Below are 57,671 nucleotides of genomic sequence, written 5' to 3'. Positions count from 1 at the left end.
ATCGTGCGCTTCGTCCAGTGCGAACGCGCCTCGACGTAGAAGCAGCGGTAGTTTTGGGCGGCGAAGGCGGCGGAAACGCTTTTGCCGTAGCCCGACCAGCCGGAGAAACAGGCCAACCGGGACCGGCCTTCCTTGCGGCTCTGGGCGCGTTCAACCAAGGCGGCGAACCGCGCCATGTTCTTCAGCGGCGCCCGCCCGCCGCCAAGATCGGCAGGGGTGGAGTTGGTGGACGCGCCAACCGGGGCGAACGGCGTGACGGTGGTTGCTGTGGATTTGCTCATGGGGTTTCTCGCATTCTCGAAATCAGTGGGGGATCAACCAGCGGCCTGCCCGGCGGGAACCTGCCCGGACGTCAGGGCGGCGAAACGGTCACGGGCGCGAAACCATGGGCGCCCTTCGACTTGGGCCAGCCATTGCGCCTCGGAGGGCGTCACCGGATCGCCCTCGGCCCGGCGGTGGCGGATGTCCATGGCGCGCGCCCACCAGCGATCCTCATCGGACACCGGCGGCGGGGCCGGGCGTTGCAGGGCGACCACGACGCGGTCCTGCGCGGCCTGCTGCGATGCGGTAAGCGGGGCTGGGGCCGCCGGGGCTTGCGCGGCGGCGGCGATGGCGGCGGCGTCCAACGCCGGGGTGCTGTGCTCCGTCCCGGCACGCGGCAGCGCGACCACGGTGCCGTTGCGCTTGCGTCCGTTTTCCAGCGCGGCGGCCAGCACGTCGGCGCGGCCTATCGCTTTGCCGCCCACCTTGACGGCGCGTTCCTGCTCCGTCAGCGCCTTGCGCTGATTGATACGGGCGCTTACCGCCACCTCGGCGCGCTTGTCGGGCGTCATGCGGTCGAGGCATTCGGCGGCGCAGATGAATTCCAGCGGATCGGGGCGATAGACGTAGACGATGTCGGGATTGGCCGGATCCATGCGAACTTCCAGCGGCTCGGACGACCCGGCGAAGCGCAGCAGCCCGCCGTTGCGATCCCAATAGCGCCGGTTCCCGACGCGCAACCCCTTCTTGGTGATCTGGCGCGTGCCCTGCGACCGGCACAGCAGCATGTCCAACGCGCGTTCGTCGCTGATCCGGCGGGGCGCGCCGGTCCATTCGGACAGCACCTGGAACGGCGTTTTCCCGCCAAGGCCGCCATGCTTGTGATGGTCGTATTTCAGCGCGACCCACTCATTGACCAGCACCTGGACCTGATCGGCGGTCAACGCGACCTCGAACGCCTCGCGTTCCGTTTCGCCCATGCGCGCGGCGAACGTCCGGCGGGCGCGCAGCTTTTGCGCGGCGGCGACGTTGTGGCCGCAAAACCCCGGCATCATCGGGAACAAGCCGTGCTGGATGGTGCCGATCACCCGCTCGACAAAGGACTTCTCCCACGGGCTGAACGGGGTCGCCGGATCATGGGCGATCTTCAGGGCGGCGAAGACGCGACGCGCCTCCTTGGACACGAAGTCAGACCCGTTGTCCGTCACCAGCGTGTCCGGCACGCCCCAGGACAGCAGGGCGGCGCGCAGCAGCAGCTTCACCGCTTCCGTGCGCGGCGTTTTCGTGACCAGCACCATCAGGCGGCGCGGGTAGACGTCGATCAGCGCGTAGATCTGATAGCGGCCTTCGGTGGTGATGACGTCCTGCGGCGAGGCGTCGATCATCCACACTTGGTTTGGCCGTTCGATCCCGGCGGCGGCGTCGCCCAGCGCCAGCATGTCGGAGTTCTTCCAACCATCCGGGTCGGTCAGCCGCTTGACCAGCGACGGGTTGTCGTCGCGCCACTGTTTGACCAGCTTTTGCACGGCGCGCGGGCCGGGAAGCGGGCGTTGGGTGACGACGCCGTCGCCATCGACGATCTCGATCACTTGGCCGAACTCATGCTCGACCAACTCCAGAATGTTGGGGGTGGTGAGGTCGGGCAGCCGAGCCAGGGCGGCGGTGATGAAGGCGCGGACGCGGGACAAATCGGTGTCCCAAACGCCGGCGCCGCGCCGGTTGCCGTAGCGCCCTTGCAGGGCGGTCATGTCGCCCTTTGCCCGCGCGGCCAGCCAGCGCCGCAGGGTTGGTTCGGAAATGTGGGTTTCCCGCTGGCGGGCAAAAAGCGGGGCGGCGATCTCCTCAGCGTTCCACTGCTCGACGAACATTTCGCGGGCGCGGCTGTCAGACAGTCTTGGCCGGTTCAAGCGCCACGCGTCAAAGGCCGTCAGAACCGCCGCCTTGGCGTCGAACCGCTCCAGGCCGCCGGTGAAGGGCAGCAGGGGCGTCGCCGCGTTGGGGGCGGAAACCGGGGCCGGGAGAGCGCCGCTGGCGACCGCGACCCGGTAGGCGGCGACAGCTTGCCCCTCCAAGGCGGCGCGGTCGCGGCGGTCCAGTTCGCGGCGAGCGGCAGGGGGGAGGAGGTTGCGGTGGTATTCGCGGCCACCACCAGAAGCCGACCGATCACGACACAATTGTGGAGTTTCTTGGCGCCACTGGGTTGCCCGCAGTCGTATTCCCTGTTCCGTTTCTGGCATGCCCGGCAGCTTCGCTTCGGCGATCTCGCGGGGCGTCCACCACTCCTTCATGCCCGCCCCCCGCGCAGGGCGGTGGAGAGGCCGGTGATCTGCGTCACGATGTGAAGCAGCGCCCCGGCGTACTGGCCCAGTTCGACCAGCCGCGCCCGCGCCGCGTCCATCGGCGACCAGCCGGTGCCGTCCATCAGGGCGGACAGGAACGACCACTCCGCTGATGAACCGGCGTCGCAGGCGCGAACGAAGGCGCGCAGATGTTGCAACGGAAAGGCGTTCGGGCGGCCCGCGCCGGTCCAACTGTCGATCATCGTCTTGCTGATCGCCTTTCCGGTCAGGCGGCTCATGCGGGCGGCAAGGGTCTCGCGGTCAACGCCGGACGCCTTGATAAGGGCGTTCAGATGGCGGCGGACGCGTTGGTTGTCGTCATACAGGCCGGGCAGCGGCGACGGGTCGGGGTTGGCGGGCGCGGGAACGGGGGCGTTGATGCGGCATTCGGCCATCACGCCGGACAGCAGATGCAGGAAGTCGGATTGGCGTAAATCAGGGTCTTTTTGACGCTTTTTTGTCGGCATGGTGGCCTCCTTGGCAGGATGGATTTGCCGGATTTTGGAAAAAGACCGGGCGCGTCCGTGTGCGCGCAGAACGCGCCCGGTCAGGTTGCCCGCCTCGACGCCTCGAAACGGGGATCAGAATGGGTTGTGGAAGCGGTCAGCCTATCCCGTGGCGGGACGGTCGGTCGCGTTGACGACCGACCGTCCTTCCCCGATCATCGGAGCTGCAACACAACCGATGGGGGTCTTAAGGGTGGCGAAACCAATACCAGTCATCAGTGCGGAAGGCCGACACACCGAGATGGAAAACCATCGAATTGCGCCTGACGGCGCCGGATGGAAAAAAGACGGTCATCGCCTTCATGCCTTCGTTTATCGGGAGCTTGATGGACCTGTTGAGCCGTCTTCGCCACTCTCGCGAGACGATAGCCATTGCCCAGCTTCCGAGCGGTCTACGTAAAATTTTTCGAGATGCTCTGGCAGGCGAACCTCGGCAATCAGGTGGATTTCGCGTGATGGCCGACACAGATGCGCGACTTCTGTATCTGTCGGTTTCTCAGTCCGATGGGGCGACGGTCGAAATCCCTCTTGATGGCGAAATGGCTCGCCGCTTGATTGAACACCTCTCTTCGGGGTTGGCGGCGATCCGTCCGCCGGATGAAATCCGCCACTGACGGGAGGGACGCATTTGCCATTGCTGAGCAGGAACACACGGGCTTCAGCACGAGCAAGCACCCGCTCATGCGCGCCTTTGGTGGAAGGTGAGGAAAGGGGCTGGTCGCCACGCCGGGCCGCCAACGCCAGTTCCAGCACGTCACGGGCAACGGCAAGCCGCTGATCCTCGGGAACCTCGGCGCCAATCAGACGGGCGTCGAGGAACTCGTTCAGTTGGTGGGCTTCCGCCAGCAACATGTGATGGCGGTTCTGCGTGAATGGGGCGCTCATGTCTATGCGGCCTCCGAAAGTTGGTCATTGCGGTCACTCAGGCCGCTGCTACGATGCCGGGGCCGACTGCGATGCAGCCGGTTGCCGGACGCGCCGAACCGTTCGGGGAACAGCGCCTGGGGGGTAAGGCCAATCGCGCGGGCGATGGCTTCCTCCAGGTACTGCGAAGGCGACCATAGGGCTTGACAGACAGCCCGTTGGCTCACCCCTTCACCCCGAGCAATCGACGCGAACGACATCGCGCGCAACTCAAGCTGAAATTTGACCCAGGCCGCCCGCTCGCGGGGGTCTCGGGGAGGAGTGTCTATGGTTCGGTTCTTCATCGTCATGGGAGTGAATCTATCGACTGAAATTTCAGTCGTCAACCGATTTAAAGAGAGGAAAACCGGAGAGGCGGTCGCTGGGCGCAAACTTTCGACCTGTAAATCAGTCAATTGCGCCTTCTTCGGCCTGAAAACTGAGGAATTCCAATGAGTTCTGGAAGGCCGAAAGACGTTGCGCAGCCCGAAACAAAACTTTCGGCCCCTAAAGGCAGGAGGGTGCGAAAAGCCGAAACCGACCCTGCGTTTGTTGCACGCCTTGAGGAAATCACGGCTTTAGCAGGCGGTCAGAACGCGCTAGCTCGCGCGGCCAACATTTCACTAGGTGCTGTGCAAAGCTACTTGGCGGGCAGTGAGCCTTCTCGGAGAATTATATTACAGTTATGTAAATCGGTTGGTGTTCAAGTGGAGTGGTTGGTGAGCGGTGAGGGTAATATGCAAGGTGGCGGTGAACCCAGCCAGCCATTAGTCATTACAGACCACCGCCTTATAGGTCGTTTAACAGAGAAAATTATGAATGTTTATAAGGAGATGGGGTTTTCAATCGCTCTTCATCAGGCTGCGGAGCGCGCGGCTGTCGAGCATGACCGCATCGTTACTGCCATCGCCGACCCCGACGACCGTCTGATTCAGATAGGCGAGGTGATAGCCGAACTTCGCAACGAATTACGCCTCAAAGTCGCCAACCCTGCGCATAGCAAACGCCAGGCTTGAGGTTGGTTGGTCCAGAGCCTTACACTTCACCCGATTAAATTGTATGAAATCAAGAATTTATACCCCGATATGCAGAGCCGCCGGAGCGATAGAGAATGAAGACGGTCAACGGAAAGCCAGTTCACTCAAATCTGGAAATGATATTCGGGTTCTCATGCCTCGGAGGGATCATCCTATTGTTTTATCTTGCGATTTTTGGAAGAGAGCGTGAGAAAAAGGACGATGACGCGGCGTTTGAAGTCTGCAAATCACAGCTAACCGTGATTGCCCACCCGTCTTACGCGGTGGTTCCGCGTCTGGATGGACGTCCTGACGGGCCGAACTATTATTTTTCATGGCCCAATGGAACGGGAATATCCGTCGGCGGTCGGCTGGACGCGGCCAGTTGCTTCGTCAATCGGCAGACGCTGGAAATCACATCACTGACGGTGAACGGCAAGGAACAGATTTGGCGTCGGCCTGAGTCGCCCTAACCCGCCAAACCACCCGGCGGACAACCAACGCCAAACGTTCGCGACCAATGGTTTGACAGAACCCCACCCGCCGCCAAAAACCCCATTAAAATCAAACCGATCCCACCAAATCCCCACAGATCCTTCCAGATCCCACTTCCGTCATACCATCGGTCGGGTCACAAACCTCTTCCGCGCGATTCCAGGCGTGGCTCGCCGACGGGTCAGCCCGCATCGCCGGTATGCCGCAGAGCCGCTTGCCCGAACGACGGCCTTGGAATTGGAAGCCAATTGATCCAATTGATTTTTGTTCAAAATAGAATCAGACATATTAGAGCAGATCGCGTTAAATCGGAATCGATTTGACGCGTGAAGATGCTCGATAAACAAAGGCATAGAGCGCCGCATGCTGTTTCATGTTTTGAGCGCAGCGCTCTAGATATTCCTGTCGATTAGTATTTTTCTTTGTACAGTTTTAAAAAATTTTCTATCAAATCAACAATTTTTCCACTTATAGAGTGACGAAATTCAAGGCAAGATAAACCTCCGTCTATAAAAATAGATAGATTTATAAAATTTATTGAAAATGACATCTCGCATTGTGGTGATGGGTATCACCCAATTTTTGTGCATTTGGAGACAAACTCCCTGTCGTATTTTTCTTTTTCAGCATATACATTATCATAATCAAGTCTTATTCCTTTCGATGAAAAAGCATACATTTTCATTCCAAATTCTTCTGACGCTATCCCTCTATTAACATATTCGGTGCTATGTTTTTTAATACAAATTCATCTTTTCTATTTTCTTCACCAATAGTTTTTCGTGTGCAAATATAGTTAAAAGATCACAATTTCCATAAATTGCCTTCTTATCTTGGCTTTGCCGTTTAGCCCTTTCTCTTGTCGCCGGTTCCATGCTGGGCCACACCACCGCCGTGGCAAAGCTATTGAGAGGAGTTGGGGGGAGCCGTACTCGCCGCCCGGGTATTGCGATGGAATGATATAGCCATGGCTGGCAATCACCGCCACGCGATCCACCTTTCTCGCGCAGTAGGCGATGGACGCAATGAGCGCCAACGCAACAACCAACGCAATGCGTTTTTTCGTAACACGCATCAAGACTACTCCCGTCTCCAATTTTAAAGTGTAGAATTCCCCAAGAAGATCATACCGTATCAATAGCATCTTTTACCCATGAAGGGCGATCAGATTTATCGTTTTTTCTTTGGCATTCACTATATCATATCCTATCTATATTAATAGCAAATTATCTATTATTTATCAATGATCGAATAGATATGAATAAATAGGACAGAATGTACACTGGAATCATACTTAACAAAACCATTACTGGAAGCCCTGTGAGGATTTTTCCCATAAGATTCATGGTTATGTATTTCCTTACGATTCCGCAGTTAACGCAACCATTGATCGCTCTGAGAACCTCCACCCCAAACGATAAAAAGAACAAAATAGAAGAAATTGCTGTTTTTAATATTTCATTTATCCGATTTACCCTGCCTTCCTTTCTTATGGGTGTATTTTTGTACATGAAGGATTGCGACAAAAATAAAAATGGTGTCGTAATAACAAGATAATTATAACTATATATTATCCATATTCTTCCTGAGATGATAGAATCATTTTTATCGGAAGGTGATAACAAAATATAAGAAAACGCTCGCTGGATATCCCCATAAAAAATATATGGTAAAATTTTCTGAAAGTTATGACTGTAATTGTAGTAAGCAATAATACGCTCAACTTCCGAAAAAATAATCCCGGAAAATTGAATAAATAAAATGAATGCAAATGTTTCTATAAATGGTATAAATGCGTATGAAAGTTTTTTGCTAATGTTTTTATTTTTCATCACAATTAGTATTGAAATTTTTGAAATCATAAAAAATATAAATCCGCAAATAATAGATCCGACAACAGAAAGCCAAAAATATCCAAACACAACTCCAACTAAAATAATCGGCGCATTTCTTCCACAACGCATTCTAATCTCCAAAATAGGCGATTCATGAACAGCTTTTAGATATTCGTGACGATCAATGAGACACTGTCATAGATGATCTTCCTTCCCCGACATCCTAACCTTCTTTTACTTGAAGACACTGGCGCGGATCGGCCAGTATCACGTTCTCAGCAAGTTTTTGATGAAATCTTTCCATTTTCATAAAAATCAGGAGCAACACTGAATACAGCGCTATTTATTGTATTAATAATTTATAACGATTTACCACCATAACCGGATTCACTGGATAATTTTTATAATTCAACCAACCCATCAATGAGAGCTGTATATGAAGCTCCTGGCGTATCAATAGCATCTTTTACCCATGAAGGGCGATCAGATTTATTATCTTCGGTCATTTCTATTGATCCATACAACTGAGTTGTTTATTAACTACCTATTGTTCATCAAAGCTCGAACTGATATGAAGGCATAACACAAAAAAGCCACCGGCGGCATGATAGAGAAAATCATAATCGGAACTCCTGTCCAGATTTCCCCTAAAAGATGAACAGTTATGTATTTTCTTGCAGGCCCACACTTTTCACATCCATTAATTGATTTATTAATTTCCACTCCAAGACTTGCCATATATATAATATACAAAGAAAGAGCTTGAAGTATCTCTTTTTTCCTTTTTTCCTTTTTCCCTATATTCATCATAAAACTTCTATATCTGAATGACTGCGACAACAATAAAAATGGATATGCCACAGAAAAATAATTATAGCTATGAAGTAACCATAGCTTATCGAAAATTTGTTTATTTTCTTTATCAGAAGGCGCTAACAAAATATAAGAGAACACTTTCTGTGCATCTCCCAAAAGAATATGCTTGAATATTTTCTGAAGGTAAATATTAGAAATATCGTTGCCAACGAAGTACTCAACCTCCGAAAAAATAATTCCGAAGAATGGGATAAACAAGATAAATGCGTACAATTCTACAAATGGGATACCCGCATAGATTTTTCTGGGGGAGACGTTATTATTCATTGGTATAATTAAAGAAATTCTAGGAATCATTGAAAAAATAAATCCACAAATAATAGATCCGACAACAGAAAGCCAAAAATATCCAAATACAACTCCAACTAAAATAATCGGCGCATTTCTTCTGCAACGCATTCTAGGATCCAAAATAGGCGATTCAGTCACAGTTTTTACATCTTCATGACGATCAATGATACGCTGTCATAGATGATCTTCTTTTCCAGACATCCTGACCTTCTTTCCCTTGAAGACACTGGCGCGCGGATCGACCAGCATCGCGTCCTGGCCTCCCCAGGGGGCCACAAGGTCGAGCAGCCACAGCCGGTCGCCGCCGCTCCATTCCTCCGCCGCTCCATTCTCGCCCGTCCCCGCCCGTCGCGTCCACCCCCACCGACGCGATCCGACCCTTCAAGGTTCCATAGCGCGTGTAAGAGACGGCATCCACCTTCACCTCCAACGACGCGGTCAGCGCTTTCAAAGCGCTTTTCTCAGCGCAGCCTGCGGATTTGCTCCAGCGGTAGGGTTTCATCCTTAAAGCTGTCGTCGTCATATTCGACGACGCAGGAATCGCCTTTGGAGCGTTTGATCGTCGCCGGATACCAGACGCCATTGTCCTCGGCCACCACCGCCAGTCCGACGTCGCAAGAGGGCACGGCGCGGCCCGGCCCGTCGGCGCTCCAGGCGAGCAGGTCGTCGGGTTCGACGAACGCGTCCTCCTCGTCGTCGAAATCCTCGAAATGGACGCGGCAGGTTCCGCCCTTGCCGGGGTTGCGGGCGCGGGCCGGATACCACGCGTCGTCGGACAAGGCGAAGACGCGGGCGCGGGGGGCGCACAACGAGGGCGGGGCGGCCAGCGGCGCAGGCTCGAACCTTGCCGGAACCGTGGTCGGGCGGGCGCCGCCGCCGCTGGTGAAGGTCACGCCGGGAAAGACCGACTGGATCCAGGGGCGGATTCCGGTGGTGCGCACGAACCAGGAAAAATCGCCGTACCCGGCCTTGCCGTCACCCGCCGTGTTGATGCCGACGATCACCCAGCCGTCGCCGTCCTGCATCCAAGCCGACCCGCCGCTGTCGCCGCCGCCCAGCAACCCCGCCAGCCGCGAGACAGGGCGGCGCGGGCCGCCCAGCGGGTTGTCGATCCGCCCATCTTCGCGCGGCAGAAACACCGCCAGCGAATTGCCCGCGTCCTGATCGTCGGTGGGGCGGCGCAGCGGCTCCACCTCGTCCACCCGGCCTTGCGCCGCCGCCTTGTCCAGACCGACGTTGTAGCGTTCATCCTCGCCGACCGAGGCGATGCCACGCGTGCCATAGCCGACGAAGGTGATGACGCGGCCTTGTTCGGCGTTTCCGCTGTACAGCGCCGGCGGGGGACCGAGGGTGGTGATGGGGCGGCTCAGCCGGACGATGGCGGCGTCCCGCCCGCTCCAATCGTCGCTCGCGTCATAATCGGGGTGGACCCACAGGCGCTCGCCGCGCAGGATTGTGCCGTCGTCGGTGCGGAATCGCGCCTCGCTCAACTCCGAATCGTCGAAATTGTGGGCCGAGGTCAAGATGTAGGCGTGGGCGGCGTCGTTGCCGATCCAGGTGCCCGACCCGTCGCCCCAACTGGTCCCGCCGTCCAGCGACAAGGACAGCACGGCGCGGAATTGCGGTTCCTGCGCCAAGTGGATGTGCGCGCCGAAGCCCGCCGTTTCATGGCCGCGCCCCCCGCCCTCCTCGCGCCACACGCTGTCGAGAATGACGACGGCGGGCGCGGCCTGGGGGATGACCAGCCCAACCGCGAGAATCAGAGCGTGCAGCCACCGCGTCATGAACCGATCCTCCACAGGTCGGCGGAGAAGACCGTAGATAAAGCGCCTCCGTCAAGCCAACTGGCAAGGCTTTTGGGATCTGGTCGCCGGACGTGCCGCATGCCGGATAATATATTGAATTATCATTTGTTTTTCTGTGCGTCGTTCCGTCGCGCAGAGCGTGGGGAAACCACACTGCGGTTAGGGCTTGACAGTGAGAATGATTCGCGGCGTTATCCTCTGCAAATCAGTCGCACTTGCGCAGTGTTCACGCCACCGTCAGACCCGCCTTGCCGTTCTAAGGAGATCTCCATGTCGAAGCGCGCTGTCGGCCTTGCCGCCGTCGCCGTCGTTGCTCTGCTGCCGTTCGCCGCTTACGCGGACACGGCCAAGCCCGTGTTCAAGGACGTCGCGAAAAACTACGCCGACATCGCCCACGCCGCCTATCAGGACGCCGCGACGGGCGCCAAGGCGCTGAAAAAGGCGGTGGACGCGCTGGTCGCCAAGCCCAGCGACGAAACGCTGGCCAAGGCGCGCGCCGCCTGGAAGGCCGCGCGGGTTCCCTACATGCAGACCGAAGCCTTCCGTTTCGGCAACCCGATCGTCGACGAGTGGGAGGGCAAGGTCAACGCCTGGCCGCTGGACGAGGGGTTGATCGACTATGTGGATTCCTCCTATGGCGGCGGTGAGGCGAACCCCTTCGCCACGGCCAACGTGATCGCCAACCCGAAGATCACCGCCGGCGGCAAGACGATCAACGCCGCCCGCATCACCAAGGGCCTGCTGGCCGACAAGCTGCACGGCGCGGGCAAGGTGGAGGCGAACGTCGCCATCGGCTATCACGCGGTGGAATTCCTGCTGTGGGGCCAGGATCTGCACGGCACGGGACCGGGCGCGGGCGAGCGCAAGGCCAGCGACTACGCCAAGGGCAAGGACTGCACCAACGGCCATTGCGACCGCCGCGCCCAGTATCTGAGCGTCGCCACCCAAATGTTGGTCGATGATCTGGGCGAGATGGTCGAAGCCTGGGGCGCGAAGGGCAAGGCCCGCGCCTCCATCGCCAAGGCCAAGGAGGAGGAGGGCGTCGCCCGCATGCTGACCGGCCTCGGCTCCTTGAGCTACGGCGAGTTGGCGGGCGAGCGGATGAAGCTCGGCCTGATGCTGCACGACCCGGAAGAGGAGCATGATTGCTTCTCCGACAACACCCACAACTCGCATTATTACGACCAGGTCGGCATGGTGAACGTCTATGGCGGCTCCTACACCCGGACCGACGGCAAGACGGTCGCGGGACCGTCGCTGTCGCAACTGATCGCCGCCAAATCGACCGACGCCGACGCCAAGGTCAAGGCGGCGATGGCCGCGACGACCAAGGCGATGCAGGCGATCAAGGACACCGCCGACAGCGGCAAGATGGCCTACGATCAGATGATCGGCGCCGACAACGCCGAGGGCAACGCCCTGGTCGCCACGGCGGTGGACCGTTTGGTCGATCAAAAGAAGGCCCTGGAGGGCGCCGTCGCCGCGCTGGGCGTGTCGATGGAGCTGAAGGGGTCGGACAGCCTGGACAACCCGTCCGCCGTGAGCAAGTAAGCCAACGGCCCGGCCCTGGTCCCGCGCGTCGCGCCGGGACGCCCTCTCCTTCCCTTCCGGGCCAGCGCCCGTGACGGGCGGGGCCAGGGCCGGTTTTTCTTCCAATCAAGCGGCGCCGGGCGGCGTCGCTTGCCCCCTCCCTAACCCTCCCCCGCTGTCGCGGGAGAGGGAACTCCGCCGCAAGACGACAAGGCTCCTGCCCCTTCTTTCTCAGGCCCCCTCTCCCGCTGACAAGCGGGGGAGGGTTGGGGAGGGGGCAGAACGGATCGGATCGCCGCAACCTTGTTTGCCCCATCAGGACGCCCGCCATGCTGAACCGCTTCGACGCCCGCCTGTCCCGCCGTTCCCTGCTGCGCGCCGGGGGCGCGGCTCTGGCGGCTTCGGCGGTGGGCGGGGGAAGCCTCGCCGCGCCCGGCGGCGGCGATCTGGTCGAGGTCGAGCTGCTCGCCAAACAGCGGATGCAGCGCATCCTGCCCGAACCGGCGAACGCCTCGCCGCTCATCACCTACGCCGAACGCTTTCCCGGCCCGGTGATCCGGCTGCGCAAGGGGCAGCGGCTGCGCGCCACCCTGGTCAACGGCTTGACCGAACACACCTCCATCCACTGGCACGGCATCCGCCTGTCCAACGCCGAAGACGGCGTGCCCTTTCTGACCCAGCCGCCGACCAAGCCCGGCGAGCGTCACGTCTATGAATTCACCCCGCCCGATTCCGGCTCCTTCTTCTTCCACCCCCATTGCAACACGGTGGAGCTGCTGGGGCGCGGGCTGGCCGGGGCGTTGATCGTCGAGGAGGAGGGCGGACCCGCCTTCGACGCCGATCTCGTCTGCATGATTAAGGACTGGCAGCTCGACAAGACCGGGGCCTTCGGCGCCTTCACCAGCGACCGGGGGGCCTCGCGCGCCGGAACCTTCGGCAGCGTCTCCACCGTCAACGGCCTGATCGAGCCGGTGATCGACGTCCCCGCCAACGGCGACGTGCGCGCCCGGCTTTACAATGTGGACAGCACCCGCGTGATCGACCTTCGGGTCGAGGGGGCGGAGAGCGGCGGCGGCGCCTGGATCATCGCGGTGGACGGCAACCCGTTGCCGCCCCGCCCGCTGGACGGCTGGCCGATGGGACCGGCGATGCGGCTGGACGTGATCTTCCGCGCGCCCAAGGATCCCGGCAAGACGCTGCGGTTGACCAACGTCTATTCGGCTCAGCCCAAGCCGTTGGCGGTGTTCCGTTCGGTCGGAACGGCCTTGCCCAACAAGCGGTTCGTCCCGCGCGCCCTGCCCGCCGCCAACATCCCCCCGCCCGATCTGAAAAACGCGACCACCGTGCCGATGGCCTTTTCGGCCACCGCTGTGGCGCAAATCTTCGACGACGCGCTGTTGACCAGCCTGCCCTTCGCCGATTCGCTGTGCCTGTCGGAAAAGACCTTCTGGGCGATCAACCAGAAAAGCTGGCCGGAGGGTGGACACGAACGCTTGCCGCCGCCGATCACGACGCTGGAGAAGGGCCGCAGCTATGTGTTCGAGCTGGCCAATCTGACGCCGCACCTGCACCCGATCCACATCCACGGCTACACCTTTTCGGTGCTGTCGTCCGATCTGCGCAAGGTGGTTCCGCACCACGCCGACACCGTGCTGTTGGAGCCGAAAGAGCGGCTGCGGGTGGCGATCAAGGCCGACAACCCCGGCGACTGGATGTTCCACTGCCACATCATCGAACATCAGGACACCGGCATGATGGGGTACATCCGCGTTGCCTAAGCGTTTTTCCCGGCGGCTGCTCGCCGCGCTGCTGCTCGCCGCCCCGCTGGCCGCCCTGTTGACCGCCCCGGCGCGCGCCGACGGCCTCGACGACCGGATTGGCGAGGGGCTGTTCCGCCGCATGTGGGTGGCCGCCCCCACCGCCACCCAGGCCGCCGATGGGCTGGGGCCGCTCTACAACGCGCGCGGCTGCGCCGCCTGCCACCCCAAGGGCGGCGGCGGACGTCCGCCCGATCCGGCGGTCGCGGAGGATCAAGGCGTCGGCTTCGCCCTGAAGATGAACGACGATCCGGTCTATGGGCGGCAGATCCAATCCAACGCCATTCCCGGCCAGATCGCCGAGGGTCGTCCGACCGTGCGTTACCACGAAGAGACCGTGCGTTTTCCCGACGGCGACACGGCGCGGCTGCGCCGCCCGACCTACGGAATCGCCAATCTCGGCTATGGCCCCTTGGCCGCGACCACCCGCTTGACGCCGCGCGTCGCCCCGCGCGTCCATGGCATGGGCCTGCTCGACGCCATCCCGGACGACGTGATCGAGGCCGAAGCCGCCAAACAGCGTGAAGAGGGCGTGGTCGCCGGTCGGCCCAACCGCGTTCCCGTGGACGGCGCGTTGCGGGTTGGCCGATTCGGCTGGAAGGCCAGCAACCCCAGCCTGGACCGCCAGAATTCCGAAGCCTTCAGCCTGGACGTCGGCATGTCCACCCCGTCCTTCCGCGATCCCTGGGGCGACTGCACGGCGGCGCAAACCGCCTGCCGCACGGCGCCCCATGGCGATTCCAAACAATTCGAGGGGCTGGAGATCCCAAGCTCCATCATCGGCCTGATCGACGGCTATCTGCGCGATCTGCCGCCCGACGGCGGGCTGGAGCCGCCCAAGGACGCGGCGGGAACCGCCCTGTTCGCCGACGTCGGCTGCGCGTCCTGCCATCGGCCCTCTTACACGACCGGCTTGGATCCAGCCCGCCCGGCTTTGTCCAACCGAACCGTCTTTCCGCACAGCGACCTGCTGTTGCACGACATGGGCGACGGGTTGGCCGATGAGGTGCCGATGTTCCAGGCGCGCGGGCGTGATTGGCGGACCACGCCGTTGTGGGGGCTGAACCGGCTGGCCGCGCAGGATGGCCGCCTGACCCTGCTGCATGACGGCCGCGCCCGCAGCGTGACCGAGGCCATTCTGTGGCACGACGGCGAAGCCGAGAAATCCCGCAAAAATTTCATGGACTTGCCGCGCGAGGCGCGGAAACGTCTGGTGCGTTACGTTCTGGGTTTGTAATACCAGAGAGCGCTTGAAAGAGGTCTTTCAAGCGTTCTCTGGCCGACGCGACGGCGGCGGCGCGCCCTCATGGGCGCGGAAAAGCCTGCGTGGCGTTTGAACGCAATACGGCGCGCCCATTCATGGGGGCGCCGGTGCAACGATCCAGCGGTGGGCGACGGCCCGCCGCAACGCTTGCAAGGAATGGGAATTATGCGACGCCGCATACTGCTTGGTCTGCTTTCGGCTTCCGCGTTGACGCTGACGTTGCCGCCCCTGCCCGCCTTGGCGGCGCGTGCGGCGGACCAGGACCGCGCGTTTTTGGCCGGAATGGCGCGCAGCCACGCCCTGCCCCGCTGCGAAGCCTTGGCGACGGCGACCGCCCGCTACGCCGACCAGCTCGACCGCTTCGCCGCGTCCCCCACCGCCGCCGGGCTGGAGGAGGCGCGCGCCGCGCACCGCGCGGTCACGGACGCCTGGGCCGCCGTGCAGCATTTGCGGCCCGGTCCCCTGACTCTGGAGTTGCGCTCCGACCGCATATCCTTCTGGCCGGAACGGGCGGGGGTGGTGCAGCGGCAGATCGGCCAGATCCTGCGCGACCACGACGCCAAGCTGCTGCAACCGGGCGCGCTCGCCCGCCAAAGCGCCGCCGTGCAGGGCCTGACCGTGCTGGAACGGCTGCTGTTCGACGAGGGCGTGACGGTGGACAGCTTCACCGGCGACGAGGCCAAGCGCTTCCGTGGCGCGCTCGCCGCCGCCGCCGCCCGCAACCTCGCCACCATCGCGACGGACGTCCGCGATGGCTGGAAGGCGCTGGGGGCCTCGCTCGCCACGGGAGAGCCGACCATCCTCGGCCCGACCCCGAGCGAGGCCGTCGGCGCTCTGTTCGCCTCGGCGATCACCGCCATGCAGATCATCGTCGATCAGAAATTGACCGGCCCCTTGGGCGGCGGGCTGGCCGAAGCCAAACCGACGACGGTCGAGGCGCTGCGCAGCGGGCGCGCCCTGCGCAACATCACGCTCAATCTGGACGGGTTGCGCGCCCTGATGCTGGGCGAAAATGGCGGTCCCGGCTTCGCCGCCCTGCTGCCCGCCAACGAGGACGGGGCCACCGCCAAACAGGCGATTGACGAGAGCTTCGCCACCGCGATCAGCGCGGTGAACGCGATTTCCGGCCCGCTGAACGCCGCCGTCAGCGACCCGGCCCGGCGCAAAAGCGTGGAAAGCGCCCTGCGCTCGGTCAAGGCCGCGCGGGTGGAGATGCTGGGCACGCTCGCCCCGCTGCTCGACATCACCATCGGTTTCAACGAGTTGGACGGGGATTGACGGGGATGACGCCCAACCGCCGGACGGTTCTGCATCTGCTGGGCGGCGGTTTGCTGGCCGCTGTCGCCGGGCCGACCCGCGCGGCGACGGCCAACGGCGCGCCGCTTTACCTCAACGCCTACGCCACCGCCGGGGCGTCGCCCGCCTACGGCGTCGCGGCGCTGGACGCGGCGGGAGGCCTGCGCTTCACCACCGCCACGCCGGGCCGCGCCCACGGCGTCGTCCCGCGCCCGTCCCGCGCCGAAGCGGTGGTCTTCGCCCGCCGTCCGGGCCGCTGGTTCCTGCCCGTCTCTCTCGACGACGGAACGCCGGGGACGGTGGTGGCCGCGCCGGAGGATCGCCGCTTTACCGGCCATGGCGCCTATTCCGCCGACGGGCGCGTGCTGTATGTGGCCGAAGACGACGTGCCGGGCGAAACCGGATCCATCGGCCTGTATGACGCCGCCGACGGCTACCGCCGCGTCGGCGCGCTGCCCACCCACGGGCTTGGCCCGCACGAGATCGTCGCGTTGGACGGCGGCGCGGTGCTGGCCGTCGCCAATGGCGGGGTCATCACCCACCCCGACACCGGGCGGGCCAAGCTGAATTTGGACGCCATGGATTCCTCCCTGACCTATGTCGAGGCGGCGAGCGGGCGTCTGCTGGATCAGGTCCGTTTGCCCGAACGGCACGCCAATCTGGGGATTCGCCATCTGGCCCCCCTGGATGACGGCGGCGTCGCCTTTGGCGTGCAGGACGAACGACCCATCGGCGAACTTCAGCCCTTGGTCGGCGCCCATCGACCGGGCGGCGGCGCGGTTCGTTTGTTTGAAACGCCGGAGGATGTCTTGGTCCGGCTGGACGGCTACATTGGCAGCGTCGCGTCCGATGGTCGCCTCGTCGCCGCCAGTTCGCCCAAGGGCGGGTTGATCGGTCTGTGGGACGGGGCGAGCGGCGCGTGGCGGGGGGCGACCGCCCTGCCCGACGGCTGCGGCGTCGCCCCCTGCGACGATGGTTTCGCCATCACCAGCGGTCTGGGCGTGATGGAGCGGATCGCCGCCTCGGCGGACGCGCCGGTCCTGGAAGGCCGGGTCCTGGAACGCCGGACCCCGGCCTTCCGCTGGGACAATCATTTGACCCGCTGGCAGGGCTGAAGCGGGGGGCTGATCGGCTCCATCCTCCATCTGCTCGGGCTGGACCTGCCGGCGCCCGATCATTCCACCATCGCCCGCCGCGCCCTTTCATCGGCTGGTGGACAGCACCGGGCTAAAGCTGTGAGGACCGGGCGAATGGCTGATCGAGAAACACGGCGCCAAGCGGCGGCGCTCCTGGCGCGCTCTGCACATTGGAATGGACGCCGGCAGCGGCCGGATTGTCGCCGCCAGGCTGACCGACCGTGGTGTCGCAGGTCGCCCCCTTGCTCGATCAGATCACCAAGCCCCTACCCAGCGAGACCGCCACTTCCAGACCATTGCTGAGAAAGGTCGGATGGCGTGGCGGCGTGCGAGCATAAAATTGCCCTCAAGCGAATTGTTTTATCAGGAACACATATCATTTCGATTGATAGGGCAGAATCGAAGTTGATAATACATTTGTATGAATTTCATAGATAAAATCCACTTGTGTTTAAATATTTTTTACGATCATAGGCAATGATCGCAGAATCATCCAAAGGAATGCGGAGTTTCATTCATGCTGGAATTCAAAAAAGACATTGTTGAATTTTGGGGAAAACACCCATTTCTGGCGCCATGGATCTGCTGGGTGGTTCTGCCCAGTTTCCTCATTTTGGCCGTCGCCTGGGAGTTTGGATGGGTGTCGTTGGTGTGGAAGCACTCCAACGATGCCTTGCAGGCTTTTAGCCACATCGAGAACAAGAACAGAGGAGCGGAATACATCCGCGCTTATGGATCGCTGGTCTCTTCGATTGGTCTGATGATTGCCGGTCCAGCGGCTATGATTACCTTTTTGGTCACTCTGTGGGGCGCTCACAACAAGCATCAGGACTCCCAGTTGGCGACGCGGAAGTATGATGTGGACATCTACACCAAGGCCGTTGAGCAACTGGGCAGCGAGAATCAGTCGGTCCGCATGGGCGCGATCCTGGTGATGAAGGAGTTGGGCGTGACGTCCGCCACCTACCACAAAATCATCATCGAAGTGCTGTGCGCTCACATTCGGGTCCGGCGTGAAAAGAATTTCTTGGACAGCAAGGGCGGCGGCGGGCCAATTCCTGAGGATATCCAGATGACCCTGGACGCCATTTTCTACCTTCTGGAACAGAACCCGAGAGACGACGTCACTCTGAATTTTAAAGAAATTGATCTTCAGGGCGCAATTTTCGAAAATAGAATTTTAAAGAGAGTTATTTTCGAGAAAGCAAACTTGCAGACAAGTGACTTTTCTTTCTCTCAATTGCATGGATGCACTCTAGAAGGCGCTGATTTGTCTCATGCAAGACTCAACAGAACTCAACTTAAAGATGTAAACGCCAGAGGCGCTATTTTTTATCGAAGCATTGGGAGCGCTGTGCGGGCATCCGGATGCAATTTTATCGGCGCTGTGGGATGGCCCCTGGCCGAAACGGCAACCACCGTGGCGGACTGACCCGCCGCAGCCGATGCCGCGACGGACGCTTGAAACGCTGGTTTAGAGCGCCGCACCTGTCATGCGAACAGCGCGCGGCGCTCTGCGCCTTGATTTACCGAGCGGATTCACGCGCTCGTCCGTCTCTAGATCATGCCGCCGTTATGACTTCAGCCGGTCGTACAATCACGTCGCCAACAGCAAGACCATATTTCATGATCTCGACAACCCGCTCCTCTTCGCCGCCTTCGTCATCCTGACGGCGGCCCATCACCCTGTGCTGAAACTCCACATAACGACGTTTGAGACGCGGTCGGATCAGGGAAACTCTCCGTTCCTTCGTGACGTTGCGCAGCCATGTTTCGACATCATTGGCGTACGTTTCCGTCATGCCATCGTGGAAACCGATATCATGGACCAAGGACAGAAGGTCGTTGCAGTCATCCTTGTTCACGCTCAACAATCTTTGTTGATCGTCGGCCTTTATAGGACCGACAATCAATGACAAATTGTCCACTTGCTCAGGACGAAGAAATTTCGGTTTCGCCGGTTCCGGCTCCACCACCTTTACATTTGTTTCCACAACGTCAAGGCGGATTGTCTGACTGGTGATTTTGATCTCGATTTCCCTGATACGCTCATCAAACGTTACAGTGGAATCGGCAAAGCTCTGTTGCATCGCCTGGGCGTTGCTTTGCGCTGCCCTCACATCACCCACAACTCCAGAGAGCTGAGCCTGAATGCTCTGGAGAGCCGATTCGATCTCAGGAATACGACCGAAAGAATCAATATAAGATTCACACTCTTTTATTTTTTCCGATACGCTTTCATTTTTGATAAAAATGTCATAAATTTCTTTTTTAAGATAATCTATATCGTTTTTCGCTGATTTGATTTCAGTGTTAAGAATTTCATTTAGAATTCTGTCAACTTCTGCCGCTTTGTTAGTAATAATTTTTAAAAACTTTTCTTGCTCTTTCTCGATATTATTAAAATTCTTGTAAATTTCATTTTCATTCTCCTCAAGCTTTTTGACCTTCTGAAGAGACGAGCGGTAGATGCAAAAACAGGCGGCCGCCGCGCTCAACGCCGCGCTGATCGCTGAAATCTTCGCAAGCGCGGTCGGGTCACTCGGCAAAAGAGAAACCGAGTCCTGGTACGCGGCGGTGGTTTCCGCAGCCCAAGACACAGATGCTTGGAACATGGCCGCCAGACCGTAAAGCATGGGCGCAACGCGACGCCGCGACCAGGAAAAGGAGACGTGTTTCAGCAAGGGCGTCATCATTTACACTCCGACTTCGACTTCGGCTTGCCGGACAATGGCCCCATGAAGGCGCAAACCCGGTCGAAAAATCTTTAGAATGGTTCCGGTCATGCCGCGTTCGATAAGGCGTTGTTCTGTTGCACGGACCTCGTCTTGGGTGGGACGGGCGCCGACGGTGGGCACGATGAGTTGCGCCGCGCCCTGGGTCGCCAGCGACAGCCAAGCGGTCAGCCAACCCAGCGTTTCAGGCGGTGTCCCGGTGGGGATCAAATCCCCGATGAGCCGTCGGGCCAATTCGTCGACCGATGGCGCGCTCAGCAACCGTGCGCGGCTGTCGTCCGTCAGGAGAAGCGTCTTTTCAAGCAGGATCAGCATCTCATGCGGCAAAGCGAACGGCGCGGAATCCGGGGCGCGCGCCGACGGCTCCTTTCCATTGGAGGGAGCCTCCTCCACGACGGACAGCGGCGTCGGAAACACGCTGTATGGCCGTTCGATGGCAGGAGGCGTCTCTGGTTGATTGTCGTCCTGAGAACGGTCGTTTATTTCTGGGGGGACAGAATGGATTTTCGGATGCGGTGAGGAATTATGGCCGTCATGACGAGACAATGGCCGCATTGAAATTTTATTGAAGATATCGTCAATTTTGTTTATCATAAATGTTATCTCATCAATTGCACTGTAAAATTTTGCAAATTTTTCATTAACACTATAGTTGTATTCATCTAATTGATTAAGACGGAAGTTGCTTGTTTTCCTCATAGAATCTTGCGTGTCACTTAATTTTTCCTTGAGGCCGAAAAGCATAAACAACACCACTCCGAGGGCGGCGAGGGAGAGAAATGAAACGATAGCCACCACCACCATCATGGTGGCATTGCCATCGATATTGCTTTCCAGAGATTTTACCTTGTCGCGCAAGGCTTTCACCTCTCCATCCAACGGATTGGCAGCAGTTACCCCCTTACCAAATTCATCAATCTTCGATTGCGGAATAAGCGCGCTTGCCCCATTGCCCGGCGTTCCAGGAGGCAGACGGGCGAGAAAACTCTTGTGCAGCGCCTGAAGCCTCTGGTCGATGGCCTCTCCCGAGGTTCTGGCGTACTGGGAGCCAGCGAGTTGCTTGGCCTGCTCTATGAGGGCGGGCAAAGGCGGGACGCTGTTCCCTTTGTCTTTGGGGGCTATGAAGTCGCGGAGAGCCTGAAGGGCCTCCGACCCCAGCGGGGTTCCGGCCTTGAGCGCGTCATCGATCCGGGTGTGCGTCCCCGAGGCGGGCGGGTCGAAGCCGCACAGCAGCCGCAGGAGAGCTTGGGGCTTTCCCTCGCTTGCCGAGGCTGGCAGATAGGGGGAAAGGATGGCGAGGTTTTGGTCGATAGGCTTTCCCGTCGTCCAGCCCCCGCCCGCGAGGGAAACCACAGCCTCCTCCCGTCCTCCCGACCCAATCTTCCACCCAATGGCGACAGCCCCCCAATTTTGCTCCGCCGTCTCTCCCGGCCAGAAGACCATCTGGGCGCGGTAGGTACCCTCGGCCAGCTTGCCGTTGACCAGCCCTGGGCAGCCGTTGGTCTGGGCCACCTCGTTGTTGCCGGAACCAGCCCAATATTGGACGAACGACAGCAGGCGGGGAGCCTCCTGGGCGCTTTGGGCGCAGGCCGCGCCGCCGACGGCGCACCACGCCGCCGCCGCCAAGATGGCGGGAACCCATGATGGCGGCATCTCAAACCCCCTGTTCAATTTCGGCGTGCAGAAGAACGGCGCCGTCAACCCGGATCCCTGGGCGGATCACCGCCGTGACCAACCCGAAGATTCCCCGTTCGATCGGGCGCTCCGCCGTCTTGACCGCTTCCTCGGAATTCAGGCGGGAACCGGCGGCGGGAAGAATCAACCAGACCCGCGCGTTCGACACCGCGCCCAGCCACTCGTTGAGGCTCTCCGCCACCGCGCGGTCGGGGCGGGCGGGCAAAAGATTCGTCACCACCAAACGCCCGACCTCTTCAAAGGAGGTGGCGGCGGCCAGGGCGCCGCCGGCCCCTGGTGGCAGCCGGGCGATTTGCAGCGCCTTTTCCACCTCTTGGGCCTCCAGAACAGGCGGCGCGGATGACGGGACCGGCGCTGAGACCGGCGACGCCAACGGCGTCCCGGCACGCTTCAACGCCGCCTCGATCATCCGTTCGACCTCGGCGGCGGTCATCGGCGGTGACGCCTTGGACAGAACGCCCACCTGTTTTTCCAACTGCTCCACGCGCCGCTGCAACGCTCCGACCCGTGGATCGGACGCCAGCGGGACGGAGGCGGCGACGGGCGCGGGAATGGATTCTCCCTCCAAGGTCGATGGCGAGGGTCGTGCGGCGGGAAAGGCCGAGAGGAACAGGCGGAACGCGGCGTTCATCCCATTCCATCGCTTCCTGTGCGCGAGGAAAGCGATGCCGCCGATCACGATCAAGCCGACGATGATGTATTCCATGGCGTGGTTTCCGGTACGTCCGGCTCCCTAAGGTGAGGCGGTGGCAGGTCCTGTGGGGAAAAGTCTGGGATGGCGGCGAGACGGACGGCGGCTACACCCCCTGCTCGATTTCGGCCCGGCGCATGATTTTCCCATCGACCCGCAGCCCGGGCCGAACGACGGCGGCGACAAGGCCGTAGATCCCTCGTTCGATTGGGCGCTCCGCCACCTTTTCCGCCTCGTCGCCGCTGGGGCGGGACCCAATGGCGGGCAGGATCAGTTCCAGCCGGTTGCCCGAAACGTTTTTCAGCCATTGCCCGACCCTTTCGAGCGTTTGCGGATCGGCTCTGACCGGCACCACCGATCCCGCCAGCGCATCCCCCAGGCTTTCCAGCGAGGCGGCCTCGGCCAGCCGTCGACGGTTCTGCTCGTTGAGAAACAAGATGCTGGCAAGCTGGTTCAGCCACGCTTCGGACAGCCGCCACCCGGCTCCGTCACCGGAAACCATCGGCTCCGCCGCCAAAGGCGACGCGGGCGGGAGTGCGACGAGCGCGGAACCGTCTTCGACCAACGGCTCAGTCCCCGCCGTTCCCCGTGCCTGGGAGTTCGACGACGGGGAATTCCGGCCATCCGTGGCCACAGAACGATCATCGTCGCGGTGATGATGGTCACGGGCGCCCGAACGGTCCACGCCGTACGAAGAAGACGTCTGAGCGCCCGGTGGAGAGGACGCATATTCATCGCGTTGCGACGGCTTGTCTTGCCGCGAATTTCCAGTCTTGGTTTGTTTTGCCGCAAATTCGAGAATGATTATTCTTTCATTTACATTGTTTAATTGAAACTTGATTTCGTCAAGTTGATCGTCAATACTGTTTTCTTCATTGTGAAGTGAATTTCCAGAGGGTTGGTCGCTTTGATTTTTTCCAGTTTGCTCATGAAATCGCTCCTTTAAATGTTTTATTTGTTGTTCAATGCCCTCCATTGCACATTCAAAATTATCTTTATTTTTTCTGATGGCTGCATTTTGTCTGCTGATTTTACCTGAAAAATCCGCTTCCTTCTTGTGGAAAAATAATGCAAGAAAAAAAAATGCAACAACGAAAATGATGGAAACAATGACGGCGACTCCTGGCATAATGGTATTGCCATTGATATTGTCTTCCAGAGATTTTACCTTGTCGCGCAAGGCTTTCACCTCTCCATCCTGCGCATTGAAAAGGTTTAACGCCTTATCCCATTCATCAATCTTTGATTGCGGAATAAGCGCGCTTGCCCCATTGCCCGGCGTTCCAGGAGGCAGACGGGCGAGAAAACTCTTGTGCAGCGCCTGAAGCCTCTGGTCGATGGCCTCTCCCGAGGTTCTGGCGTACTGGGAGCCAGCGAGTTGCTTGGCCTGCTCTATGAGGGCGGGCAAAGGCGGGACGCTGTTCCCTTTGTCTTTGGGGGCTATGAAGTCGCGGAGAGCCTGAAGGACCTCCAGCCCCAGCGGGGTTCCGGCCTTGAGCGCGTCATCGATCCGGGTGTGCGTCCCCGAGGCGGGCGGGTCGAAGCCGCACAGCAGCCGCAGGAGAGCTTGGGACTTTCCCTCGCTTGCCGAGGCTGGCAGATAGGGGGAAAGGATGGCAAGGTTTTGGTCGGTAGGCTTTCCCGACGTCCAGCCCCCGCCCGCGAGGGAAACCACAGCCTCCTCCTTGCCTCCCGGTACAATCTTCCACCCAATGGCAAGCGCCCCCCAATTTTGCCCCGCCGTCTCTCCCGGCCAGAAGACCATCTGGGCGCGGTAGGTACCCTCGGCCAGCTTGCCGTTGACCAGCCCTGGGCAGCCGTTGGTCTGGGCCACCTCGTTGTTGCCGGAACCAGCCCAATGTTGGATGAACGACAGCAGGCGGGAAGCCTCCTGGGCGCTTTGGGCGCAGGCCGCGCCGCCGACGGCGCACCACGCCGCCGCCGCCAAGATACTGGTCTTCAGAAAAGTCCGGAGGGTCATGGCGTGCCTCCTTGGGGGGTGGCGGCAAACAATTCGATGGGTGGGTTCAGCGGGGTCAGCATCCAGTTGGCGTCAGTGACCGGGGCCGCAGGATCGACGCCGTCGCACGGATGCCCGATCCACAGCCGCAGCACGTTGCTGGTCGGCGCATCGATCAGGATGTGGGTCCGCTGCCCTTGTTCGGGGCTGAAATCCAACGTGGCCTGCACCGTGGTCAGCAATTCGTGCAGCCTTTCGTCGAACACCGGCGTTTCCCCACGGCTGAGCGCCAGGGTGACGACCCGGCGGCGACGGCCCGGCGGAAACGCCCGCGCCACCTTGAGAAAACCGTCCGTCGGCGTGGGAAACCCCCGGCACAGCTTCAAGAAGCGCGGCAAGCGGGTCGCCGGGTCGGTTTCGCCCAGCACGCCCAGGATCGGCGCGCAATCGCTGGTGAAGGACAGGGCTTCGGGCATGGCGTTGACCACATGGGTCAGCAGCGACGCGCCATGGCTGGTCACTGTCTTCAACTGCTCCTGGCCCAGGCGCACGGGCACCACCTCGTTGCGGGGGAACAGCCTTTTGACCTGGGCGTCCACCATGCTGTACACCACGGGAAACAGGGAGCCTCGCCCCGTCACCAGGGTGTAGAGCCGTTCGCCATCGGTGGGAGCGACCCGGGCAACCAACCGTTCCAGGCGCTGGCTCAGCGGTTCGGCGAACCGCGTGACAAAGCTGCGGAACGCCGAATCGACCGCGAAGCGCAACTCGTCCGGCTTCCAATCGAACGGCAACGCCCGCCCCTGCTCCGTCACCAGGGTTAGCGGGCCGTCGCCAAGGGGGCTTTCCTGGTTGACGTCGCGGCCCAACGCTTGCCAGTGGCTGACCACCTCCAGGTGAGACTGATGTTCAACGGCGAAATGGGCGTCTTCGGCCAGTTGGGAGTCGGCGGGCTGGAAACGCCGGGCGCGGGCGTTGCGGAACGGCCCGTTGTTGTTTTGCAGCCGTTGGACCAGCCGCCCCAATTCACGCCCGTTGCGCACCGCCAGCGGCGTCACCCCGTCGAAGCTGATGGCGTTCCACGGCAGATGGATCGGAACGTCGGCGGGCGTCACGCCGTGATGGCGCATCGCCTCGTGAAGCGAGGATTCGATGTTTTCAAACAGCCAGCGGGAAATGCCGTTGCCGCAAAACTCGACGTCGCCATCCGTGGCTATTTCCACCACCGTCATCGGTCCGTCCCGGTTGGGCTGGACGCGGAACAGCGACATGTCGGTGCTGCCGCCGCCGACGTCATAGGTCAGCACCAGATAAGAGCTGTCCCCGGTTTCCTGCAACAATTCCTGGTCAAGCCGGGCGGTGGAGTGTTGGAACGCGCGGGCGATGGGCAGAGGCACGGCCAGCAGCGCGGCCGCCCAGCTTTCCGACAATTCAAACCAGGTGTCGCTGGCGTCGGCGACCCGCAGCGGATCGAACCCGGCCCGGCGGTAGGCCTCGAACAACGCGTCGCGGTCGGGGGTGGAAAAACGGGCCGGGCAGGTCGGGTAGACCTCGCGGATTTCGGCGGCGACGCTGTGGTGCTCTTCGATCCGCTCGCGCAGCTCCGCCAAATAGCGGGCGGCGACGTCCAGCCACGACAGGGTCGTGCCATCAGGAAGCGGCAGGGCGTCGCGGTTGTTGAGATACCATTTCAGGTTCTCAAAACAGGTGATCTCTCCGTTTTCCGCCCTTTCAGCGGCCTTGCGCGCCTCGTCTCCGATCATGACGGTCATCTCGCCGTTGCGGGGGTCGCCCACATAGGCGATCTGGGTCGGCAGGAAGGAATCCGCCGCTCCCAGATGCAAGACCGACGCCTCTCCCAACCGTGGGCCGTCGAATCGGGACACAGCCACGGCGGTCGCCACCGTGCCGAAGTCGATGAACACGTCGCCCTTGAACGGCGCCGGGGCGCGGACGTCGAGAACGAAACGTTTTTCCTGTGGCGCCAGATCGGCCTGGGCGAAATCGAACACCAGTTTGGCGCGGTAATGCCCGGCGGCCAGCGCCGCGCCGCTGGAGGTGGTCAGGGGAATGTGGAGAAGGACGCTCAGCCCCTGAGCGCCGGGCGGCACCTTCGGCGCATCGCCGTCCTGCGCGAACTCCAACGCCCGGTGGATGATCGTCTCGTCAACCGTGACAATCTCGACCGTCACCCGCTTGATGCTGTAAGGCTCGCCGCCGCGATTGCTGAACAGCACCCGCAGATGGGCGCGCCGCCTCTCCCCCGCCAGCGCCGCCAGCCGGTCGGGAATCTGGAACGTCGGGACGGCCGCCCGTGGGATGAACAGGCGGAACGGCAGGTCATAGGGCCGGTCGTCGTCGGCCAGATCGACCGCCAGCCGGTAACGCACGCCAGCGGGCGCCCCCAGAAGCTCCGACAGCACCGGGCGGCTCAAGGTCAGCCGCAAATCGGCTGTTTCTGTGGAAAAGCGGAACGTCCCCTGCTCCGCCTCGGGCATATGCTCCGAACCGTCGCGAGAGTCGGGATAGACGGTGACGGCGTGGACATCCACCGGCAGGGGTGAATCCTGGCGCAGGCGCATGGTGACTTCCGCCTTCTGCGCGCCCGTTTCCGTCTCCACCATCACGGAATCGTCGGCCAGGGACAACGCCGGACGGGGACGTCCAATGTCGATCTCGCCCAGGATGCGGGTTTTGCCGCCGGACGGCATGCGGTGGACGACATGGCCACGCCAGCGTCCCCCCCTCCATGCCTGCGGAGGAATGGTGGTGCGCAGCGTGACGCTCTCGCCCGGCAGGTCCATCGCCCCGCCGCCGATGGTTTCGGCCGGGAACACGTCGCGGTCGTCCTGATCGACGATGGCCACTTGGCTGCCGCCGACCGCGACCGTTCCGGCGTTGGTCAGGACCAGCACGACCGACAGCGGGGTGTCGCCGACACGGTCGGCGTACACGATCCTCGGCTTGACCGTTTCGGCGCGGATGACCATGAACGAATGGCCACATTCACCACAGAAACGATCCATTGAGGACCGGCGCCAGCCGTAACATTCCGGGCAGAGCATCGCCACCATCGCCTCACGCCTCCACTTTCATCGACCGGTAGGACGAACCCGGCGGATTCGGGACGCTCCAGTCGAGAATCCGGTCCAGATGGTTCCCCGCCTCTTCGGCGATGTGGGGGTGGCGCTCGATCAACCGGTCGCCCAGCCCCTTCAGAACCTGAATGAAAGCGGGCGATTCGGCGGCGTTTTCTCCTTCGGTCCAATTGAGCAGGGCATACCAGCGGGCCATGTCGTCATCGGTGAAGCTGTTCTTGCGGCTGCGGATCTCGTTGGCGATCGTGGCCCGCCAATCCTCGTGGGATTCCTGCGACAGCAGACGCACCGCCAAGGCAAAGGCGCCCAGGCTGCGGCGCACCGGCCTCAGCCCCCGGCGTTCTTCAAAATAGAACTGGACCGCCCCTTGCTTGCGGCCCTTTTCCTGGGCGATCTCGCCCTTCAGCGCGCCGGTCAGGATGCCTTCGGCGACCAGCTCCAGGGCCCGGATGTAGGCTTCCAGCTCTTTGGCGTCGCGGACGAGCAGATCCTGGAACTTCTCGTAACGGTAATCGGTGTGAAGCACATCGCCGTTCTGAAGCCCCGGGATGTAGGCGTTGTCCCGGTATTTGTCGAGGTCGGGGATGATGGTCAGCGGGAAACCCGCCATCTCGCTGGTGACATAGACCTTGTCGGGGGAGCAGTCGGCAAACTGGAGCGGCATGTCCAGACCCGCCTTCACCCCTTCTTGGAATTTCTCGTGCGCGTCCGACCCCGGCTGCGGCTGCCAGGCGCACCACATGCGCTGTTCCAGAAACTGCTGCGATATGCCGGGATTGATGAAATGATTGGCGTTGGACAACCATGGGTGGCCGAAGCCGACGATCGAGCTGATCGCCGCCCGATAGGCCGCTTCGTCATCCTGGTAACGCCGAAACAGCCGTTCGATCACATCGGCGGTCTGCTGGTTCAGATGCGGGGTCTGCCGCTTGGCGAACACCAAGAGATTGTCCAGGAACTGCCGGGTGCCTTTGTCGCGCAGCTTGGCCCGCATGCTCCACAGGGATGAGGCCTCCTTGCCGGCGCCTTCTTCAAAGAAACGGTGAGAGTACTCGCCCAGCATCCCCTGGTCGATGGGCCGCCCCCGTTCGGTGACATAGAAAGTGACCAGATCCGATTCATCAGCCAGCGAAACGTTGAGCGGCGAAGTGGGAAAGCGCCTCAGGGCGGTCAGCCGGTCGTCGAGTTGGGACGCCACCTCACGGGCCAGCACCCGTTGCAACTCGCTCAACTGTTTGACCAGCCCGGTTTCGACGACGATCTCCCGGCCTTCGGCATCCTTGCTCTTGCTGCCCGAACCGATGTGGTCAAGGAGATGTTGGGACACCTCGCTCGCCGCCTCGCAGATCTGGGCGCGGGCCTCGTCTGCGGCGCGCTCCTCGATCAGATCAAGCACGACATCAATGATGGCGCGCCGGGTGAAGGCCCCCCGGCATTCGCCAAGCCACCCCAGACGCACCTGGACGTCGCGGTAACGGTTCTGCCCCTTGGCGCGCAGGGCGCCGGCCCGTTTGGCGAAATCGGCCTGCTGGTCGCGCAGGCGGTCGGCGACCCGCCGCAAGGCTTCACGAGCAAAGGCGAAGCCACGGTCGGGGGTGGCCAGGATCGACACCAGCATGTCGTCAATGGCCGCCTTGACCCGTTGCTCCAGGGCTTCCGTATGCTGGGAGAACAATTGGCGCGAGACCACCCCCCATTTGTCGCGCAGCGCGTGGGTGCATTCGAGTTGCCCGGCCATCACCTCGTTTTGCAGCCAATCCAGAACCTCCGCGTCGATGCGCGGGTTGCTGGAACGGTTCAAAAAACCCTGCCGCTGCCGCCGCACCAAATCCCGGATCATATCCACCAGTTGGGGCTGCGGGCCGCCCCCGCCCGACAGGTCGGTGATGAAAGGCGCGGCCGCGCCTCCCCTCCCCGTCCCCGTCCGGGTCGCCAGACGCAGGGCCGGATAGAATTCCTTCTCGATCTGGTCGCCGAGGCTGGTCGGCAGATCACGGTCCTTCGACCAATAGGTCAGCAGGTCGGCGGCCAGCTTGTGGCGGATCACATTGGCGATCCGGTTGATCGGCACGTGCAGCTTGGCCAAGCCGACGCTGGAATAGCGGCAGCTAAACTCGTCGGTGATGGTCAGATCGCCTGCGGTCTGCGTGTGGCGGACGATTGACGTCACCGCTTTGGTCAGATTCGAACGCACCTGCTTCCACGAGGACGACAGGCCGCTGACCGCGCCGGAATATTCGACGAACAGGATCTCAGCCAGCATCTCGCACAGGGCGTTCTTGTTGTCGAGGGTGAGCGCGCCACGGGCGCTGCGCGGTTCGTTGCCGATCAGATAAGTGGCGTCGAAGACCGGACCTTGCAGGGTCACGTTCTTGTCGAACATATCGCGGGTCCAGTGCGCCGGGAACTTGCCTTTGCCGTCGCCGCCCTTGGCGTAGGTGTAATGCTCCAGTTCCATCAGGGCGGCATAGGCGTTGCCGAAGATGGGCGCGCTGGTGTCGTTGCTGAACACGCTGGGCAGCACCATGATGGCGTTGACGCGCAGCCCCTTGTTCAGGTGCCTCAACGCGAACGCCATGTCCAGGAACATGCCGCTGCCGGTGCCGCCGGCGATGGAGAACACCAGCCACACGTCGATGGCGCCGCTGGGGTCGAGGTGGATGTTGTGTTTCTGCATCAAGGTGTTGTGGTCGGACGCCTTGCGCACCGATTCCAGACGTTCGAGAATCTTCTTCTTGATGGCCTCGTAGTGACGGAAGAAGGACAGCCGACCGAAGCTGCGGATCTGTCCGGCGCCGTCGGTGATGAGCCCGTGTTTTTTCAGCGATTCGTCGAACCACGAGAAGATGTGAGGGTAAGCGTCGGGGTGTTCGTAGATGCTTTCAATGTCTGCGGCCTGCAGTTGGGTGCTCTGCTTTTCCGCCGCCTCGAAATCGACCTCCTTAAGGAGGAAATCCATCTCGCTGCCGTCAATCGTCCGGTTGGATGCGTCGGTGTCGATCCAAAGATGGGCGATGTGCGGAAGGGTCGGTTCGCCGAACTGGTCGTAGAACATGCGGCGCAGGTTCAGCAGCACCTGCTTGCCGGTTCCCCCAAGCCCGATCAGCAATGTCGGGCGGAGCGTCTTGTCATTCGCAGCGGCGCTCATTCTCGATCCTTCCACAAATTTTAGCGTCAAAGCCGTTCACGTTATCGAAGAACAATCCCTGAATACTCGATGACGAACAGCATCAGGACGATCAGCATGATGATGCCGCCAACCCAAGGAACGATCTTCTTGACCAGGAACTGAGCGCCGACCAGCACAGCCAGCAGAGAACCGGCGACGGAAATCCACCCCCCGCCCACAGGAAGAAGAGTGAAAAGGCGCGCCACGAGGACGAAGATCGCGATGGCGAGCGTCGTGACCGTCAAGGACACGGTCGTCGGGTGGATCCCGTCCTGGATGCATTTCTTGAGCAGCACCCGATAAAGCGCAGCCGACAGCGCCGCCAGGACAATGATAAGAATCAGCATGCCAATCAACTGTTCAGCCGTTGGCAGACCAAAGAAAAAATTAAAAAGTCTATGAAGACTCATGAGTCAGCTCCTCCCCATTCATCATGGGATGAATAACGGTCAACGGCTTCTTCACCTGCCGCGCTCTCGGACTTCCGGATGCGGAACGTATATCTGATGGCATCGTCATCGATCATGCTTTCCAAAACGATTTTTCCCTCTCCGAGTATGATCTTGGACGACAGCAGCCGATTGGTGGAACTCGACACCCACAGAGCGGGACCGATCATCGTCACCTGTCCCGAATATTGCCCATCCTCGCTCGAAAAGAGCGTCGACGAGAACAGGCCGGGCGGCAGCGACGCCTGCTCCTGCCCCAGTTCATCTTCGACAACAAGAAGCGCTCCTTTGTTCATGCGCCTGTAAATAATGAATAAAATCCCAACAACAAGCATGAGAATTAAAATAATAATGAGAACAATTCTCATTGGAAATTTCAGCTCAACTTCAATAGGAAATGAAATGAGATCTTTTTCAAGATTGTGAATCTGAGATTCCGGCAGCATTTTATTTACAAAATATGACAATTGATAGATTTTTTTATGGACATTTGGATCCTTCGGAGAATTTTTCCCCCAACGCCCCAAGTCCATCGGATCACCCGAAAAATCCCATTGATTGAGATTTGCAGGGACAACCGTCACCTGGCTTTTGCTCGCGATTCTATATTTTATTTTTATATCTCCACGCGCCATGATGCCGTCAGAAGAAGCCAGACGTATTTGATCCATAAGGCGCAAATCAAAAAACCCCACTTGCGCTATCTGAACCGGTATCTTAAGATCAATGATCCCGTTATTTTTTGTTGGATTGATATCTATTTTACTTGGATAAATCTTGAGTTCTGTGTTGATGTCTTTCAATTCAGGCGGTATAGTTTCCTTATCAAATTCAATTTTACCAACAACATCAACACCTTCTAGAATAAAATTTCCAACAGTCTTGATTTTAGAATCAAAGCGGAAAGCTTCTTCGCCGATTTCATCCGAACCAAGACGAAAATTGTGGACATATATCTTTCCATTTTTAACGCTGACGGTTGGGCCACCGCTAGGATTTGAACTTGGGATAATTTTCGTTTCCGAATTCGCATCGCCTTGGGTGTCAATGTTGAACGGCAACAAAGAAACATGCCCATAATCAATCGAATTTTTCTTTGCAAGATCGATAATATTGTTTTGCACCTGCAAAGATTTTCCCTCTATTTTGTTTTCCCCATAAACAGACTTTTCTCCTAAAATATAAAAGGCAAGCGCCCTCTTGCCTTCATAATTATTCACAAGGGTTTCTTTGCCGGGAATTTCCGGAGAAAAGACCTTTCCATCAAAATTCAACCTTATATTGACTATGGATATAAAGCCAAATCTCTCCATTGAATCGTAAAATGCTTGTTGATTGTTTTTTTCAGCATTTGTGCCATCGGCAACATTGTCGGTGATGATAAGCAACGGTTCTGATCGATTCCCTTTGCTTGACCATTCGGAAACCGCCTCGGCCAGATTTGTTTTTCTGTGATTGAACGTTTCAGCGCTTATTTTCCCTGAAAAACGAACGGGCTTATCGCCGAAAAGCGTGATTTTTCCCCCTCCCTTAAGGCTTTCATCCTGCAAATAATCAAACAAGCGCTTGAACGATGCGTTCTGTTCATCGATTCTCTTCCCAACGAACCCCTTCATCGACTCCGACGCGTCGAGCATGATGTCAAAGGCTTTAGCCTGGGATGACAAGGCAAAGGCCAGAAGAGCGGACACGCACAGCGCACGAGCAATCGGTAAAAGCATGGGAGCAGGCTCGTCAGATAAGGATTGAGATGATCTTGACATCCCCCCGACCGCCATCGATGGCGATCAGAAGGCGCCCATCGACGTAAAGCGGCGGCAATCCGGGCATGGGGGCCCCGGCGGTCGCCTCCCGGATGATGACGCGCGCGCTGCCCCCTCCACCGCTCGGGGGATCGAGAACTGCGATCAGAGATTGGGACGCCCCGGACGCCCCAAGATGGCGTTCGGCCTGAACCACGATCCAGTTCTGTATGTCGCAAGGTGGGTGTGGAAAATCATGATCGGGGATGGCGAACGACCACAGCGATTGGGCTTCGCGGAAACTCCGCAACCCCTTGGTGCCGCCCACGACGATCCCTTCATGGTTGGGCAGGGCCGCAATCCAGTCGGTCGTGGACAACTCTTCAATCCGGCGGATGATGGCGCCGGGATGAAGCGCGATCGACCCCAGGGCAAGCCCGGTTCCCGACTTTCCTATGACCGGCAGGGCCAGATGCGGCGCGCCGGACTTTTCCAACGTCAGCGTCGGATCGAAAAAGCCCGCCTTGTAACGTTGGAACAGCGGCGCCGGAGCGGACGCCGCCCCACTCGCATCCAGCGTGAACTGAAGCGTTCCATCGTCGGACGACAGAACCAGAATCCGCGTCCCGGCAAGCAGCCACACCCGTTCTTCGCTTGAACCGTCCGGCGTCTGCATTCGGGCCGCGCCGATGGACATGGCGCCATGCTGGTTGAGCGGCGCGTTCACGCTCCACGCCGGGCACCAGTTGTCGGTCTGACAGCCGCCGCAGAACGCCGCGATGGCCCCATCGCTTTCCACGACAATCGCCAAGGCGTTTCCTCTGCCAGTCTGGCACACCCCAAGCACTCTGCCGCTGGGAGGCCGCCACAGCGTAACCGCGCCGATCTTCTCATATCCGTGGAAAGCCAGCGAATAGATCCCATCAGCCGTGGCCACCAACATCCCATGCTTGGATATCACCGGCTCGGTTAGCCATGTTTCCGCCGATGGCCACTGATCCGTCAGCCGCCGCCCCTCCGCCGGGTCGGTGGCGGCCATCAGCGACACTTTGACGGGCGCCGTCGTTCCAGCGCTGAAGAACACTAAAGGCCCTAAAGGAGAAAGGCGCCAGATGAAGGCCGTCTCCCCTTTGTCGCCGCCCAATTGACGGCCCAGACTCAAAGGCTTGACGCCTGTCAAGGTTTCCCGAATTTTCCCCGGCGGCGGCAGGGGGCGGCTGGCCTGAGGAGCATCCTCCATCACCGCGCCGCACATGACGCAATGGTTGGCGGCGTCACGGTTCCAAACCTGGCACACCGGACATTCCCGAACCGCCCCACCACAACTGGAACAAACCGTTACCCCGTTGAAACGTTCTGTAGACAGGGCGTGGGGAACGGGAGCGTGGGTGTGAGGGCAGTAATTCATTGGGCATCACCAATTATAATGTATTTCATGGAAAATCTGAATGATGCTGATAGATCGTCAAAAGCAAGCATAAAACAAAACATGGACCAAGGCACAAGATTGCCCCATTCATCACGCAAGAATTTTTCATACACTTGTACTAAAAACTCTCTAAGTGCATAGAACCACTTATTGAACTAATAATCAATGATAAATTTCCAATCGAATAAATTGCATACTTATGAATTCAAATAAAATGAACGCGATCGTATTCAATTTGTGGATATAGAATTTCGTTCATTTGCACTTTACAAGCCATCTTGATTATAATAATTTTTATCAGGTTCGGTTTGGAAAATAAAAATAAAATGCGAATAAACACCATGAACACTCAGGAAATTTTGTTTTCCGTGCTATTTTTTTCTTTTATCGTTTTGAATGCAGCCGTCTTGCACAAATTAAGCAGCAAAACTGATAAAGCAGACAATCCGCCGAACAACGTTGTTGATCCAGAAACATCGGATGCATGTAAAAACGTGAGTCAAAAATTAATTGATATTGAAAATATTCTGAAATCAAGAAACAGAGAGACATGGCACAACGGAAGAATTGATCTTATAAACGTAATGAAAGAAAATGATCCAGGCGAATCAGAGTGCGCAAAAATCATAATGGGCAAGATTTATGATCCGCAATTTCATGACGAATATAACTTTCCTTCTGATGAAAAAGAAAATAACTTCAAAATAAGCTACATTATGGCCAATAGTTGCTATTATCAAGCCGGAGTAAAAGGAAGTTTTTACAGAGAAAAACTTAAAAAAACGGCAGAAAAAAATAAAGAATCAGACAGCTCAGCAAGAGAATACATTGAAAAATTATCATCACCGCTTACGGCGAACGATCCAAGAGGTTGCGGAAAGAAATGATTGCATCGAAAATAAAGACTCTCGCTGACGCCATCAAATTATTTGGCGCAATAGCGTGCCTATTCCTTGCCATGGCTGCTGGGAACGGCAGCCTAGCTCAAGAGATTTCCAGCCGTCACGGCGTCATCGAAATCGGCGCCTCGGGTGTCAAGGCCGCCGCATGGACGGTCGCACAACGCCCCCAGAATGGCTCCCTGTTAATCGACAGCCAAATTCTGCCCACGCGGGATGTCACAGGCGTTTCCGAACAAGCAATCATGGATGTCGTCAACGCCGTCGACGCCATGGCCGCCGCTCTCAAGGCGCAGGGGCGCGTTCCTGAAAAGAACATCCATATTTACGCAAGCAGCGGCATCAACAATCAAGCCCACGGGTCGGCGATAGTCGCAGCGGTCAGCAAACGAACCGGCAAGGGCGTCAACCTGCTGAGCCAGCAAAGCGAAGCTGAATTCGTTTTTCAGGAAACCGTTCTCTATAAAAATCGCACCAACCAAGTGCTGGTGATCGACATCGGCAGCGGCAACACCAAGATCGCCTACCATGATGCGGACGAGTCGACGTTGGTGACGGTCGAGCTTCCCTATGGGGCAAAGACCTTTGCAAAACAGGTGGACAACCTGCGGGGAAGCGAGGATTTCGTCACCGCCGCCGCCCGACTCAAGAGGGAAATTCTAGTCCCCGCCATTCGTGATATCGTAAGCCGACGACCGGCAATCCGAAATCTCAGCCGCGTTTATCTCGCCGGGGGGACTGTCTTTGCAACAGCCACGCTTTTGCATCCCGAAGGATCGGTGATCGAGGCCGGTGGCCGCAACCCTTTCCACCAACAGATCTGGGCCAATGATTTCGACACCCTTTATCGCCGCCTCGTCACCGTGCAGAATGATGACGCCGCCTATGCCGTCAACCTGAAAGCAATTAAAAACCCCACGGTTCGTGATGTGGTCGCAGGAAACGCCCAGCGCATCAGGAAAAACATCTTCACCCGCGAACAGTTGATTGCCGGTTTGGAAATCGCGCGTGCTCTTTCCGATGAAACCAAAATGAACAGCAAGACTCTCTTCTTTTCCAAGGATGCGCAGACAGGTTTGATGCGGGGCTATCTTCTGAATGATCTTGCCAATTAATTTTTCGCGTGCAGAGGGCTGATGTGACCTGCCTTAGGACTTGCATCAGGGCTGTTCAACGCGGATTTTCGGGTGCTGCCGGTGGCCGATAGGCTGTTGAGAAAGGGGCCCTGGACGGCTTTTGTCTGAATCGGACGGCGCGGCGATGGAGCGGGCGTTCCGCGCCCATGCCGCCGGTCTTGTCAACGCTCCCGTTGAGGGCGCGAACGCGCCGGTGGCCATCGACGGCAAGACCCTGCGCGGCAGCTTCGATGCTTTCCACGACCGCAAGGCCGCCCATGTGTTGAGGAGGAGAGCGCGATAGGTGTTCGCTGAACAACGCCGCTATTATCAACCAAAGACAGCTACGGTCGAGCGGATGCTGATCCCGCCATCCTTGGTGCGCCGGAGTTGGCGCCCGACAGCGCAACGGAAAACGACCGGAAGCTGGAGGGCTGGGAGAACACGGGACCAGAGGCTTTGGATTACCGTCCGCCCCTTGCGTGTCCGACGCTGGGCCTGACCTGCCACCGGGACCGCCACCAGTTCCTTGTCCAGCATCGTCAGGGACATCGTCGCTTCCTTCCATTTCGCGGGGCGGTCGATCCACGCCTTATGCCCATTGGACGGAAGCGAACGGAGGAAGGTTACGGAGCCCGGGGATTCTTTACCGACGAAACCATCGGGTTGACGTGCTATGCGGGGTCGCTGGCGATCGCGTCAGGAAACGACGTGCGTCACATGGCGCACGAAGCCGTCGCGGCTGCACAGGCGTTGGTACAGCGCATCGACATGGGGCAGCGCCGGTCGGTCCAGCGGCGCCAGATGCCAGCGATGGAGCAGCGCGCCCAGGGCGATGTCCGCCATGCTCAGCCGGTCGCCGGCCAGATAGCCGCCCGACCGTTCGATGGCCGTGTCGGCGATGGCCCAGACTCGTCCCGCCGCCGCCAAGGCGGCGCCGACTTCCACCCGGTCCACCTCCGCGTTCGGCTTACGGTAGGCCGACCTCAGACGGTCCATGGCCGGGCCGACCGTCGTGGACGCCCAATCCATCCACTGGTCGGCGATCGCCCGCGCCTGCGGATCCACCGGGCACAGCGTGCCTATGCCACGGTGAGAGGCGAGGTAACGCACGATGGCGTTGGATTCCCACAGGACGAAACCGTCTTCTTCCAAGGTGGGAATGGTGGCGTTGGGATTCAGCGCGAGGTAGGCCGGTTCACGCGTGCGACCGAAGGGGCCGCCGACATCAATGCGCTGGCATGGCAGGCCCAACTCCGCGATCGCCCACATCACCTTCGCCACGTTGGATGAGTTCGGTCGGCCCCAGATGGTCAGCATGGCGTCTTCTCCTCGTACCAGCCGCGCGTCGCCTTGACGATGCGCACCACCGACAGCATCACCGGCACCTCGATCAGCACACCCACGACGGTGGCCAGGGCGGCGCCGGAATTCAATCCGAACAGGCTGATGGCGGCCGCCACGGCCAATTCGAAGAAGTTCGAGGCGCCGATCAGCGCCGCCGGGGCGGCCACGCACCAGGCGACGCCGAACCGGCGGCTCAGCCAATAGGCCAGACCGGCGTTGAAATAGACCTGGATCAAAATCGGCGTCGCCAGCAGCAGGATGATGACCGGCTGGGCCAGGATCTGCTCGCCCTGGAAGCCGAACAGCAGGACCAGAGTCGTCAGCAGCGCCAGCAGAGAGGCGGGCTGGAGAATGCCGAGCGTCTTGCCGAGCGCCGCCTCTCCTCCCGACGTCAGCAGCCGACGTCGCCAGATCTGGGCGCCGGCCACCGGAATGACGATGTAGAGGACGACCGACAGCAGCAAGGTGTCCCACGGCACCGTGATCGCCGATATGCCCAGCAGCAGCCCGACCAGCGGGGCGAAGGCGACGACCATGATGAGGTCGTTGAGCGCAACCTGACTGAGCGTGTAATGCGGCTCGCCGCCGCACAGGTTGGACCAGACGAAGACCATCGCCGTGCAGGGGGCCGCCGCCAGCAGGATCAGGCCTGCGGTGTAGGACGGGATTTCCGCAACCGGCAGCAGCGGCGCGAACAGCGTCGCGATGAACAACCAAGCCAGCAGCGCCATCGAGAAGGGCTTGACCGCCCAATTGATGAACAGGGTGACGCCGACGCCGCGCCAATGCCGACGCACTTGTCCCAGCGCCGCGAAGTCGATCTTCAGCAGCATCGGCACGATCATCAGCCAGATCAGCAGGGCGACCGGAATGTTGACCTTCGCCAGCTCGATCCGGGCGATGGCGGCGAAGGCTCCCGGCGCCAGATGGCCGAGCAGGATTCCCACGGCGATGCACAAGCCGACCCAGACGGTGAGGTAGCGTTCAAACGTGCCGAGCGTGGGGGGAGCGTGCGTGGCGTCGGCGGTGTCCAGATGTGCCGTCATGGTTGGAGCATCCTTCCTTGCTTGGGCCTGTGCGATGACCATGGACTGCGGCAACCAGCCAACGGACACCAAATTTCTATTATCCTGCAAACATGGAAATATCGGAGAGATCAGCGGTCGTCAACGCCGGATCGGCTACAGGGAACAGTTTATAATTGTTTTCCGCAAAGTTTTTTCGGAGGCAAGAGCATTGTCATACGAATGGATGTCATTAAAAGTTGTAGACAATGATATTTATATAACTATTGTTTATTCCATCTACGCGCAACACAACTTCAAAAAGCGGGTTGTCCCGCCTTGCTCCAGAGGCTGCCGCGCATCCGGCGCGCATGCCCGGCGGCGGTCCAGGCGCTTTGGTAAGCGCTGACGGGGCAAACCCAAGCGCATTCCCCATCCATCCGAACGACCGGGAGGAGCACGCTCGATGACGAAATGCACGCGGCTTGTCGATGTCGGCCGCCGACAATTCCTGCGCGGCGGCGCGCTTGCCACGGCGGCGGGCGGCGTGGCTCTGACCGGGCTGGCCGTCCCGGCAGCGGAAGCCGGGCCTCCGCTGGCCCTGGTCGATTATCCCGCCAACCGGCTCGCCGCTGAAACGGATCTGCGGGTCGACGAGCCGCTGTTCGTCCATTACCCCGACGAGGAGTCGCCCGGCGTGCTGCTGAAACTCGGTCGGCGGGTTCCCGGTGGTGCGGGGCGGGATGGCGACATCGTCGGGTTTTCGATCCTCTGCCCGCACAAAGGCTATTCCCTGAGCTGGTCGTCTGCCGACCGCACCTTGAACTGTCGGGGCCATTATTCGCGCTTCGATTGCGAGAACGGCGGCCAGCAGGTCTTCGGTCACGCCACCCAGAACCTGCCGCGCTTCATCCTGCGGATCGAGGCCGATGGCGCCATCGTTGCCGAAGGGGTGGACGAGCTGATCTACGGCCGGTTGTCCAACGTGCTCACATCCTGAACGAGCTCCGCGAACCATGACCTACAAGCGCAACATCGCCCGGCTGCCGATCCCCCCCAGGGATGCCCGAGTCCAGAACGTAACCTGCCACTACTGCATCGTCGGCTGCGGCTACAAGGCGATCAGTTGGCCGGTGAACCGGCAGGGCGGCCCGGCGCCCGACGCCAACCTGTTCGGCCTCGACCTCGCCCGCCAGCAGGAGCCCGAAACGGCCGGCTGGTTCGCGCCGTCCATGCACAATGTCGTGAAGCAGGACGGTCGCGACGTCCAGCTCGTGATTCTTCCGGACAAGGCCTGCGAGGTCAATTCCGGGCTGGGATCGATTCGGGGCGCCCGGATGGCCGAGATGTCGTTCAGCCAAGTCACCGGCACCCAGCAACAGCGTCTGACCGATCCCAAGGTCTGGCGCTACGGCGGGATGTTCCCGACCTCCTGGGACGACGCCCTGTCGCTGGTGGCCGAGGTGACGCGGCGGGTGATCGAGGAGCAGGGCGAGGACGGGCTTCTGGTGTCCGCTTTCGATCATGGCGGAGCCGGCGGCGGCTACGAGAACACCTGGGCGACCGGCAAGCTCTATTTCGAGAGCATGAAGGTGCGGAACATCCGCATCCACAACCGGCCGGCCTACAACTCCGAAGTCCACGCGACCCGCGACATGGGCGTTGGCGAGCTGAACAACTGCTACGAGGACGCCGAACTCGCCGACACCATCATGGCCGTCGGGCAGAACCCGTTGGAATGCCAGACCAATTATTTCCTGAACCACTGGGTTCCCAACCTGCGCGGGGCGTCGCTGGACAAGAAGCGCGCCCAGTTGCCAGGCGAGCCTCACACCGCCGCCCGCGTCATCATCGTCGATCCCCGGCGCACCGTCACCGTCAACGCCTGTGAGATCGAGGCCGGGGCGGACAACCTGCTGCATCTGGCGATCAACTCGGGCACCGACCTCATCCTGTTCAACGCCCTGCTGACCGAGATCGCCGCCAGGGGTTGGCTCGACCGCTCCTTCGTCGACGCCTCGACGCGCGGCTTTGCGGAGGCGCTGGAAGCCAACCGCACGTCGGTGGAGGAGGCGGCGCGGGTGACTGGCCTGTCGCCCGCCGACATCCGCAAGGCGGCGGCCTGGATCGCCGAGCCCAAGGCCGGCGGCAAGCGGCGCCGGACGATGTTCAGCTACGAGAAGGGGTTGATCTGGGGCAACGACAACTACCGGACCAACGCGGCGCTGGTGAATCTGGCGCTCGCCACCGGCAACGTCGGCCGTCCGGGCGGCGGCGTGGTCCGCATGGGCGGGCACCAGGAAGGCTATGTCCGGCCGAGCGACGCCCATGTCGGGCGGCCCGCCGCCTATGTCGACCAGCTCATCATCGAGGGCAAGGGCGGCATCCATCACGTCTGGGCCTGCGACCATTTCAAGACGACGCTGAACGCCAGCGCGTTCCGCAACGCCTACCGCCGACGCACCAACATCGTGAAGGACGCCATGGCCGGGGTTCCGGCGGGCGACCGCGAGGCGCAGATCGAAGCCATCATGGGCGCCATCCGGCAGGGCGGGCTGTTCTCGGTCGATGTCGACATCGTGCCGACCCAGATCGGCGAGTGCGCCCATGTGGTGCTGCCGGCGGCCACGGCGGGCGAGATGAACCTGACCTCGATGAACGGCGAGCGCCGCATGCGCCTGACCGAACGCTACATGGACCCGCCCGGTCAGGCGCTGCCGGATTGCCTGATCGTCGCCCGTCTCGCCCGGCATCTGGAGCGCAGCTTCACCGCCGCCGGCAAGCCGGACGCCGCGTCGAAATTCCGGGGGTATGACTGGACGTCCGAGGAGGACGCGTTCATGGATGGTTACCACCGCCACGCCAAGGGCGGGGAGTTCGTGACCTACGAACGCTTGCGGGCCATGGGCGCCAACGGGTTCCAGGAACCGGCTGTCGGCTTTGAGAACGGCCGGATCGTCGGCACCCGGCGGCTCTTCACCGATGGAACCTTCGGCACCCCCGACGGCAAGGCGGTCTTCCTGACGGCGCCCTGGCGAGGTCTTCAGGCGCCGGGCAAGACGGCGGAGCGGGACGCCTTTCCCTTCTTAATCAACAACGGGCGCACCAACCATGTTTGGCAGTCGGCCTATCTCGACCGCCAGAACGAGCTGGTGACTGACCGTTGGCCGTACCCGTTCATCGAGATCAATCCCGAGGACATGGCGGCGCTGGGCGTCAAAGCGGGCGATCTCGTCGAGATTTACAACGGCAACGGCTCGACTCAGGCCATGGCCTACCCGACGCCGACCGCCCGGCGCGGCCAGACCTTCATGCTGTTCGGCTTTCCGACCGGCGTGCAGGGCAACGTCGTCTCCGGGGGAGTCAACGAACTGGTGATCCCGAACTACAAACAGACCTGGGCGAACATCCGCAAGATCGCCGACGCGCCGGAGGCGACCAAGGGGCTGACCTTCAAGTCACCCGAATACCGGGCATGAGCGCCGCGATGACCGTCCCCGCCGATGTCTTGCCCCATCGATAAGGTCGTCATGCTGGCGAATTCCGAGAGGGAGGCCGCGCAACGCGCGTTGCTGCGGCGGAACCGCAGCATGGCGACGTCGCTGCTGGTGCTGGCCGGCGCGCTCTATGCCGCCCTGAAGACGGTGCCGGACCCCGGCTTCGCGGTCCAACTCGCGCTGGCCGGATCGGAGGCCGCCATCATCGGCGCGCTCGCGGATTGGTTCGCAGTCACCGCTCTGTTCCGCCGCCCCCTGGGGTTGCCGATCCCGCACACCGCCATCGTCCCCCGGAATCAGCGCCGCATCGGCGAAGGCCTGCGCCATTTCGTCGAGCGTCATTTCCTGGACCCGGCCATCGTGTCCGAGAAGCTGCGGGCGGCCGAGCCGGTCGAGGTGGCGGCCCATTGGTTGCGTCAGCCGGAGAACGCCGGGCGGCTGGCGGCCAGCGTCGTCACCGCCTGTCCCGACCTGATCCGGGCGGTCGAGAACGACGATTTGCGCCATTTCGTCTCCACGGCCTTGGGACGCCAGATGCGGGACGTCGCCATCAGCCCCCTGCTGGGCAAAGCGGTTGCGCTGCTGTTGTCGAGCGGACAGCACCGGCCCTTGGTGGACCGTCTCGTCGCCGCCGGGATCGTCTTCATCGACCGCCACGAAAGCCAGTTTCAGGTCACGGTCGAACAGCGCAGCGCGTGGTGGATGCCCAAGTCGGTTGACCGTCGGATTTCCCATTCCGTGGTCGAGTCCCTGAAGCAGATGCTGCGGGACCTGCTGGATCCGGCCTCGCCGGCCAGCCGGGAACTGGACGCCGCCTGCGCCGGTTTCGCCAGGGGGTTGGAGAATTCTGCGGCCGTGCAGGACCAGTTCGAGCGGCTCAAGAACCGCATCGTCGAACAGCCGGAGATCGAGGGTTGGATTCAGGATCTGTGGTCGCGGCTGCGCGACGAGGCGTTGAGGGATCTCGAATCGCCGGACTCGCGCACCACGCGCTGGGTGGCGGCGGCGCTCCAGTCCATCGGCGAAACACTGGAGAACGACGCCGACCTGCGGGCCAAGCTGAACGGGTTGATTCAGCAGATGCCCTACGGCGTCATCGAACCGACCAGGGACGGCATTGGCCGTTTCCTGGTCGCCGTCGTGCGCAGTTGGGACGCCCGCGACATCAGTGACAAGGTGGAGCTGGCGCTGGGCGCCGACCTGCAATATGTCCGCATCAGCGGCGCCATCGTCGCCGCCATCGTCGGTTCGGCGCTGTTCCTGCTGTCGAAGCTGACTGGGTAGTCTGCGCCTCAGGCGCAGCTTTTTCGCGTCGTGGAAGCGCCCGTACCGCAGTTCTGGACCGTCTCGGCCTGTTCCAGGGGCTGAACCTGGCACATCTCCGGGTGGCCCTGGCAGCAATTCTCGGTCAGGAAGCCGAGCAGCGCCTGGAACCGGTCGACATCGACGCTGTAGATGATCGACCGGCCCCGGCGGCGCGACAGCACCAGCCCGGCATGGCTCAACTGCGACAGGTGGAAGGACAGGGTCGCTGGCGGGACGCCCAAGCGTTCCGCCAGCATTCCAGCCGGCAACCCCTCCGGTCCCTGCTGGACGAGCACGCGGAACGCGGCGAGGCGATGCTCTTGCGCCAGCGCGCTCAACCCCGAGATGACGTCCTTGATTTTCATGGGCGCCACCCTATCCGAGGGACCCTCGGTCATCAACTGCCCCGTTGGCGAACGGGCGCCGTCAGCGGGCATGGCCACGCGCCATCCCGACCGCAACCTTGGCCGCCAGGTCGATCATGCGGTGGGCGTAACCGAACTCGTTGTCATACCATACGAGCACTTTCACCTGCGTGCCGTCCACCACCATGGTCGACAACCCGTCGACGATGCCGGAACGAGGGTCGTTGACGTAATCCACCGACACCAGCGGCCGCTCCTCGTACCCGAGGATGCCGGCCAGCGGGCCGTCGGCCGCCGCCTTGAACAGGGCGTTGACCTCCTCCACGGTCGTCGACCGCGCCACTTCAAACACGCAATCGGTCAGCGAGGCGTTGAGCAGCGGCGCCCGCACCGCGACCCCATTCAGCTTGCCCAGCAGTTCGGGATAGATCAGGCCGATGGCGGTCGCCGATCCCGTCGTCGTCGGGATCAGGGACATCAGGCTGGATCGCGCCCGCCGCAGATCCTTCAGCGGCGCATCGACCACGGTCTGCGTGTTGGTCACGTCATGAATCGTCGTGATGACGCCGTGGCGGATGCCCAGACCCTCGTGGATCGCCTTGACCACCGGCGCCAGACAGTTGGTCGTGCAGGAAGCGGCGGTCAGAAGATGGTGCGTGTCCGGTTGGTAGAGATGGTCGTTGACGCCCATCACGATGTTCAGCGCCCCTTCCTTGACCGGGGCGGCGACGATCACCTTGCGCACGCCACGGTCGTGATAGGGCTTGAGCGTCTGCGGCGTGCGGAATTTGCCGGAGCATTCCAGCACGATGTCGACGCCGAGCTTGCGCCAATCCACCTCGCCGGGAACGGGGGCGTTGCTGAACCCGATGCGCACGCCGTCAACGAACACCGATTCGCCGTCCGTCGCGACCGGAACGTTCCAGCGGCCATGGACGCTGTCGAATTCCAGCAGATGGGCGGCGGTCGCCGCACCGCCGGCGATCTCGTTGATGTGGACGACCTCCAGCCCCGCGCGGCCCTGGCAGGCGCGCAACGCAAGGCGGCCGATCCGGCCGAATCCGTTGATTCCGATCTTTATCGACATTTGAACCTCTTGAAACGGGCGTAAAGGCCATGGCGCCATGGGGTGGCGCCTTTTGTCCTCATGTGATAGCCATGAATACATTTGCATGATGAATACATACGAATGAATTCGATGAATGTCAAAACGACATTCATTTCGAGTACCATTTGATTGTCAAAACTGCAATTCATATCGCTGTGGCCGTATTCTCTATAATTTCTCTCAAAAAGCGATTTACGCGCGACATTTCCATGTTATCATGAATATCAGATTATTGCCCGTCAGCAACTCTTGGCTTCGCTGCCGGGCTGGTTGAGGCCGACCCCCCATGGGGGACGGCTTGACCGACCGAAGCCACCCATCGATAAGGAGCACCGTCTTGGCACTTCCCCTTCTGTCCGCCGCCGGCAAGATCCTGGCCTCCCGCGGCGCTTTCTTCTTCTATGGCGCCGTTGCCGGGCCGATTGTCAGCAAGGCCGCCGAGCCAGTGACCCAGATCGGTCGTTCTCTGCTGAAATCCGGCATCAGGGGCGCGTTGCTCGTCGGCGCGACCGTGCAGAACGCGGTCACTGGCGCCAAGGACAGCCTGAGCGACGTCGCGGCCGAAGTCCGCGCCGACATCGCCAAGGCCGACGCGCCGCCGCCTGCTGAAAACGCCGCCGCAGCGGCGCCGACACCCCACGTTCCGGCCTGACGCGACCGGGTTGGCCCCGTCCGCCGGGCGGGGCCTCCACCGTGGCGTCGCGGCGTCCGCCGGGCGCTCACGCGGGACGTGAGATCTTCCCCTTCATCTTTCGACAGTCCGCGACTCCCTCCCCGGGCGCGCCGTACCGGCCCGCGCCAAGAGCCGGGCTTTGCCGATTTTTCGCCGCGACATCCGAACCACGGCCATGCTGACCATTTTGCGATACGCGGCGACCCACAAGATTCTGCACGCCGCCGGCGGTGTGGCCGCCGGGGTGCTGTTCGGCGCCGCATTCCCCTTGGCGAACGTCTTGGCGGGCGTGGTCGGTCGAATCATCGGCCTGTATGATCTGGTTGCACCCCTCGTGCTCTACGCGATCCTGGCGCCCTCGCTCCTGCGGATGATGCAACAGCACGGCGGCGGTGGCGCGCGCTTTTCCCTCTACACAACCCTGTGGTTCGCCGCCGCCCGCATCGCCGCCTGCCTGTTCGCCATCGCCGCCGTGTCGGTGATCTATCAGCTTCCGTTGGTGGGCCTGCTTCCACCGCTTGGCGGCACGGGTGGTCAGGGTACGGCGCCGTTCGCCGGCGCCCTGCCGATGTTCGGCCATCTGCTGGTCGAGAGTCCCTATTTCCATGCGATCTACGCGTCGGTGGCCACCGCCGTCCTGCTGCGCAACCGGCATGGCCGGTTGATCCGGCTGCTCGCCGCGCTGCCGAACGCGATCGAGGATTTGGGCCTGTGGCTGACCCATGTGGCGCCGCTGTTCGCCTTCCTGGTCGGTGTGTATCTGATAACCATGCCGGACGTCCTCGACCTCGCTTTCCGCGATCATGGCATCGAGCGGTTCGGTCTGGTCCGCATCCTGGGCGTCGAGCTGCGCCCGACCACCCCGCACGGCATCTTCCTGGTCTATCTGGCCGTCGCGCTGCTGACCGGCCTGCTGTGTTCGGTCTGGCACGCGGCGCTGCTGTATCACGTCAAGCGACGGATCGTCGGCTTCTCGGTGAAGGATTACTTCAACAACTACTTTGTGAAGGTGTACCCGCTGTTGTGGGCCACCGGATCGGAAGCGGTCGCCATGCCGACCAACCTGCATCTGATCGCCCGCCATTACCCCCATGTCCAGGAATCGATCCGCAACTTCACCATCGGCGCCGGATCGGTGCTGAACATGAACGGGTCGCTGATCTGCTGCTTCGTGCTGGTCCCGGCGGTGTGCATGACCATCGGCGTTCCAGTCAACGTGCTGAACCTGCTGGTCTGCCTTCCGGTGATCTACGTGCTCGGCTTCGGCGTTCCCGGCATTCCCGGCGAACTGGTGCTGTTCGCCGGGCCGGTCATGGCGGCGCTGGCGGTGCCGCCCGAACTGGAGTCCGCTTTCCTGCTGATCTTTCTGAGCTGGCAGATCGGATTGCCGGATTCGTTCCGGTCCGGCGCCAACTCCACCGACAACTGCCCGGCGGCCCTGCTGCTCAACGACGTCTACCAGCGCAGATTCGCCGTCGCCACCAACAAGGACGAAGGACCCTGACATGGTGAATTCCAAGGCCGACCGGATCGGCCTGACCGACTTCGTGGTGACCAGCTTCACGCCCGGTCATCTGGTGGTGACGCTGTCGGCCCGTGCCGCCCCGATCGTCAAGCGGGAAACCGGCGCCCTGATCGCCCAACGGTTGGCCGAGCGGATCACCATCGACGAGACGGGGACCGCCTCCGTCGAGTACGACAGCCGCCGGTTCGGCGAATCGGAGTTTCTGTACGGGCTGCTGGCTCATTTTGGCATGAGCGAGGAGGCCGAGTTCCTGACCGGATACCGACCGTCCAAGCCCGCCAAGACGGCCAAACCCGCGAAACCGGCCGCCGCCCCGACCGCCGCCGCGCTGGCGCCGCCGCCGGGGGCGCCCGTCCACCCGACCGCCGCCATCGCCGAGTCCCCGGCTCCCGGCGCCGACCAATGGACGGTGAAAAGCGACCTTCCCGGCCGCCTGCGGTTGCTGCACCCTTACATGCGCAGCTACCCCTCGGTCGTGCAGGCGGTCGAATCGCGCCTCACCAATCTCGATGGGGTGATCTCCTTCGCGGTGAACGCCGGGGTCGGCACCGTTCTTGTGCAGTATGACCCCAAGCTGGTCGGGCGCGACGGCATCGTCGAAAGCCTGACCGGCGCGGTGTCGGCGGTCATCCGCCATTTCGCCATCGAGGGCATGCCCAAGGCGGAGTTCCACATCGACCGGACGCCGCTGCAACTGACGCTGTCCACCGCGTCGATGCTGCTGGCGGGAGCCTCGTTCTTCGTGCCGGGCCTGCGGCTGGCGGCGGTGCTGACGACGGCGGTCACCTCGTCCCACATCGTTGTCAGCGCGGCCAAGGCGATCGCCGTCGAACGCCGCATCAAGGTCGACATCCTGGACGCGACCGTCATCATCCTGGCGCTCGCCTACCGCCATGTCATCCCAGCCGCCATCATGGTGTGGGTGGTCGACGTCAGCAACGTGCTGCTGGACGCGTCCTCCAAGGCGCAGCGCCGGACCCTGGCGGAAATGTTCGGGCGGCAGGTGCGCAAGACCTGGCGAATGATCGACGGCGCCGAGATGGAATGCCTGGTGTCCGAGTTGCAGAAGGGCGACGTCATCGTCGTCCGCTCCGGCGAGCAATTGCCGGTGGACGGCGTCATTCTCGACGGCGAGGCGCTGATCGACCAGTCGGCCCTGACCGGAGAGCACGCGCCGGCCGAACGGGGGCCGTCCGACCGGGTGTTCGCCATGTCGGTCGTGCTGACCGGCAAAATCCAGGTGACGGTCAGCGAGACCGGCGAGAACACCAACGCCGCGCGCATGGTGAAGATCATCGAGCAGTCGTTCGACCACAAGGTCGATCTGCAATCCCTGACCGAGACCTTCGCCGACGTGATGGTGGTGCCGACGCTCAGCCTCGGCGGTCTGGGCTACGCGGTCGCCGGTCCCGGCGCCATGATGGCGGTCATCAACGCCGACTTCGGCACCGGCATCCGCATCGCCGGTCCGCTGGCCATGCTGTCGTCGCTGTCGGTCGCCGCAAAGAACGGCATCTTAATCAAGAAAGGCCGTGTTCTGGAGAAGATCTGCAAGCTGGACGCGGTGGTCTTCGACAAGACCGGCACCCTGACGGAGGAGGTTCCGACTGTCGAGCGGGTTGTGTCCTTCGACGGCGCTTTCACCGAAAACGAGGTTTTGGCCCATGTCGCGGCGGCGGAGCGGCGCTTCAAGCACCCCATCGCCCGCGCCATCCTGAACGCCGCCGCAGCGCGGAACCTGGATCTGCCGGCGATCGAAGAGGCCGATTACCGCATGGGGTTCGGCATCCAGGTCCGCATCGGCGGCAAAGCCTTCACCATCGGCAGCCTGCGCTTCATGCAGAACGAGAGCATCGGCATTTCGGCGGAGGTGGCCGGACTGGCGGACGGCATCCACGACGAGGGCGGCTCGACCATCTTCGTCGCGGCGGACCGCCGTCTGGTCGGGCTGATCGAGTTGCAGGCCAGCCCGCGCCCCGAGGCCCACGAGATCATCCAGACTCTGCGGGAAAAGCGCGGCATCAGCGAAATCTACCTGATCTCCGGCGACCACGAGGCGCCGACCCGCAACCTTGCCCGGCGCCTGGGCATCGACAAGTATTTCGCCGAGGTGCTGCCGCAGGACAAGGCGAAATACGTCAAGCAGTTGCAGGATCGCGGGTTGAAGGTCGCGATGATCGGCGACGGCATCAACGACACGGTCGGGCTGGCGCAGGCCGACTATTCGATCTCGTTGCGCGGCGCCGCCGACGCGGCCACCGACATCGCCGACGTGGTGTTCATGGACGGCAATTTCGCCAAGTTCGACCTGCTGTTCGAGATTTCCGAAAATCTGGAGGCCAACGTCAAGCGCAGCTTCGCGTTGACCCTCGTGCCGAATTCGGTTTGCATCGTCGGGGCGTTGGCTGGCGTGTTCGGGCTGGGATCGTCGCTGATCCTGAACAACGCCTTCAACCTCGTCTCGACCGCCAACGGGCTGCGCGCGCAATCCGCCCTTCAGAAGCGCCTTGCGGCGAAGCAGGCCGGGCCGATGATCGACCTCATTCCCGTGTCGGACGACGGGGCGCTCGACGGCGTTCCGGGGTTCGAGCTGGCGCTGGACGCCGCCATCCACCATCATCGGGCGTCGGGACCGGTCGCGGCCACCCTTCAGTGATCCTTTTCAAAAAGCATGTCTGACAGATGAGCATCGGCCGGCGAGTCATATCCTTCACCATTCCGTATCTGGGCTTCGAGCTGACCGACGGCGCGATACGCATGATGGTGGTTCTTCACTTCCATGCGTTGGGCTTCAATCCGTTTCAGATCGCGGCTCTGTTCCTGCTGTACGAGGTCGCCGGGATCGTCACCAACTTTGTCGGCGGCTGGCTGGGCGCCACCTTCGGGCTGGAGAAGATCCTGATCGCCGGCCTGATGATCCAGGTTCTCGCCATGGCGATGATGACCGTCGGCGACGCCCATCTGTCGGTCTTCTACGTCATGGTCGCCCAGGGGATGTCGGGGACCGCCAAGGATCTGGTCAAGGTCGGCTCGAAAACCAGCCTGAAGTTCGTGATCCCGGAAGGGTCGGACGCCGCGCTGTTCAAATGGGTGTCGATCATCACCGGATCGAAGAATGCCCTGAAGGGCGTGGGGTTCCTGCTGGGCGGCCTGATGATGACCAGTCTCGGCATGCAGATTTCCATGGGCGTCATGGCGGTCTGCCTGGCTGTCGCCACCTTTCTTGTGATTCCGACCCTGCCGAAAGGGCTGGGTCGTGCGACCAAAAAGGTCAAAATCAAATCGCTGTTCTCCAAGACCCCGGCGATCAACATCCTGTCGGGCGCCCGCTTCTTCCTGTTCGGGTCGCGCGACGTCTGGTTCGTGATCGGGCTTCCTGTCTTCCTTCAGGAAATCGCGGGGTGGAGCTACACGGGGGTCGCCGCCTTCCTCTCCTTGTGGATCGTCGGCTATGGCGTCGCCCAATCGGTGGTATCGCGCTTCTTCAACGGCGACGACCTTGCGGTGACGATGGGCCATACGTCGGTGGCGCTGTGGACCGCCAATCTGATGTTCTTTCCCATCGGCATCGTGGTCGCCGTGACCGCCGGGATCGACCCCACGGTGGTCATCGTCGTCGGCCTGCTGGGCTATGGCGTGTTCTTCGCCGTCAACTCGATCATCCACTCCTATCTGGTTCTGCTCTACAGCGACCGGAAGAAGGCGGCGGCCGATGTCGGCTTCTACTACATGGCGAACGCCGGCGGCCGGCTGGTCGGCACGCTGATGTCGGGTTGGGCCTACCAGACTCATGGGCTGGTTGGCTGCCTTGTCTGGTCCGCCGGTTTTCTGGCGACGGCCGCGCTGATTTCCCTGCTCCTGCCACCGCTCGCCCGCACCGCAGGCGAGGAAACGGGAGACGGGGGCGTGGATGTGAAGCCTCCCTTCAATGAAGGTTCGCCGCCGCTCGATACGGGCGCGGCGAGCACTCCATCCTGAGACTGAATGGTCATGGAAGATTTGCCGGATCAGTTGTTCGACCGCTCGTCCCGCGTCCGGGGGGGGGACATGTGGGGCCGGGGCCGACCGGAGGCAGCCGGGCCGAAAGCGCCGCTGTCGGAGCGGCTTCTGGCCTGGGGCGTGCAAGCACAGCTCGCCGTCATCAAGGTCTCCCTTCTGGCCAAGATATGGGCGGTCAAGGGTGTTTTCCGGCTGTTCCGGTCCCGGAAGACCGAACCGGTCAGTCACGAAACGGAAATGTTGCTGGCCCAGAAGCGGCTGCACAAATTCGTCGTCCGCATCCTGTTCACGAAGCTGCTGGTCGGGCTTGTGGTGCTGGCCGCCTCGCTGACCTACACCAACCCCTACGCGCCGCCGGGCCATGAGGGCTATGTTTACGAGCGACCGCGCATCCTCGGCGCCGGCGGTTTCAAAGGGGTCATCACCGGGCCGGCGAATTTCGGCATTTCGCTGTGGCGCAACGAGATCATCACCATCGACGTGCGGCCGACCACCTACACCGAGGATTTCACCGTCCTCACCCGCGACGATCTGAACATCCGGTTCAAATTCCACGCGGTCATCGCGCTGAGGCCCGGCAGCATGCAGACCATCGTCGATGATCTCGGGGGCGAGAACTGGTACGCGCGCTACGTCCGCGAACCCTTCCGCTCCTATGTCCGCGACGCTCTGCAAAAGCACAAGAGCACCGACATCAAGTCGCTGATGGGCGAGATCGCCCGCGACGTGAAAAGCAACCTGGACGCCTATGTCGCCAACACGCCTTTCATTCTGGTCAGCCTGGACGCTGGCGACATCGACTATCCCGAGGTGGTGGCCCAAGCCGTGCAAAAGAAGCTGTCGGCGCAGCAGCTTCTGGAGGAAAAAGAAATCCTGATGCAGATCGCGCGCAAGGACGCCGAGATCAAGATCGTCGAGGCGAACGGCAGCGCGGAGGCCCAGCGAGTCGTCTCATCGACCCTGACGCAGAACTACCTTCAACACGAAGCGATCCAGGCCCAGATGAAGCTGGCGGATTCCCCCAACAAGGCGACCATCTACATCCCCATCGGCAACAACGGCATTCCGCTGGTCCGCAACACGGACTGAGAGGCGGCGAACCGCCTCCCCTCATCGTGGCTCCCATCGTGTTTGCCCGTCAGCCGATGCCGCCGGAGATGTAGAGCCGGGTCAAGTCCTGCGCGGGCGCGTGGAAGATCTGGTCGGCCTCGCCGGTTTCCAAGAGCTGGCCGCAGCCGTCGTGACTCCAGAACAGCGCGACATGATCGCCCAGGCGTTTGGCCTGCCGCAGATTGTGCGTGACGATCACGATGGTCAGCCGCCGCTTCAGGGATTCGACCAGATCCTCGATCACTCCGGTGGCGATGGGGTCGAGCGCGCTGCACGGCTCGTCCATCAGCAGGGCCTCGGGCTGAAGCACCAGGGCGCGGGCGATGCACAGGCGTTGCTGTTGTCCGCCGGACAGCAGTTGCGCCGGGGAATCCAGCCGGTCCTTGACCTCGTTCCACAGCCCGACGGACTGGAGCGCCGTCTCGATCGCCTCGTCGAGGGCGGCGCGTCCGCGCATGCCGTGCTCGCGCAGCGGCAATTCCAGATTGCGGCGGATCGACAGCGGAAACGGGTTCGGACGTTGGAAAATGAAGCCGATGCGCTTGCGCAGCGCGATCTCGTCGATGCGCGGCGCCAGGATGTTCTGCCCACCCAGCGTGATGCGTCCCGACACCGAACAACCGTCGATCGCAAGCGCCAAGCGGTTGAGGCAAGAAAGGAAGCTGCTCTTGCCGCAGCCGGACGGGCCGATGATGGCGGTCACTCCACCCTTCAGCAGATCCATCGAGACCGACGACACGGCGACCTTGCGGCCGTAGCGGACGGTGACGTCGCAGACCCGCCACAACGGCGGCGCGCCGTCGGCGGGGCCAGGGGCGACGCTGGGCGCGACGCCGGGCGCGACGTCGTTGGCCGGTCCCGCCTCGCCGTCCCAGGTCTCCAGGGCAACGCGACTCATCTGGTTGCCGGGGACAGGCCGGCCAATCGTTGCCAAAGACTGCTCATCCATAACACCGCTCCATTGATCAACAGCAACAGGCCGAGCAGGACGACGGCCGATTTGTAAGCGTTGGCATCCCCGCCCGAGACGTTCATGGACAGGTCGAAGATGTGGACCGACAGCGCCCGACCGGAATCCCACGGCGACGAGGGCATCCGGTCAACGTAGCCGCTGGTGAAGATCAGCGCGGCGGTCTCCGCCAACGACCGGCCGACCGCGAGCAGGGTGCCGATCATGATGCCCGGCATCGCGACCGGCAGGATCACGCGGAGGATGGCGCTCGACTTGGAGAAACCCAGCGCGGCGGCGCCCATGCGGTAGCTGCGGGGCACGGCGGCGAGGCTCTGTTCGGTCGTGCGGATCAGCACCGGCAGGCACATGCAGGCCAGGGTCAGGCCGCCCGCGACGATGGAGAAGCCCAGATCCAGGACCTTGCAGAAGAACGCGTTGCCGAAGATGCCGAAGATGATCGAGGGAATGCCGGCCAGCACGTCCAGGCTCAGCCGAACCAACCGCGCGCCCCGGTGGGAGGGGGAGACGAACTCGGACAGCAGCAACGCGGTGGCGACGGAGAGCGGCAGCGATACCGCCAGGCAGACGAAGAGGATCAGCAGGGTCGAAACCAGGATGGGGCCGATCCCGCCCTGTCGTCCGGCGCGGCGCGGCGCCTCGGTCAGAAACCCCCAGTCCAGCCCCCCGAGCCCGTGGGCGAGAAGATCGCCGAGCATCCAGCCGACGAACAGCAGCACAAGGACGGGCGCGACCCAGACCAGCAGGGCGTGCCGGTCGATGGATGAGCAACGGAGCCGGAGCGCGACGGAGTGTTCAGTCATGGCGGCGATCCGGGCCGACGGCCTCGGCGACGCACACGGTTGCCAAAACCATCAGGGTCAGGGCGAGGCCGCTGACGAACAGGGTGGAGCGGTGGAAATCGCCGGCATAGGCGATTTCCAGGGCGATGTTGGCGGCCAGCGTCCGCAATGGATCGAACAGGCTGGACGGGATCTGGACGACGTTGCCGGAGACCATCAGCACAGCCATGGTTTCGCCCAGCGCACGACCGGCGCCCAGCACGACGCTGGTGGCGAGGCCGCGTTTGGCGGCTGGAAAGGCCACCTTGGTGACGATCGACCATTTGGACAGGCCCAACGCATGGCCGCCCAGGATCAGATCCGGCGGAACGGCGCGCAGGCTGACCGTGGCGACCATGCTGATGGTCGGCAGCACCATCATGGCCAGCACCAGGATCGCCGCCAGCAGGCTTGCCCCCGGCTGGGCGATCCGACCGATGATCGGCACCAGCACGACCAGCCCCCAAAAGCCGTAGACGACCGACGGGATTCCCGCCAGCAGTTCGACGATGCGGGCGTAGGCGCCGGCAACGGCGCGCGAGGCGTAGAAACAGCAGAAGATCGCCGAGAGCAACCCCAGCACCGCCGACAGTGCGAGGGCGCCGCTGGTGACCAGGAAGGTTCCCACCACCATCGGCCAGAGGTTGAAGCGGTCCGAGGTGGGGTGCCAAGTGGCGTCGGTCAGGAAGCGCAGCACGCCGATGTGACGAAGGGCGGGCCACGCTTCGATGACGACCACCGCGATGATGATCGCGATGATTAGGCTGACCAGAATGGCGACCGACCACAGCAGGATCGGCAAAGCCCGGTCGCCATAGGCGATGGCGGGTTTGATCCGGTCACTGGAGGGGGACGAAAAAGAGGTCTTTGACAAGGTCGGACACCTTCGGCGATTGGGCGAACTCGATGAACTCTTTCGTCAGGCCGGTTGGCTCGGCTTTCACGACAAGGTTCAGTTCGCGCACGATCGGAAATTTCTTTTCCTTGACGGCGTCGACGGTGGGAAGAACGCCGTTCAAGGGCAGTGGCCGGATCGGCAGGCCGCTGTCAGCCGAATAGACCGCCGCGCCGATGGAGACGTAGCCGATGGCAAGCGGATTGCCGACGATCACCTTGATGGCCTGCTCGTTGTCGCCGACCACCACGTCGGCGGTGATCTGCGGAGAGGTCAGCTTGAAATGGTCGAGGAACAGTTCCAGGGTGGAGCGGCCTTCGGCCTTGTTCTCGATGACGATGCGGCCCGGTCGACCGCCGACGTCCGCCCAGTCGCGGATCTTGCCGGTGTAGATCGCGACGATCTGATCCGTGGTCAACTCCTTCACCGGATTGTCCTTATGGACAATCAGCGTGATGCCGTCGAGCCCGATCGAATAGGATTTCAGATCGGCTTCGGACGCCTTCAAGGCACGGGACACCATGCCGATGTCGGCCAGCCCCTCGCGCGCGTCGCGGATGCCGCGCGACGAACCGCCAGTCTGGACATCGACCCGGAGGTCGCGGTGGGTTTCCTCGAAGCGCTTGCCGATCTCGGCGGCCAGCGGAGCGACCGTGCTGGCTCCGGTCAGGACCAAGCGCTGGGCCGCCTGCGCAGGAAGGGCGAGAATGGTGAGAAAGGCGATTGCGATGCTGCCAATGGCGACCGCGAATGAAGCCCGGCGTATCAATCGAAGAGTGTTCATTGTGATCCTTTGGCAGCGATGCGTTTTCCCGCCCTTCGGAGCCGCTCGGGACTCTGTTGTCTGGAGCGGCAAAGCACCAATCGGATACAGACTGAAAGAGAAATCCTCTTTTCAGAAATACATACGATTGAATGCATCCTATGAGAGTTTTAATACATAAAACATCTATTAAAGGTATTGCTTGAGAGGGCGTCACTGTCAATGAAAAGCTGTTCGACAGTTCCAACAATTTTAAATTGATGCTGAGACCAGGATTGTGCTCACCCGCGCTCAGCGTGATGACAGGAGCCTGGTCAAGCGCATCCTTGGCCGCCTTATCGAGCGGGCGGTCCACGCTGCGGCCGAGGATGCCGCCGCGCGCCGCCCAGCGCCTCGGCCCCCGTCGCCAGCTCGATCAACTCGCTGGTCACGTCCTCCTGGCGCAGGCGGCGGGCGACGCCGGTCAGATCCTCCAGCGTCGCCTCAATGTTGCTCTGGACCGTCAGCATCACCGCCAGCCGGGCGGCGTTTTCGGCGGCGAAGCCCTCCATGGCGGCTTCAGCCAGCCGGGCGAAGACATACTCGTCGATCAGCCGGTTCACCAGGGCGGCGGGCGGCAGGTTGGTCAGCGGCGGCGATCCCCCCGGCGTTGGCTGGGGGAAACGGGCGACATCCAACGGCAGCAACGTTTCGCGGCGGATCTCCGGCGGCGCGCCGCCGATGGTTTGCCCGAACAGCAAGGACACCGGCCCCACCCGATGCGCGGCGGCGGCCTTGTAGAACGCCTCGGCGGCGGCGCGGGCGGTCGCGGGCACGCCGTCGGCGCGGGTCGCCATCGGCGCCACCCAATCCGCCGCCCTGCCCCGCTCCTCCAGCAGCGCCGCGCCCCGGCTGCCGACCACCCACAGCGCGTGGTCCTTCGGCGCGGCGAGCGCCGCCTCGACCAACCGTTCGGCGAAGGCCCCGACGAAGCCATGCTCGGGCGCGAACAGCAGCAGGACCGGGCGGTCGTCGCCCCCTCCCCGACCCTCCCCCGCTTCGCGGGAGAGGGAGGCTGGAGCGTCGTCGGGATGCGGCGATTGTCCCCTCTCCCGCGCCAGCGGGGGAGGGTTAGGGAGGGGGCGAACTGTGGCCGAACGGCTCCAACCCTGTTCCCCCGCCCCGTCTTCGGTCAGGGCGAGCGCCTGGCCCAGCGCGCGCTCGATCACCGCCGCGTAGGCGCGCGCGCCGCCCAGCAGGCCCAGCGCCTGTTGCAGCCAGACCCCCGCCAACGCCCGCATGGCGTCCGTCACGGCGCTGAGGTCCTGAACGCTGGCGCGCCGCGCCTCGACCTCGGTCAGGCGTTCGGTCATGGCGCGGCCCCCGGCGACGGCCCCAGCGCGCGGACGGCGTCCGCCACGGCGGCGCGCAGCTCGGCGCGGGCGGCGTCGTCCAGCGCGCCGCCGCGCGCCAGATGGGCGGTCGCCGCCAACGTCTGGGCGTCCAGCCCCGCCGCCAAGGCCGCCTGAAAGCGCGGCAGGGCGTCGAGCGGAATGGCGTCGAGCGTTCCATCGTCCAGGGCCAGCAATTGCGCCAATTGGCGGGCCAGCGGTTGCGGCGCCAGAGACCGTTGGGCCAGCAGCGCCCGCATCCGCTGGCCATGGGCCACGGCCTTGCGGGTGCGGTCGTCCACCATGCCGCCGAAGCGGCTGAAGGCTTCAAGCTCCAGAAACTGGGCGTAATCCAGGCGCAGGGGTTCGGCCAGCCGCCGCAGGGCTGGGGGCTGCGCCTTGCCGCCCACCCGCGACACGCTGCGCCCGATGTCCACCGCCGGTTTCTGCCCCTCGTGGAACAGCTTGGCGTCCAGAACGATTTGGCCGTCGGTGATCGAAATCAGGTTGGTCGGGATGTAGGCCGACAGGTTGCCCGCCTGGGTTTCGGCGATGGGCAGCGCGGTC

General features: G+C 61.6%; 47 protein-coding genes and 2 pseudogenes (2 of these 49 cut by a window edge). 19 read left to right on the top strand and 30 right to left on the bottom strand.

Going from position 1 to position 57,671, the window contains the following annotated elements:
- From ACODS4_RS18380 to ACODS4_RS18360, 5 genes are all read right to left on the bottom strand, one after another.
- A protein-coding gene (locus ACODS4_RS18380) for an AAA family ATPase (RefSeq protein WP_488866222.1) crosses the window boundary here: on the bottom strand, positions 1–281 show its 5' portion. It extends 532 nt beyond the left edge of the window; only the first 281 of its 813 coding nucleotides appear in the window; the start codon lies at positions 279–281; its stop codon lies off the left edge, out of view.
- Between the two features lie 33 nt (positions 282–314).
- The gene (locus ACODS4_RS18375; RefSeq protein ID WP_488866220.1) at positions 315–2,435 is read right to left on the bottom strand and encodes a DDE-type integrase/transposase/recombinase; all 2,121 of its coding nucleotides are present in this window, start codon (positions 2,433–2,435) and stop codon (positions 315–317) included.
- Positions 2,436–2,545: 110 nt separating this feature from the next.
- Positions 2,546–3,067, bottom strand: coding sequence for a hypothetical protein (locus ACODS4_RS18370; RefSeq protein WP_488866218.1), 522 nt, complete (start codon positions 3,065–3,067; stop codon positions 2,546–2,548).
- Positions 3,068–3,418: 351 nt separating this feature from the next.
- The gene (locus ACODS4_RS18365) at positions 3,419–3,991 is read right to left on the bottom strand and encodes a hypothetical protein (RefSeq protein ID WP_488866216.1); all 573 of its coding nucleotides are present in this window, start codon (positions 3,989–3,991) and stop codon (positions 3,419–3,421) included.
- Between the two features lie 2 nt (positions 3,992–3,993).
- On the bottom strand, positions 3,994–4,314 hold the full coding sequence (locus ACODS4_RS18360) for a helix-turn-helix domain-containing protein (protein ID WP_488866297.1): 321 nt from the start codon (positions 4,312–4,314) through the stop codon (positions 3,994–3,996).
- 147 nt (positions 4,315–4,461) lie between these two features.
- On the opposite strand from ACODS4_RS18360, the gene ACODS4_RS18355 reads away from it, so the two are divergent.
- Both ACODS4_RS18355 and ACODS4_RS18350 read left to right on the top strand, forming a co-directional pair.
- Positions 4,462–5,025: a hypothetical protein gene (locus ACODS4_RS18355; RefSeq protein ID WP_488866214.1), complete on the top strand. Its 564-nt coding sequence runs from the start codon at positions 4,462–4,464 to the stop codon at positions 5,023–5,025.
- A 95-nt stretch (positions 5,026–5,120) separates the two neighbouring features.
- Positions 5,121–5,498: a hypothetical protein gene (locus tag ACODS4_RS18350; RefSeq protein WP_488866212.1), complete on the top strand. Its 378-nt coding sequence runs from the start codon at positions 5,121–5,123 to the stop codon at positions 5,496–5,498.
- An 818-nt stretch (positions 5,499–6,316) separates the two neighbouring features.
- Here ACODS4_RS18350 and ACODS4_RS18345 read toward each other — a convergent pair.
- The 5 genes and pseudogenes from ACODS4_RS18345 to ACODS4_RS18325 all read right to left on the bottom strand — a co-directional run bounded on the left by ACODS4_RS18345 (position 6,317) and on the right by ACODS4_RS18325 (position 10,306).
- Entirely contained in the window at positions 6,317–6,595 is a 279-nt protein-coding gene (locus ACODS4_RS18345) for a hypothetical protein (RefSeq protein WP_488866210.1), read from the bottom strand.
- Between the two features lie 151 nt (positions 6,596–6,746).
- A complete protein-coding gene (locus ACODS4_RS18340) occupies positions 6,747–7,484 on the bottom strand; it encodes a hypothetical protein (protein ID WP_488866208.1) in 738 nt (245 codons plus the stop codon).
- A 411-nt stretch (positions 7,485–7,895) separates the two neighbouring features.
- Positions 7,896–8,660 (bottom strand): hypothetical protein, encoded by a 765-nt coding sequence (locus tag ACODS4_RS18335; RefSeq protein WP_488866206.1) that lies wholly within the window; start codon positions 8,658–8,660, stop codon positions 7,896–7,898.
- A 36-nt stretch (positions 8,661–8,696) separates the two neighbouring features.
- Positions 8,697–8,834, bottom strand: a pseudogene (locus ACODS4_RS18330) (toxin-activating lysine-acyltransferase); the annotation flags it as partial.
- Between the two features lie 149 nt (positions 8,835–8,983).
- Positions 8,984–10,306, bottom strand: coding sequence for an agenet domain-containing protein (locus ACODS4_RS18325; RefSeq protein WP_488866204.1), 1,323 nt, complete (start codon positions 10,304–10,306; stop codon positions 8,984–8,986).
- Between the two features lie 291 nt (positions 10,307–10,597).
- Here ACODS4_RS18325 and ACODS4_RS18320 point away from each other — a divergent pair, with 291 nt between their 5' ends.
- From ACODS4_RS18320 to ACODS4_RS18295, 6 genes are all read left to right on the top strand, one after another.
- Positions 10,598–11,878, top strand: a complete 1,281-nt coding sequence (locus ACODS4_RS18320; protein ID WP_488866202.1) for an imelysin family protein — start codon at positions 10,598–10,600, stop codon at positions 11,876–11,878.
- A gap of 308 nt (positions 11,879–12,186) precedes the next feature.
- A complete protein-coding gene (locus tag ACODS4_RS18315) occupies positions 12,187–13,635 on the top strand; it encodes a multicopper oxidase family protein (RefSeq protein ID WP_488866201.1) in 1,449 nt (482 codons plus the stop codon).
- Positions 13,628–14,911 carry a di-heme oxidoredictase family protein gene (locus ACODS4_RS18310; RefSeq protein ID WP_488866199.1) on the top strand — a complete coding sequence of 428 codons (1,284 nt, stop codon included), beginning with the start codon at positions 13,628–13,630 and terminating at the stop codon, positions 14,909–14,911. The genes ACODS4_RS18315 and ACODS4_RS18310 overlap by 8 nt, the downstream gene beginning before the upstream one ends.
- 192 nt (positions 14,912–15,103) lie before the next feature.
- The gene (locus tag ACODS4_RS18305) at positions 15,104–16,216 is read left to right on the top strand and encodes an imelysin family protein (protein ID WP_488866197.1); all 1,113 of its coding nucleotides are present in this window, start codon (positions 15,104–15,106) and stop codon (positions 16,214–16,216) included.
- Positions 16,217–16,221: 5 nt separating this feature from the next.
- Complete coding sequence (locus ACODS4_RS18300) at positions 16,222–17,349, top strand: DUF1513 domain-containing protein (protein WP_488866195.1); 1,128 nt, start codon at positions 16,222–16,224, stop codon at positions 17,347–17,349.
- A 538-nt stretch (positions 17,350–17,887) separates the two neighbouring features.
- Positions 17,888–18,802, top strand: a complete 915-nt coding sequence (locus ACODS4_RS18295; protein ID WP_488866194.1) for a pentapeptide repeat-containing protein — start codon at positions 17,888–17,890, stop codon at positions 18,800–18,802.
- 130 nt (positions 18,803–18,932) lie between these two features.
- Here ACODS4_RS18295 and ACODS4_RS18290 read toward each other — a convergent pair whose 3' ends face one another.
- From ACODS4_RS18290 to ACODS4_RS18250, 9 genes are all read right to left on the bottom strand, one after another.
- The gene (locus ACODS4_RS18290) at positions 18,933–20,066 is read right to left on the bottom strand and encodes a hypothetical protein (RefSeq protein WP_488866192.1); all 1,134 of its coding nucleotides are present in this window, start codon (positions 20,064–20,066) and stop codon (positions 18,933–18,935) included.
- Positions 20,067–21,806, bottom strand: a complete 1,740-nt coding sequence (locus ACODS4_RS18285) for a hypothetical protein (protein WP_488866190.1) — start codon at positions 21,804–21,806, stop codon at positions 20,067–20,069.
- Positions 21,760–22,506 (bottom strand): hypothetical protein, encoded by a 747-nt coding sequence (locus tag ACODS4_RS18280; protein ID WP_488866188.1) that lies wholly within the window; start codon positions 22,504–22,506, stop codon positions 21,760–21,762. Before ACODS4_RS18280 ends, ACODS4_RS18285 begins: the two co-directional genes overlap by 47 nt.
- A gap of 91 nt (positions 22,507–22,597) precedes the next feature.
- Positions 22,598–24,472, bottom strand: a complete 1,875-nt coding sequence (locus ACODS4_RS18275; protein WP_488866186.1) for a hypothetical protein — start codon at positions 24,470–24,472, stop codon at positions 22,598–22,600.
- A complete protein-coding gene (locus tag ACODS4_RS18270; protein WP_488866184.1) occupies positions 24,469–27,441 on the bottom strand; it encodes an Hsp70 family protein in 2,973 nt (990 codons plus the stop codon). The genes ACODS4_RS18275 and ACODS4_RS18270 overlap by 4 nt, the downstream gene beginning before the upstream one ends.
- 88 nt (positions 27,442–27,529) lie before the next feature.
- On the bottom strand, positions 27,530–30,697 hold the full coding sequence (locus ACODS4_RS18265; protein WP_488866182.1) for a tubulin-like doman-containing protein: 3,168 nt from the start codon (positions 30,695–30,697) through the stop codon (positions 27,530–27,532).
- A 41-nt stretch (positions 30,698–30,738) separates the two neighbouring features.
- Positions 30,739–31,128, bottom strand: coding sequence for a hypothetical protein (locus tag ACODS4_RS18260; RefSeq protein WP_488866180.1), 390 nt, complete (start codon positions 31,126–31,128; stop codon positions 30,739–30,741).
- Positions 31,125–32,888, bottom strand: coding sequence for a hypothetical protein (locus tag ACODS4_RS18255; protein WP_488866178.1), 1,764 nt, complete (start codon positions 32,886–32,888; stop codon positions 31,125–31,127). Before ACODS4_RS18255 ends, ACODS4_RS18260 begins: the two co-directional genes overlap by 4 nt.
- A gap of 13 nt (positions 32,889–32,901) precedes the next feature.
- Positions 32,902–33,720 carry a hypothetical protein gene (locus ACODS4_RS18250; protein WP_488866177.1) on the bottom strand — a complete coding sequence of 273 codons (819 nt, stop codon included), beginning with the start codon at positions 33,718–33,720 and terminating at the stop codon, positions 32,902–32,904.
- A gap of 959 nt (positions 33,721–34,679) precedes the next feature.
- On the opposite strand from ACODS4_RS18250, the gene ACODS4_RS18245 reads away from it, so the two are divergent.
- The 3 genes from ACODS4_RS18245 (at position 34,680) to ACODS4_RS18235 (ending at position 36,656) form a co-directional block, all read left to right on the top strand.
- Positions 34,680–35,225, top strand: coding sequence for a hypothetical protein (locus ACODS4_RS18245; RefSeq protein ID WP_488866175.1), 546 nt, complete (start codon positions 34,680–34,682; stop codon positions 35,223–35,225).
- A complete protein-coding gene (locus ACODS4_RS18240; RefSeq protein ID WP_488866173.1) occupies positions 35,222–36,352 on the top strand; it encodes a Ppx/GppA phosphatase family protein in 1,131 nt (376 codons plus the stop codon). The genes ACODS4_RS18245 and ACODS4_RS18240 overlap by 4 nt, the downstream gene beginning before the upstream one ends.
- Positions 36,353–36,473: 121 nt before the next feature.
- Positions 36,474–36,656 carry a hypothetical protein gene (locus tag ACODS4_RS18235; protein ID WP_488866171.1) on the top strand — a complete coding sequence of 61 codons (183 nt, stop codon included), beginning with the start codon at positions 36,474–36,476 and terminating at the stop codon, positions 36,654–36,656.
- A 26-nt stretch (positions 36,657–36,682) separates the two neighbouring features.
- Here ACODS4_RS18235 and ACODS4_RS18230 read toward each other — a convergent pair.
- The 3 genes and pseudogenes from ACODS4_RS18230 to arsB form a co-directional block, all read right to left on the bottom strand.
- Positions 36,683–36,862, bottom strand: a pseudogene (locus ACODS4_RS18230) (IS1595 family transposase); the annotation flags it as partial.
- A gap of 189 nt (positions 36,863–37,051) precedes the next feature.
- Entirely contained in the window at positions 37,052–37,672 is a 621-nt protein-coding gene (locus tag ACODS4_RS18225) for a glutathione S-transferase family protein (RefSeq protein WP_488866169.1), read from the bottom strand.
- Positions 37,666–38,745, bottom strand: coding sequence for an ACR3 family arsenite efflux transporter (arsB, locus tag ACODS4_RS18220; RefSeq protein ID WP_488866167.1), 1,080 nt, complete (start codon positions 38,743–38,745; stop codon positions 37,666–37,668). Before arsB ends, ACODS4_RS18225 begins: the two co-directional genes overlap by 7 nt.
- Positions 38,746–39,169: 424 nt before the next feature.
- On the opposite strand from arsB, the gene ACODS4_RS18215 reads away from it, so the two are divergent.
- From ACODS4_RS18215 to ACODS4_RS18205, 3 genes are read left to right on the top strand one after another with little or no spacing between them, the layout of a single operon-like run.
- Positions 39,170–39,703 (top strand): arsenate reductase (azurin) small subunit, encoded by a 534-nt coding sequence (locus ACODS4_RS18215; protein WP_488866165.1) that lies wholly within the window; start codon positions 39,170–39,172, stop codon positions 39,701–39,703.
- A gap of 16 nt (positions 39,704–39,719) precedes the next feature.
- Positions 39,720–42,182, top strand: a complete 2,463-nt coding sequence (locus ACODS4_RS18210) for an arsenate reductase (azurin) large subunit (protein ID WP_488866163.1) — start codon at positions 39,720–39,722, stop codon at positions 42,180–42,182.
- 51 nt (positions 42,183–42,233) lie between these two features.
- A complete protein-coding gene (locus tag ACODS4_RS18205) occupies positions 42,234–43,484 on the top strand; it encodes a DUF445 domain-containing protein (RefSeq protein WP_488866161.1) in 1,251 nt (416 codons plus the stop codon).
- 8 nt (positions 43,485–43,492) lie between these two features.
- Here the strand turns inward: ACODS4_RS18205 and ACODS4_RS18200 are convergent, their stop codons facing one another.
- Positions 43,493–43,870 (bottom strand): ArsR/SmtB family transcription factor, encoded by a 378-nt coding sequence (locus tag ACODS4_RS18200; RefSeq protein ID WP_488866159.1) that lies wholly within the window; start codon positions 43,868–43,870, stop codon positions 43,493–43,495.
- 61 nt (positions 43,871–43,931) lie between these two features.
- A complete protein-coding gene (locus ACODS4_RS18195) occupies positions 43,932–44,957 on the bottom strand; it encodes an ArsJ-associated glyceraldehyde-3-phosphate dehydrogenase (RefSeq protein ID WP_488866157.1) in 1,026 nt (341 codons plus the stop codon).
- A 358-nt stretch (positions 44,958–45,315) separates the two neighbouring features.
- Here ACODS4_RS18195 and ACODS4_RS18190 point away from each other — a divergent pair, with 358 nt between their 5' ends.
- The 5 genes from ACODS4_RS18190 to ACODS4_RS18170 all read left to right on the top strand — a co-directional run bounded on the left by ACODS4_RS18190 (position 45,316) and on the right by ACODS4_RS18170 (position 52,264).
- Positions 45,316–45,630, top strand: coding sequence for a hypothetical protein (locus tag ACODS4_RS18190; RefSeq protein WP_488866155.1), 315 nt, complete (start codon positions 45,316–45,318; stop codon positions 45,628–45,630).
- 196 nt (positions 45,631–45,826) lie between these two features.
- Complete coding sequence (locus tag ACODS4_RS18185; protein WP_488866153.1) at positions 45,827–47,155, top strand: cation:dicarboxylate symporter family transporter; 1,329 nt, start codon at positions 45,827–45,829, stop codon at positions 47,153–47,155.
- A gap of 1 nt (position 47,156) precedes the next feature.
- Positions 47,157–49,832, top strand: a complete 2,676-nt coding sequence (locus ACODS4_RS18180; RefSeq protein ID WP_488866151.1) for a heavy metal translocating P-type ATPase — start codon at positions 47,157–47,159, stop codon at positions 49,830–49,832.
- Positions 49,833–49,858: 26 nt separating this feature from the next.
- The gene (gene arsJ / locus ACODS4_RS18175; protein ID WP_488866149.1) at positions 49,859–51,154 is read left to right on the top strand and encodes an organoarsenical effux MFS transporter ArsJ; all 1,296 of its coding nucleotides are present in this window, start codon (positions 49,859–49,861) and stop codon (positions 51,152–51,154) included.
- Positions 51,155–51,166: 12 nt separating this feature from the next.
- Positions 51,167–52,264 (top strand): SPFH domain-containing protein, encoded by a 1,098-nt coding sequence (locus ACODS4_RS18170; RefSeq protein ID WP_488866147.1) that lies wholly within the window; start codon positions 51,167–51,169, stop codon positions 52,262–52,264.
- Positions 52,265–52,313: 49 nt separating this feature from the next.
- Here ACODS4_RS18170 and ACODS4_RS18165 read toward each other — a convergent pair whose 3' ends face one another.
- The 6 genes from ACODS4_RS18165 to ACODS4_RS18140 all read right to left on the bottom strand — a co-directional run.
- The gene (locus ACODS4_RS18165; protein WP_488866145.1) at positions 52,314–53,183 is read right to left on the bottom strand and encodes a phosphate ABC transporter ATP-binding protein; all 870 of its coding nucleotides are present in this window, start codon (positions 53,181–53,183) and stop codon (positions 52,314–52,316) included.
- Complete coding sequence (pstA, locus tag ACODS4_RS18160; RefSeq protein ID WP_488866143.1) at positions 53,180–54,058, bottom strand: phosphate ABC transporter permease PstA; 879 nt, start codon at positions 54,056–54,058, stop codon at positions 53,180–53,182. The genes ACODS4_RS18165 and pstA overlap by 4 nt, the downstream gene beginning before the upstream one ends.
- Positions 54,051–54,950 carry a phosphate ABC transporter permease subunit PstC gene (gene pstC / locus ACODS4_RS18155; RefSeq protein WP_488866141.1) on the bottom strand — a complete coding sequence of 300 codons (900 nt, stop codon included), beginning with the start codon at positions 54,948–54,950 and terminating at the stop codon, positions 54,051–54,053. The genes pstA and pstC overlap by 8 nt, the downstream gene beginning before the upstream one ends.
- Positions 54,916–55,827 carry a phosphate ABC transporter substrate-binding protein gene (locus ACODS4_RS18150; RefSeq protein WP_488866139.1) on the bottom strand — a complete coding sequence of 304 codons (912 nt, stop codon included), beginning with the start codon at positions 55,825–55,827 and terminating at the stop codon, positions 54,916–54,918. Before ACODS4_RS18150 ends, pstC begins: the two co-directional genes overlap by 35 nt.
- 242 nt (positions 55,828–56,069) lie before the next feature.
- The gene (locus ACODS4_RS18145) at positions 56,070–57,086 is read right to left on the bottom strand and encodes a F0F1 ATP synthase subunit gamma (RefSeq protein ID WP_488866137.1); all 1,017 of its coding nucleotides are present in this window, start codon (positions 57,084–57,086) and stop codon (positions 56,070–56,072) included.
- A protein-coding gene (locus ACODS4_RS18140) for a F0F1 ATP synthase subunit alpha (protein WP_488866135.1) crosses the window boundary here: on the bottom strand, positions 57,083–57,671 show its 3' end. 959 nt of this gene lie beyond the right edge of the window; the window shows 589 of its 1,548 coding nt (coding positions 960–1,548); its start codon lies beyond the right edge, outside the window; it ends in the stop codon at positions 57,083–57,085. Before ACODS4_RS18140 ends, ACODS4_RS18145 begins: the two co-directional genes overlap by 4 nt.

The sequence above is a fragment of the Azospirillum sp. FG154 genome, from assembly GCF_057809575.1.
The sequence above is the reverse complement of the archived record's forward strand: the minus strand, read 5'-3'. Positions and strand labels throughout refer to the sequence as shown.

Bases quoted from the DNA above. Each gene is read 5' to 3' on its own strand.
- ACODS4_RS18180 (WP_488866151.1), top strand. From the start codon at position 47,157: ATGGTGAATTCCAAGGCCGACCGGATCGGCCTGACCGACTTCGTGGTG.
- ACODS4_RS18320 (WP_488866202.1), top strand. From the start codon at position 10,598: ATGTCGAAGCGCGCTGTCGGCCTTGCCGCCGTCGCCGTCGTTGCTCTG.
- ACODS4_RS18270 (WP_488866184.1), bottom strand. From the start codon at position 27,441: ATGGTCATCCGCGCCGAAACGGTCAAGCCGAGGATCGTGTACGCCGAC.
- ACODS4_RS18240 (WP_488866173.1), top strand. From the start codon at position 35,222: ATGATTGCATCGAAAATAAAGACTCTCGCTGACGCCATCAAATTATTT.
- ACODS4_RS18225 (WP_488866169.1), bottom strand. From the start codon at position 37,672: ATGCTGACCATCTGGGGCCGACCGAACTCATCCAACGTGGCGAAGGTG.
- ACODS4_RS18255 (WP_488866178.1), bottom strand. From the start codon at position 32,888: ATGCTTTTACCGATTGCTCGTGCGCTGTGCGTGTCCGCTCTTCTGGCC.
- ACODS4_RS18360 (WP_488866297.1), bottom strand. From the start codon at position 4,314: ATGAAGAACCGAACCATAGACACTCCTCCCCGAGACCCCCGCGAGCGG.
- ACODS4_RS18205 (WP_488866161.1), top strand. From the start codon at position 42,234: ATGCTGGCGAATTCCGAGAGGGAGGCCGCGCAACGCGCGTTGCTGCGG.
- ACODS4_RS18280 (WP_488866188.1), bottom strand. From the start codon at position 22,506: ATGGAATACATCATCGTCGGCTTGATCGTGATCGGCGGCATCGCTTTC.
- ACODS4_RS18345 (WP_488866210.1), bottom strand. From the start codon at position 6,595: ATGCGTGTTACGAAAAAACGCATTGCGTTGGTTGTTGCGTTGGCGCTC.
- ACODS4_RS18200 (WP_488866159.1), bottom strand. From the start codon at position 43,870: ATGAAAATCAAGGACGTCATCTCGGGGTTGAGCGCGCTGGCGCAAGAG.
- pstA (WP_488866143.1), bottom strand. From the start codon at position 54,058: ATGACTGAACACTCCGTCGCGCTCCGGCTCCGTTGCTCATCCATCGAC.
- ACODS4_RS18315 (WP_488866201.1), top strand. From the start codon at position 12,187: ATGCTGAACCGCTTCGACGCCCGCCTGTCCCGCCGTTCCCTGCTGCGC.
- ACODS4_RS18300 (WP_488866195.1), top strand. From the start codon at position 16,222: ATGACGCCCAACCGCCGGACGGTTCTGCATCTGCTGGGCGGCGGTTTG.
- ACODS4_RS18355 (WP_488866214.1), top strand. From the start codon at position 4,462: ATGAGTTCTGGAAGGCCGAAAGACGTTGCGCAGCCCGAAACAAAACTT.
- ACODS4_RS18215 (WP_488866165.1), top strand. From the start codon at position 39,170: ATGACGAAATGCACGCGGCTTGTCGATGTCGGCCGCCGACAATTCCTG.
- ACODS4_RS18295 (WP_488866194.1), top strand. From the start codon at position 17,888: ATGCTGGAATTCAAAAAAGACATTGTTGAATTTTGGGGAAAACACCCA.
- ACODS4_RS18165 (WP_488866145.1), bottom strand. From the start codon at position 53,183: ATGAGTCGCGTTGCCCTGGAGACCTGGGACGGCGAGGCGGGACCGGCC.
- arsJ (WP_488866149.1), top strand. From the start codon at position 49,859: ATGAGCATCGGCCGGCGAGTCATATCCTTCACCATTCCGTATCTGGGC.
- ACODS4_RS18370 (WP_488866218.1), bottom strand. From the start codon at position 3,067: ATGCCGACAAAAAAGCGTCAAAAAGACCCTGATTTACGCCAATCCGAC.
- ACODS4_RS18245 (WP_488866175.1), top strand. From the start codon at position 34,680: ATGAACACTCAGGAAATTTTGTTTTCCGTGCTATTTTTTTCTTTTATC.
- ACODS4_RS18275 (WP_488866186.1), bottom strand. From the start codon at position 24,472: ATGACCCTCCGGACTTTTCTGAAGACCAGTATCTTGGCGGCGGCGGCG.
- arsB (WP_488866167.1), bottom strand. From the start codon at position 38,745: ATGACGGCACATCTGGACACCGCCGACGCCACGCACGCTCCCCCCACG.
- ACODS4_RS18290 (WP_488866192.1), bottom strand. From the start codon at position 20,066: ATGATGACGCCCTTGCTGAAACACGTCTCCTTTTCCTGGTCGCGGCGT.
- ACODS4_RS18340 (WP_488866208.1), bottom strand. From the start codon at position 7,484: ATGCGTTGTGGAAGAAATGCGCCGATTATTTTAGTTGGAGTTGTGTTT.
- ACODS4_RS18170 (WP_488866147.1), top strand. From the start codon at position 51,167: ATGGAAGATTTGCCGGATCAGTTGTTCGACCGCTCGTCCCGCGTCCGG.
- ACODS4_RS18350 (WP_488866212.1), top strand. From the start codon at position 5,121: ATGAAGACGGTCAACGGAAAGCCAGTTCACTCAAATCTGGAAATGATA.
- ACODS4_RS18305 (WP_488866197.1), top strand. From the start codon at position 15,104: ATGCGACGCCGCATACTGCTTGGTCTGCTTTCGGCTTCCGCGTTGACG.
- ACODS4_RS18185 (WP_488866153.1), top strand. From the start codon at position 45,827: ATGCTGACCATTTTGCGATACGCGGCGACCCACAAGATTCTGCACGCC.
- ACODS4_RS18195 (WP_488866157.1), bottom strand. From the start codon at position 44,957: ATGTCGATAAAGATCGGAATCAACGGATTCGGCCGGATCGGCCGCCTT.
- ACODS4_RS18265 (WP_488866182.1), bottom strand. From the start codon at position 30,697: ATGAGCGCCGCTGCGAATGACAAGACGCTCCGCCCGACATTGCTGATC.
- ACODS4_RS18365 (WP_488866216.1), bottom strand. From the start codon at position 3,991: ATGAGCGCCCCATTCACGCAGAACCGCCATCACATGTTGCTGGCGGAA.
- ACODS4_RS18260 (WP_488866180.1), bottom strand. From the start codon at position 31,128: ATGAGTCTTCATAGACTTTTTAATTTTTTCTTTGGTCTGCCAACGGCT.
- ACODS4_RS18210 (WP_488866163.1), top strand. From the start codon at position 39,720: ATGACCTACAAGCGCAACATCGCCCGGCTGCCGATCCCCCCCAGGGAT.
- ACODS4_RS18325 (WP_488866204.1), bottom strand. From the start codon at position 10,306: ATGACGCGGTGGCTGCACGCTCTGATTCTCGCGGTTGGGCTGGTCATC.
- ACODS4_RS18145 (WP_488866137.1), bottom strand. From the start codon at position 57,086: ATGACCGAACGCCTGACCGAGGTCGAGGCGCGGCGCGCCAGCGTTCAG.